Annotated in this window: 31 protein-coding genes and 1 pseudogene (2 of these 32 running past the window's edge); 5 read left to right on the top strand and 27 right to left on the bottom strand. The window is 43.8% G+C overall.

Going from position 1 to position 57,671, the window contains the following annotated elements; genetic code table 11:
* The 4 genes from BMX95_RS12985 to BMX95_RS13000 form a co-directional block, all read right to left on the bottom strand.
* Positions 1 to 2,696, bottom strand: partial view of a SusC/RagA family TonB-linked outer membrane protein gene (locus BMX95_RS12985; RefSeq protein WP_081204786.1) — the 5' portion only. Its footprint begins 532 nt before the window's first position; 2,696 of the gene's 3,228 nt are visible here — the first part of the coding sequence; its start codon is at positions 2,694 to 2,696; the stop codon falls past the left edge of the window.
* A gap of 167 nt (positions 2,697 to 2,863) precedes the next feature.
* Complete coding sequence (locus BMX95_RS12990; protein WP_165759124.1) at positions 2,864 to 3,574, bottom strand: DUF3826 domain-containing protein; 711 nt, start codon at positions 3,572 to 3,574, stop codon at positions 2,864 to 2,866.
* A gap of 529 nt (positions 3,575 to 4,103) precedes the next feature.
* On the bottom strand, positions 4,104 to 6,521 hold the full coding sequence (galB, locus tag BMX95_RS12995; RefSeq protein ID WP_081204784.1) for a beta-galactosidase GalB: 2,418 nt from the start codon (positions 6,519 to 6,521) through the stop codon (positions 4,104 to 4,106).
* A 167-nt stretch (positions 6,522 to 6,688) separates the two neighbouring features.
* Positions 6,689 to 7,789, bottom strand: a complete 1,101-nt coding sequence (locus BMX95_RS13000) for a glycoside hydrolase family protein (protein ID WP_165759123.1) — start codon at positions 7,787 to 7,789, stop codon at positions 6,689 to 6,691.
* Positions 7,790 to 7,960: 171 nt separating this feature from the next.
* On the opposite strand from BMX95_RS13000, the gene BMX95_RS13005 reads away from it, so the two are divergent.
* Positions 7,961 to 9,382, top strand: a complete 1,422-nt coding sequence (locus tag BMX95_RS13005; RefSeq protein ID WP_081204782.1) for a hypothetical protein — start codon at positions 7,961 to 7,963, stop codon at positions 9,380 to 9,382.
* Positions 9,383 to 9,541: 159 nt separating this feature from the next.
* Here the strand turns inward: BMX95_RS13005 and BMX95_RS13010 are convergent, their stop codons facing one another.
* The 7 genes from BMX95_RS13010 to BMX95_RS13040 form a co-directional block, all read right to left on the bottom strand.
* Positions 9,542 to 9,904, bottom strand: coding sequence for a hypothetical protein (locus BMX95_RS13010; protein ID WP_133054096.1), 363 nt, complete (start codon positions 9,902 to 9,904; stop codon positions 9,542 to 9,544).
* 263 nt (positions 9,905 to 10,167) lie between these two features.
* Positions 10,168 to 10,536 carry a hypothetical protein gene (locus BMX95_RS13015; RefSeq protein ID WP_081204780.1) on the bottom strand — a complete coding sequence of 123 codons (369 nt, stop codon included), beginning with the start codon at positions 10,534 to 10,536 and terminating at the stop codon, positions 10,168 to 10,170.
* A 224-nt stretch (positions 10,537 to 10,760) separates the two neighbouring features.
* Entirely contained in the window at positions 10,761 to 11,156 is a 396-nt protein-coding gene (locus tag BMX95_RS13020) for a hypothetical protein (RefSeq protein ID WP_081204779.1), read from the bottom strand.
* A complete protein-coding gene (locus tag BMX95_RS13025) occupies positions 11,150 to 15,658 on the bottom strand; it encodes a DUF6443 domain-containing protein (RefSeq protein ID WP_081204778.1) in 4,509 nt (1,502 codons plus the stop codon). The genes BMX95_RS13020 and BMX95_RS13025 overlap by 7 nt, the downstream gene beginning before the upstream one ends.
* Positions 15,659 to 15,701: 43 nt before the next feature.
* Positions 15,702 to 19,628: a DUF5977 domain-containing protein gene (locus tag BMX95_RS13030; protein WP_133054095.1), complete on the bottom strand. Its 3,927-nt coding sequence runs from the start codon at positions 19,626 to 19,628 to the stop codon at positions 15,702 to 15,704.
* Between the two features lie 686 nt (positions 19,629 to 20,314).
* The gene (locus BMX95_RS13035) at positions 20,315 to 23,848 is read right to left on the bottom strand and encodes a malectin domain-containing carbohydrate-binding protein (RefSeq protein WP_242673275.1); all 3,534 of its coding nucleotides are present in this window, start codon (positions 23,846 to 23,848) and stop codon (positions 20,315 to 20,317) included.
* 20 nt (positions 23,849 to 23,868) lie between these two features.
* The gene (locus BMX95_RS13040) at positions 23,869 to 26,697 is read right to left on the bottom strand and encodes a glycoside hydrolase family 95 protein (RefSeq protein WP_081204775.1); all 2,829 of its coding nucleotides are present in this window, start codon (positions 26,695 to 26,697) and stop codon (positions 23,869 to 23,871) included.
* A gap of 381 nt (positions 26,698 to 27,078) precedes the next feature.
* Between BMX95_RS13040 and BMX95_RS13050 the strand changes: the two genes are divergently transcribed.
* Entirely contained in the window at positions 27,079 to 28,113 is a 1,035-nt protein-coding gene (locus tag BMX95_RS13050) for a tetratricopeptide repeat protein (RefSeq protein ID WP_081204773.1), read from the top strand.
* 78 nt (positions 28,114 to 28,191) lie between these two features.
* Here the strand turns inward: BMX95_RS13050 and BMX95_RS13055 are convergent, their stop codons facing one another.
* From BMX95_RS13055 to BMX95_RS13130, 16 genes and pseudogenes are all read right to left on the bottom strand, one after another.
* Entirely contained in the window at positions 28,192 to 28,746 is a 555-nt protein-coding gene (locus BMX95_RS13055; RefSeq protein WP_081204772.1) for a hypothetical protein, read from the bottom strand.
* Positions 28,746 to 29,732 (bottom strand): annotated as a pseudogene (locus tag BMX95_RS13060) (RHS repeat-associated core domain-containing protein); the annotation flags it as partial. The gene BMX95_RS13055 and the pseudogene BMX95_RS13060, both read right to left, overlap by 1 nt.
* 168 nt (positions 29,733 to 29,900) lie before the next feature.
* Complete coding sequence (locus BMX95_RS13065) at positions 29,901 to 30,329, bottom strand: hypothetical protein (RefSeq protein WP_081204770.1); 429 nt, start codon at positions 30,327 to 30,329, stop codon at positions 29,901 to 29,903.
* A 33-nt stretch (positions 30,330 to 30,362) separates the two neighbouring features.
* Positions 30,363 to 34,739 carry a DUF6443 domain-containing protein gene (locus BMX95_RS13070; protein ID WP_081204769.1) on the bottom strand — a complete coding sequence of 1,459 codons (4,377 nt, stop codon included), beginning with the start codon at positions 34,737 to 34,739 and terminating at the stop codon, positions 30,363 to 30,365.
* Positions 34,740 to 34,758: 19 nt separating this feature from the next.
* Positions 34,759 to 39,060 carry an RHS repeat protein gene (locus BMX95_RS13075; RefSeq protein ID WP_081204768.1) on the bottom strand — a complete coding sequence of 1,434 codons (4,302 nt, stop codon included), beginning with the start codon at positions 39,058 to 39,060 and terminating at the stop codon, positions 34,759 to 34,761.
* 327 nt (positions 39,061 to 39,387) lie between these two features.
* Positions 39,388 to 39,684: an NTF2 fold immunity protein gene (locus tag BMX95_RS13080; protein ID WP_165759122.1), complete on the bottom strand. Its 297-nt coding sequence runs from the start codon at positions 39,682 to 39,684 to the stop codon at positions 39,388 to 39,390.
* 887 nt (positions 39,685 to 40,571) lie between these two features.
* A complete protein-coding gene (locus BMX95_RS13085; RefSeq protein WP_081204766.1) occupies positions 40,572 to 42,368 on the bottom strand; it encodes a RagB/SusD family nutrient uptake outer membrane protein in 1,797 nt (598 codons plus the stop codon).
* A gap of 32 nt (positions 42,369 to 42,400) precedes the next feature.
* On the bottom strand, positions 42,401 to 45,478 hold the full coding sequence (locus BMX95_RS13090; RefSeq protein WP_081204765.1) for a SusC/RagA family TonB-linked outer membrane protein: 3,078 nt from the start codon (positions 45,476 to 45,478) through the stop codon (positions 42,401 to 42,403).
* 377 nt (positions 45,479 to 45,855) lie between these two features.
* Positions 45,856 to 48,606 carry an alpha-d-galacturonidase gene (locus tag BMX95_RS13095; RefSeq protein ID WP_081204764.1) on the bottom strand — a complete coding sequence of 917 codons (2,751 nt, stop codon included), beginning with the start codon at positions 48,604 to 48,606 and terminating at the stop codon, positions 45,856 to 45,858.
* Between the two features lie 39 nt (positions 48,607 to 48,645).
* Entirely contained in the window at positions 48,646 to 49,707 is a 1,062-nt protein-coding gene (locus tag BMX95_RS13100; protein WP_081204763.1) for a Gfo/Idh/MocA family protein, read from the bottom strand.
* Positions 49,708 to 49,843: 136 nt separating this feature from the next.
* The gene (locus tag BMX95_RS13105) at positions 49,844 to 50,878 is read right to left on the bottom strand and encodes an L-rhamnose/proton symporter RhaT (RefSeq protein ID WP_081204762.1); all 1,035 of its coding nucleotides are present in this window, start codon (positions 50,876 to 50,878) and stop codon (positions 49,844 to 49,846) included.
* A gap of 122 nt (positions 50,879 to 51,000) precedes the next feature.
* A complete protein-coding gene (locus BMX95_RS13110; protein WP_081204761.1) occupies positions 51,001 to 51,846 on the bottom strand; it encodes an amidohydrolase family protein in 846 nt (281 codons plus the stop codon).
* A gap of 123 nt (positions 51,847 to 51,969) precedes the next feature.
* Complete coding sequence (locus BMX95_RS13115; RefSeq protein ID WP_081204760.1) at positions 51,970 to 53,142, bottom strand: CaiB/BaiF CoA transferase family protein; 1,173 nt, start codon at positions 53,140 to 53,142, stop codon at positions 51,970 to 51,972.
* A 199-nt stretch (positions 53,143 to 53,341) separates the two neighbouring features.
* Positions 53,342 to 54,490: a CaiB/BaiF CoA transferase family protein gene (locus BMX95_RS13120; protein ID WP_081204759.1), complete on the bottom strand. Its 1,149-nt coding sequence runs from the start codon at positions 54,488 to 54,490 to the stop codon at positions 53,342 to 53,344.
* The gene (locus BMX95_RS13125; RefSeq protein WP_081204758.1) at positions 54,487 to 55,653 is read right to left on the bottom strand and encodes an ABC transporter substrate-binding protein; all 1,167 of its coding nucleotides are present in this window, start codon (positions 55,651 to 55,653) and stop codon (positions 54,487 to 54,489) included. Before BMX95_RS13125 ends, BMX95_RS13120 begins: the two co-directional genes overlap by 4 nt.
* A gap of 6 nt (positions 55,654 to 55,659) precedes the next feature.
* Complete coding sequence (locus BMX95_RS13130; RefSeq protein ID WP_081204757.1) at positions 55,660 to 56,103, bottom strand: MaoC family dehydratase; 444 nt, start codon at positions 56,101 to 56,103, stop codon at positions 55,660 to 55,662.
* A 665-nt stretch (positions 56,104 to 56,768) separates the two neighbouring features.
* Between BMX95_RS13130 and BMX95_RS34960 the strand changes: the two genes are divergently transcribed.
* The 3 genes from BMX95_RS34960 to BMX95_RS13140 all read left to right on the top strand — a co-directional run.
* Entirely contained in the window at positions 56,769 to 56,939 is a 171-nt protein-coding gene (locus BMX95_RS34960; protein WP_165759121.1) for a hypothetical protein, read from the top strand.
* Positions 56,921 to 57,220, top strand: a complete 300-nt coding sequence (locus BMX95_RS13135; RefSeq protein WP_081204755.1) for a type II toxin-antitoxin system RelE/ParE family toxin — start codon at positions 56,921 to 56,923, stop codon at positions 57,218 to 57,220. Before BMX95_RS34960 ends, BMX95_RS13135 begins: the two co-directional genes overlap by 19 nt.
* A gap of 146 nt (positions 57,221 to 57,366) precedes the next feature.
* Positions 57,367 to 57,671 carry the 5' end (the start) of a phosphotransferase enzyme family protein gene (locus BMX95_RS13140; protein ID WP_081204754.1) on the top strand. 754 nt of this gene lie beyond the right edge of the window, so only the first 305 of its 1,059 coding nucleotides appear in the window; the start codon lies at positions 57,367 to 57,369; its stop codon lies beyond the right edge, outside the window.

Raw genomic sequence — 57,671 nt, forward strand, 5'->3', positions numbered from 1 at the left:
GGAGCAGCAAAAGTACCGTCTGCCTGTAAAGGACCTCTTACATCGCGATAGTACAACATACCTGGTTTCAGGTTTTTGGCCAATACCGGATTGTCTTTATCGAGGTTTACAGATTTAATCCCTTCTTTATTTACATAAGCATCAATTTCATCCTGGTTGTGGAACATACCCAGCACATCATATCCCCATTGACCAACGTCAGATGAGCCGCCATTTCTTTGGTTCCAGGGAGACTGCATGGAGATATCAGTGAAGTCACCACGCAACCATTTGTTATCAGACCAAACGAAGTTAACATTAGCACCATAAGTAAAGTCTCTGCCTACCCGATCATTGTAACCCAATCCGATCTCGTAGCCAAAGGCATTCATACGAGCCCAGTTTTCAGCAGCAACCGTACCACCTACAGTAAGCGGAATAGAAGCCGTTCTATTGATCAGCATTTGTGTAGAATGGTTGAAGAAACCCTCAAGGGTCAAAGACAAACGGTTATTCAGGAAACGGGCATCAATACCCAGGTTCTTTTTATCATCACTACTCCAGTGTGCATCAGGATTGGGCGAAGCTTCCATCTTCATACCGGTTGTTGTACCGTTAGCATCCTGACCGCCGAGTACAAGACCTTTACCATTCTGGAAAGTATAACGCTGGCGCCATTGCCATGCCTGAGTATCATCTTTACCCAGTAAACCCCATGAAGCTCTAATCTTCAAATAGTTCACTGCATTTGAATTCCAGAACGTTTCATTTGAAATTACCCAACCGCCACTCAGTGAGTAGAAACGGCCCCAATAATTTTCAGGAGCAAAGTGGGTAGAAGCATCTGTACGGAACAGGAACTCAAACAGGTATTTATCAGCAAAAGCATAGTTTAAACGACCGATATACCCCAATGTACCTGATTCAGAGCCTAATGTTTTAGCGTCGATGGCGCCAAACGCACTACTGAACTGACCGGTAGTACTTAATACAGGGTCTGCTTTCCATACATCCGCCTCTGTTGAATAGGCCTCACCTTTTTCAGCAGTTACCAGTGCACTGATGTTATGACGACCGAAAGTACGCGCATACGTCAGGTAAAAGTTCGTCTGTACCATTTCTCCGTTTACATCAGAGTAGTACAGGCGGTTACCATTTTGATACACTGCGCTGCTCTTAACCGTAGCACCGTCATCATAAATATGCTGATTTGTTCCGGTAAGGTTATAATCATACAAAGTATACTTCGTTCCCACCTGTGTTCCATTTGAAGTATTGAAGTTTCTTGCATAAGTAACTTTAGCCTTCAAACCCTTCACCCAGGGAAGTTCATATTCCGCATACAGGTTCAACATCAGGGTCCTGTTCTTGGTCTCTGTAATATTGCGCAACCTGTTCAGTTCATAAAAATTATAAGCACCCAGTTTATCATTTGAAGCACTGGGTAATTTAACTGGTAAATTATTTATAACAGGAGGAATATAGCGGGGAGCCACCAACAGGTTCCGGTAGTCATCATCCACATCTTCACTGTTCACCTTATTGAATGTTCTGTTGAGGTCGTCGAAGTTACCGGCCACTGTAATACCGGTTTTTAAACCGCTTGCTACAGTGATATCAGACCCTGCTCTTAAGGTATATTTTTTATAATCAACGAAACCAATGTTACCATCTTGTTTGTAATAGCTGGCATTGGCAAAATAAGTAGCTCTGTCGTTACCACCACTAACACCTACAGTGTGACGTTGGGTGTGCCCTTGTTTCCAAACAGGATCGAGCCAATCATAGTTGGTTGTCTTGAAACGCTCTAACTCATCATCAGAGAAAAAGTAATCCTGTGGTGAAGTTCCGGTATAGTTTTGCCCGTTAGGACCATTCATGATATTATAATATCTGGCATAGTCGTAGGCACTCAACATTTTGGTACGGTATGTTTCATCATTCACAGCATAAGAACCGCTGTATGTGAATTTAGGCGCACCGCTTTTACCACGTTTTGTAGTTACGATAATTACACCAGTAGCCGCTCTGGATCCATAAATAGCAGCAGCAGCGTCTTTCAACACTGTTACGCTTTCCACTTCAGAAGGATCCAGGTTGTTGAACTGGGTATCATCATTTTTACCATCGCCAGTAACCTGGATCATACCATCGATTACATATAATGGCTGAATACCACCACCGTCTTTTGTTGCAGTGATGGGGTTACGTACTGTAAGGACAGCCCTTGTACCCGGACGTTGTGTACCACCGCTTACAGACAAGCCCAACACGCGGCCGGCCAGTGAAGCGCCGAGGTTACCTACGGGCAGGTCTTCAATTTCTTTTGTTTTGATGGTTGAAACGGCTGCGGTAAGGTGGGCTTTCTTTTGAGAACCGTAACCTACCACGATCACGTCATCGAGCTGAGCATCACTTCTTGTAAGGCTTACCTCTACAGTAGGGTGATCACCTATTTTTACTTCCTTGGTATTGAAACCAATAGACGAAAACACGATCGATTGTTCAGGAGTAGCCATTACTCTGTATCTACCTTCTTTATCGGTAATTACATTGCCGGCCGTTCCTTTAACAACTACGGTTACGCCTGCTACGGGCTTACCATCGGGATCGGTAACCTGCCCGGTTACAGATCTCGCCTGGGCAAAGCCCCCTACTGTTATTACCAACAGCAGGAATAATGAAAGGGAAAACTTTTTTGTTAGTTGCAGATTCATACAGCATTAGTTTTTAGGACTGAAAAAAACTTTTTGCAATCTTCTTGCGGGTGAATGATTTAGGTTTTAACGAGACTGTCATACAATTATAAGTGAATGATACAGGGGAATCGTGTTATTTAAACACAGTTCCCGGTTGCTATTGAGAAATACTTAGTGAATGCTAGTTATTTACCTTGTTTGGCAGCTTCCTTCTTCTCGCGTATCCGTTCCATCCATTCTTTCTCTGCCTGCTTCATATCAACGCCGGCCTTAGCTAAATAATTGTTGATACGACCTTTGTATTTTCCAAACCACGCATGCTTTTTATCAGATGATTCTGCATCCATCGCATGCTCACGCGCTTCGGTTAACCAATCCACTATTTGCTTATTTTGCTCGGGGGTTAAATTAGGCAACATCTCATGATACGCCGTTAAGGTAACGTTCAATACGTTATAGGTCATACCATTTTTAATGCCTTCCACCTGTTCAGGCGTGCATTGTTTCGACAATTTAGCCAGGTATTTTGTGTGCAGTTTCTCGAGTTGCTTGTCGGCGTCGGCTGTCAGCTTGTCAATAGCAGCTTTATCATCAGCCGTTAATACAGTATCTTTTGTTTTGATGGCTTTGATCTTTGCATTACGCTCATCGTGTATACTACCCAGCGAGATGTACTGATCAGCTACAATTTCCGATACCTTTTTATTAAAGACAGCATCAGTACTACCTAACGCTGCAACGATCTTGTCAGCTCTTTTGGCAATTACTTCTTTGTACTCTTCTTTTGTTTGTGTGGGGGTAGTTGTTTGTGCGGAGACCAGACTTACAGACAGCACCATCATTAACATGGTAAGCGTCTTCAATGCTACATATAAACTTCCTGTACGTTTCATCATAGACATAGCGAAAAATACACCATCGGCCCAATGCCGAAAGTTCTTTTTCTTTTTAGTTAAGTATGCGTTTTATTTCTTACTAGCTTTTATGATTGTTTATAACGGGCCATGTATTCTATAAACAGTATATATTTTCAATGGATCAGGTTCCAGGAAACGTACATTCCAAAATGTGGGATCTAAGCCTGTCTTGTTGATTTGAAAAGATTTCGCAAGGAGAGTATTAATTTGACCGGATATTGCGCTGTTGATAATTGCTGGCGATAAAGAATGCCATATCAAACTTTGCGACTAAGGAAGACCGGGCAAGCAAAACGCTTCATATGCTCAATCGTTTCAAAATTCATCAGAATACAATGGATCAGATCAGGACCACTTAACCAATATTAGCATTGTCATCTGCTTACTATTCCTTTTAACTGAATAAAGGTACATGTGCCCCAATGGGTAAACAATGTAAGGTTTCACTAAAATGATGGAACATTTTACTATTCCTTAAGGTTTGCCCATAAACAGTTTTTAAACCATTTTATTGTGTCTGAAGTACAATATTTACTGGTGGTAAACCTGGTGAGGTAAATTTCACCTGAATTGATCCCGCTGCCGCTTTTGATTGAATGATGGCGAGGCATAAACCGTTGTAAGCCTTGTGGGAAGCAGCTTTAAACGATTCCATACTGGCGGGGTAGCCATTGTCCATTCCGGCTAAAGCGCCCATACCAACGATTTCTATGGTTATTTTATTGTCCGCAGCAGGCACTAAATTGCCATTTTTATCAACAATCCGAACGGTTATAAAAGAGAGGTCTTTTCCGTCGGCATGGAGGATTCTTTTATCTGGCACGATTTCCAGCTTTGCTGGTTCTCCCGTAGTATTGATAGTTTTTGTACTAACTATTTTGCCATTTTTACGGCTTACGGCTTTTAACGTTCCGGGCTCGTATTTTACCCGCCATTGTACGTGAAAATCAAGCGGTTGTTTTTTACGAATGCCCAATGAGCGGTTGTTCAGGTACAGTTCCACTTCATCGGCATTATTATAATAAGCCCATACATCCACTTCCCTGCCCGATTGCCAGTTCCAATGGGGCAGCAAATGCAAAACAGTTTTGCTGGTCCATTCACTTTGATACATATAGTAAGCATCCTTAGGAAAACCCGCGAGATCTATAATTCCATAGTAAGAACTTCTTGCCGGCCAGGGATAGGGCACCGGTTCTCCCAGGAAATCGAAACCCGACCATACAAACAATCCTGATAAAAATTCATACTGTTTTATGATCCGCCAGGTTTGTTCATGGGTTGAACCCCAGTACGCCGCTACATTGTCATAGGCGGAAACGGTATAATCCGGATTGCCATTCTCTACAAACTTTTGCCCTTTTAATGGCCAGAACCGCATACTATCAGCCGGCAGATCATAATGCCCGCGGCTTGCCAGGGCCGACATGGTTTCTGTGGCCAGGAATTTCTTCCCGGGATATTTCTGCAGAAAATCAGGATATAACTGCTGATTGTAATTCATGCCCATCAGGTCAAGGGCATTGGCCTGGTATATAAAGTTCTTGGTAGTGTCCGTCTCTGTAAGGGCCGATGTTACCGGTCTTGTGGTATCGAGTGCTTTTACAATACTTACCAGTTCTTTGGTAAGCGGAATGCCCGTGCTATCGAACTGTTCGCGGATCTCGTTACCAATGCTCCAGATGATCACCGAAGGATGGTTGCGGTCTCTTTTTACCTGATCTTCGAGGTCTTGTTTATGCCATTGGTCAAAATCTATGTTGTAATCGAACTTGTTCTTCTTCTTGTGCCACATATCAAACGCTTCATCCATCACCAGGAAACCCATTTTATCGCATAAGTCAAGCCATTCAGGTGCAGGCGGATTATGCGAGGTCCGAATAGCATTACATCCCATATCTTTCAGGATCTGTAATTGCCGCTCCATGGCCCGCACATTTACAGCAGCACCCAGTGCGCCCAGGTCGTGGTGCATACATACCCCCAAAATCTTCATTGGTTTGCCATTCAGCGAGAAGCCTTTTTGTACATCAAAATCAAAATAGCGAATACCAAACTGCGTTGCATATTCATCTACCACCTTGCCATTCACCAACACCCTGGTTACCGCTTTGTATAAATAAGGATTTTCCACCGACCATAATATGGGTTTATTGATAGCAGCTGTATAAGTATAGGCCGCTTTACCCGTTGGCCAGCCTGGTGCGCCATGCAACGAGGCGTAGCCTTTGCTTACCAGTTTACCCGATGCATCATAGATATAAGTGTTCAGGCTTCCATGCCCTAATTGACCGGAATTGTTGTTTATGGTTGACTGAATGTGGACCATAGCAATGCTACTACTTATATTAGGAGTAGTAATAAAAGTGCCCCACTGATCGATGGCTATTTTGTTGGTCAGCACCAGCCGTACACTGCGATAAATGCCCGAGCCGGTATACCAGCGCGAATTGGGCTGCAGCGAATTGTCTACTTTAACGGCAATTACCTGTTGGGCAGCTCCCGAATCAATATATTGAGTGATATCATAGCCGAATGAAATATAGCCATTAGGGCGTTTGCCCAGGTAATGACCATTCACCCACACTTCGCTGTTTCGGTATACGCCATCAAATTCAATAGATACATTCTGATGGGCGGCCGTTGCGGGCAAAGTAAATGTTTTGCGGTACCAGCCAATGCCGGTTGGCAAGGCTGCCTGGTTTGGCGTACCCGGATTTTTTTCACTGAACTCCCCTTCTATACTCCAGTCGTGCGGCAGGTTAAGCGCGCGCCAGTCATTATCACTATAACCAGGTTCTTTGGCAATGGACGTATCGCCCAACCAGAATTTCCAGTTGTTGTTGAAATCGATGACTGTGCGTTGGGCAGAGGCGATGTAGCTACTTAACAAGGCAAATACCAGAATATAGAAAAATCTTTTCATTTAGATGCTTTTAACAAGGGCAAGACCTGTAAGGTCCATCACAGGTTCTTGCATGATCAGAAAGTGTATTTGGACCTGACAGGTCTTGTTTCGGAAACGACCTGTCAGGAGCGCATAAACATTTTACTTGTTCAGATTCCGATGGCGCACCTTACAGGTCTTACTAATTACTTTACAAACTCTACTTCACTTTTACCAAGATCCTTCGAAGTTGCTACCGCAATACCTCTTTGATCCTTATTATTCACACCGCAGTAAAAATGGTATACAACGCCGTTATATTTTACCACGAACGATTTATGGGCAAAACGTTCATCGTAGGGAGTTGAAGATTCTATGAGGTTAGCGCCCTGCCAGTCGGTCCAGTGAACAAGATCATACGAGCAGGCAAAGCGGTTGAACGCGCCTTTACGGTCCTGCCAGAAGGCGCCAAAGTAAAACATTACATATACATTACCGATCTGTTGAATAACCGCATCGCCGGTAATTCCCACCGGATGGTGCATCACCGGTTCATCCAGGTAACGTTTCCAATGCACCATATCATCAGACACGGCCATACCAATGCGTTCGAACCAACGGGTTTTCTTATTGTCTTTCGCAGAATCGCCATTGGCATTATAATACATTACAAAAGGGTGACCCGTAATTTTTTGTTTATCCCAGATAACAGAACTCTTGAATTGCTTTTTATTCTCCCACCACCGCACATCGCTGTCTTTGGAGGTTAAAATGGGTTGTGCCTGCCGTTGAAATTCATGGGGCGTTGAAGGGGCTTTTGGCGAATAAGCCATACCGAGCGATAACAATCCGGCTTCGTAACCGGTTTCGCGGCCACCGAAATAAGACATCCAGTATTTTTTATTGTATGGCTGCCATTGGTAGCTGCCGCCAAACTGCAGATCCTGCAACGCTATATAACCGGCTTTCTGATTAGCATCCCACAAGGTAGAATCACCAGAAAAAGACATCAACCGGCCTTTTGTTGTCCAGTGCAGCAGGTCTTTACTTTCCGAGAGCCAGGTTTCATACCCGCGGCCATCAAAGATCACGTAGGTCATGAACCAGTTTTTTCCCTTGCGAAAAACGGTCGGGCAGTCGAGTTTTTTACCATTATCTGCCGGTACCACCACCAGTCCGTATTTATAAGGGGTTTTTACCTGATCATAAATACGTTGCATTGCCGAATCGGGCACGGTTGTATTGGTTTGCGCCCGGGCAGACAGCATACCTACCAGCAGTAAAATAACTCCGATGCTTTTTTTCACTCTCGTTGTTTTAATGTAGATGGGCGACCTGGTTAAAAAGTTGGCACCACCATCAATTTTTGCAAAGATATAAGCGTACGTAATACATTTATCGCAAGAAGACTGTTTTCCATGGCGTCTAAGACTTATTTACTAATTTTAACCCTATAATACTGCTCAAAATAAGCCGTCATGAAAAAACGCTTCCAGACCCCTAAAAAAATCACTCTTATTGCCCTGCTTGCTATTTCAGCATTTAAAAATACTAAAGCCCAGCCAATTGCCTTCCCGGGTGCGGAAGGTTATGGCAAATATGCAACCGGCGGCCGAGGTGGCAAGGTAACCGCAGTTACCAATTTACACGACGATGGCCCCGGCAGTTTACGGCAGGCCCTCACCGCTTACCCCGATGAACCACTTACCGTTGTTTTCCAGGTATCGGGCATCATTGACCTCACCACCCCAATAGTACTGAAAAGATCGAATGTAACCATTGCCGGTCAAACAGCCCCGGGCGATGGCATTTGTTTAAAGGGAAATTCCTTTATCATCAATGGGGCAGGCAAAGGCGGTAACCGGGGCAATATCATTATCCGTTACATCCGGTCAAGACCAGGCAGCAATTATTATCTGGGTGTGTATGGGCTCGACATAGAAAACTGTCACGATATTATTATCGACCACTGCTCGTTCAGTTGGGCCAATGAAGAAGTGGTAGCCGCCTACGACACTAAAAACATCACCATTCAATGGTGTATCGTAAGCGAAGGGCTTTATGAAGCAGGGCATCACAAAGGACACCGGTCATACGGCGGCGTTTGGGGCGGACAAAACGCTTCTTTTCACCACAACCTGTTTGCCCATTTAAACAACCGCGTAGTACGTTTCAATGGCGCCCGCGCCCACGACACCCTGGCGCTGGTTGATTACCGGGATAATGTCAATTACAACTGGGGCAGCAAAAACGCCTGTTATGGAGGTGATATAAAAATACCCGGTGGTGTTTCGCACGTGAATATCGTAAACAATTATTACCAACCCGGACCGGCAACAGCGGATACCCTGCAATTCCTGCATGCTTTATACGCTAAAAATCCTGATAATCGTGTAGGCGAATGGTTTATCGCAGGCAACTATATGGCAGGCAACAAAGAACTCACCCAAAATAACTGGAAAGGAGTTGATCTGTCAGAACTCCCTGAAGGCAGCCGCGCCATGGCAAAATCCGATACTGTTTTTCCCGTAATGCGCCTCTCCAATAACATGGTGGCCAAGGAAGCCTATAAAGCGGTACTGGAAGGTGCAGGCGCTACCTTGCCCCAACGTGATTCTACCGATATCCGTGTTATTTATGAAGTGCAGCACAAGATCGCTTCCGGACAAGGCGTATATGGTAAAGCCGGTATTATTGATAGTCCAAAGGCCGTTGGCGGCTGGGCCACTTACAAACAAGGTAAGCCCTTAAAAGATTCTGATGGTGATGGCATGCCTGATAACTGGGAGAAGGATCATAATTTAAATCCAAAGGATGCGAAGGATGGGAATGCGGTTACTACGGAGGGGTATACGAATTTGGAGGTGTATTTAAATAGTATAGGGACGCCTCAGTCTTAATTTGCAGTTATTAAGTTCGTTAGTTATTGAGTTTTTAAGTTTAAAATTCAGTTATAATAAAAGGGCTGAACATGTAATGAGTGCTCAGCCCTTTTTTATTTGTAATTATCCCTAATCGGTTGAAAATAACACGGTTCTGGAACTTCAAAGAGAACATTTTTACAGTTTGGTTTTAATAATATTAACATAACCATTTCCGCTTTTTGTCTTTACCATAAAAAACCAAACACTCTTCATTCCCTTAATAGGGGTTATTTCTTCATTAGAAAAATTATCTCTAAGAATTTCCTCCTTATCCTGTATTGTAAAAGATTCAATCTCTTTTACTTCCAGCTTTTTTATCCAAATATCTCTCGCCAGTTCCTTATCTATTGCTTCTATTTGACTGATATAAGTACCGCTAAGGTAATCCATGATAAAAGTGTATGTCCCCATATTATAAAATAATATCAATTGCTCCCTTTTACTTTTTAGTAAATGATTTTCTCCAGTGTTGTCCATTTTTCGTCTTGCATAATTCATCGCTGTTTCCGCTTTACCTATCGCTACTTTATCTTCTTTAGTTTTATTAGGCTTTGATTTTAGTAGTTCAATAAAGGTTTGTCTTGCTTCCTCGTATCTTTTTTGTGCAGCTTCCCTTGCTTTCTGGTTGGTACAATCAAACTTCAGCGTTTTGCTTTATATTGGAATACCCATTGTTTATTGCTTCGCCCGCCAAAGCTTTAGCGTAGCAGGACCAAATGCCAAATGTAGGATCGGAGCATCCCGATCCTACAGTATTTATTTTAAGAACATTTTGATAATTGTTTCCAGCCTGTGTCAGGCATATTCTCCAGTTTTATACAGGGTGGCACCGGTATATCTGGAGCTCTCCAGACTGAGGGTTTAGAGCTAGAGATCCTGAAGAACATCAGGTCGCCTTTCTTTAAGCCTCTTATATCTTTATAATTTGCACGATAACTCTCTTTATTATACTTATAGTAACAGGTGTACGAAACGCCATTTTTTACAGACGATGCTTCGGGTATATAGCCTACTACATACACGCCATCCTTTTCAATTAGGCACAGCTCTGACTGCCCCTTTAAATATAGAACCAGTCCGATGAGCGCCAGAGCGCCCAAAATATACAATTCAGCTTTATTATTTACCATCAGGTATCGGAGCTTCAAAATAGTAAAGGCACTTCAGAGCGCCGCGGCTTTATTGCCATTGTCCCCAAATTTTTATTTCCGGCTCATACCACAAGATTCAAATAAATAAACAGCTTAATAACTCAATGACACAAGCGAACGCTTGCACCAAGGAAGGGTGAGAAAAAACTGCTCCGAAGGGCGGCCTTAAGAACCATATTGTAAATCGATCCTAATTCAAAAGCTTACTCGAATTTGTGTTCTTTCCGTAACACGGACAAACGAAAAATTGAGCTATCAATAATTGAGGCACTTCCATCGTCGTTATTCATAACCTTTCTAACAAACAAGGAATCGCCATTACAATTATAATCAAAACCACCATATTCATCATGGCTTCCTATATAAACTCTAAAATTAACAGAGTCTGTGATATAGTCAGAATACAACTCGGCAGAATGGGCTCCTCCTGAAGAAACTAAATATTTTTCCCGCCAAATATTATTACAAACAGATCTCTTAACAAATAATTCCTTTTTGCTTTTCTTATCAATGCAGCTAATAATTAAAATCACCCCAAAAAGAATGATTACTGCAGTTATTGCCCATCCCTGCCTCCTGCAATTAATATGTTTTACCATAAACGATAATGCATACTGTTAGAAATGTTAATTCCACGGAAGGGTTGGGTAATACTATTTTTAGCATCCCGTATTCCAGTTCTATTCCAGTTGTAATCCCTTTCTTTGTCGCCAAAAGGTGGCCATAAATATGTACCGGGGAACAGCATCTTCAAATACTGCCCGTTTTTAATCATTTCAACAAGGCCTGCACCTTCGTATTGAATTAAACTTCCAATTTCCGCATGCCGCCCTGTAAATCCGGCATTATAATTACCAAAGTCAGCAGCGTTCATAGAATAATCTCCATACATAAATTTAGTTTCTTTTGAACTGTTCGCTGTATGATCATCCACATCATGTTTCCAGGCTATACCAAATATGGTTTTTTCATTGTCTTTATAATCCCAGTCCCCCCCTTTTTTTACCGTATTAGCCCACAATTCCAAACTCATCGCATCAGCATACTTACCATTCTGAGCAAGGATATTTTTAATAATTCCATCTGCCCGAATAGTTCCACCAATTTCACCGATCTTTTGGCCGCCTGCACTATGATCACTTTGGGTATATTTTTTTTCTACATCGTTTGTTGTAGTCCCAGCTGCGTGCACAAATACACTGTTATCCCCGTCATTGATATTGTTTAAAACTTTTCCTGATGGATCAATGTGTATTGACTCAACTTCCATTCCATCAGGATCAACAAATCTGATCGGATTGTCAAAACAGTAATTGTATGGCGAAAACCTACGCATTGTATCAGCCAAAGGATCCACCACATTCCACCTTCCTATCTGCGCATCATACATCCTCGCCCCATAGTCGTACCATTCCAATCCACCGCCATCACTGAACTCTTTATCCTGTTTCTCCTTGCCATTGTATTTATATTTATTCTCCAGGCTTCCCACTGCCTTCGAACTTATCCCCGCCATCGTTAACCCAAACGGATAGTAATGCGTTTCCTCCATTAATGGCCCCGTATGATGCGTTACCGCCAGATCGTCAAAGTACACACTCCAATTCTCCGTCTCATTGCTCACGTAAATATACAAATATCCGTTCTTAGTGATGTTGATACCGCTTTGTCCCAGCGTAGTAACCGTTTCCTCGGCACCCACAGGCATAGCGCCACTTTGCGGAAAGGTACTTACATATTTGAACTGCTCATCCACCAAAATCCAGTTAAGATAAGCTTTGGGTTTTCCGGGCAGGTCATTGTTATTATTCTGGCGGAACCCTGTCAGCGCACCCTTCAGCGGACTGTTAACCGGATCACTTAAATCGGCCAGAGTTCCTTTCGCCACTCCGGAAGCCGATACAATACCACCGGCCAGTGAGGCAAGGACATCATTGAACAGGTCTACGGTTGGTTGAGTAGTCCCACTGTGGTACAACGACCTTACGGCTACATCAACCACATCGCCTGCCATTACTTTCAACACAATGCCCGGTCCTTTCTTCTGCGTGCTTCCATTCACACGGGCGACCAGCGTATTAGGATCCACGGCCCCACCACCTGGAAAACCAGCTAATCTCGCCGAATACTGACTTGCATCCAGGTTATCGAACAACTGATTCTCCTGGGCACGGGCGCGGGACTCCATAGTAGCCACATAATTGTGCTGGTCATTTTGTTCGGTGAGCACCATCCGTACGTTACCCAAATGATCTTTTAAAAAGTAGTCGTACTCAAAGTGTGCAAGTATTGCACTGTCAGCAGGCACATATCTCATTCGTCCCTCTTCATGCGATATAAACAGCAACTTATCGGTGTAAGCCAGACTGCTCAGGTCCATATGCTGATATGACTTTGTTTCATATACGGCACCGCCTAAATAGGTGGTGATGGTCGTGTCGTTACCAACATATTGCTGATTGTTATAGGTTGTGGAAACATTGTACTCCACTACCTTTTTCTGCAGCTTGTTTCCGGCCGCATCATAGGTATAACTAATAACCCCTTTATCAACACCATTGTCGCCCTTTACAGCAATGGTAGCGGGCAGATTCAGGTGATTATAGGTAATCGGCCCGGGAGTGCTCATATTATCGCCTGGGTTAAGTGAAGCATCCCCTATCCCTTTATTAAGGTCCGTTACCATATTTCCATTGGCGTCGTAGCCGTAGTCATTGACACCTATCGTATTATTTTTATCATTAAAGTCGCCCAACCCGCTTCCTTTATCATCACTTACGGTCATGAGCTTATTACTTAATTCTCCTTTATAGTAATGATAGGTAAGGTTATCGATCGGTGCGCTACCGGTTATTTTCAAGCCCGACTGCTGCATACGAAGGATATTGCCATTGAAATCATAGGCTTTTGTGGGATCAAGCGTACCATCGCCCATCTTCACGGTAAAATCAACTTTGCTGTTGTTCCACAGATGGTCTTCCGCATTTTGTTGCGTAAAATCAGCCTCCAGCAACCGGTTGGCATTATCATAAATAAAATCATACTTACGCCGGATATCATCGCCATCACTTTTCCATAACATACCCGTGATATTGCCATTGTATGCTCCCTTTTTAAATAGCTCACCGGCTTTATTGGCGGTTTTATCATATCCCAACTCAAAACCGAATAGGGTACCGTCTGTTGTTTGTCCTTCGGTTGACAAATAATTTCGGTTTATACCCAATAACCAGCCACGAATGTTATAATCATAGGTGAGTTTTTGCAGTGGTTCAATGGAATAGTCAACGCTGTTTATTTTTTTCTTACCAACGTTTTTTTCCATTAATTGCCCCAATGCATCATACTTGTTATTCAGAATTTCTATTTCGGGTTTGTTTACGGCTACTCCATTGATCATGCTGCTGATCTTTTTGGTTACCGATGTAATCTGGCCCAGGTCATTGTATATGTTCTTAGTAACTATGATATGGGTTTGTGGATTGGAAGCTCCCCCTTTCTCCTGCTTTTGTACGGCCACCAACTGCTGGCCACTAAAGTTATATTGAGTAGTTACAATATCGACCCCATTGGTATTATTTGTACTTTTTACCTGTACCACCCTTCCTTTGTCATCATAAATGTTTACCGCGTACAGATATTGATTAGTGCCCAGCACATTGGTCTGCGTCCAGGTGACCATTCCACGGGTTCGACCGTTTTGGGTCACCGGTTCGGGATAAGGAAAACTACCATAGGCTGTATTCAAATAGTCACTACCGGTATACGCATTATCGATGGTCCCATTCAAACCACTTCCTGCCGGAATGGTAGTATAGGTATCATAACCGGTTTTACTCAGCAGCTCAAATGCAGCACCGCCTGGAATTGGATTGCCCCAAACCAACATACCTTCAACAGGTGACTCCTGGGTATTATTGTTGACGTAATCCTGCAAACCCGCAATTGTACCCGTCCAGGTGGTTAGACCGGTAATAACAGGCCGGTTAAGTTTGTCGTACAGTGTGGTCATCCATTTATTGGTCGCCTGCAATTTGGCATCCTGCGCAAAAACCAGCCGGTCACGTACATCATAGATCATATAGACCTCGCCTGCCCCGGGTACTTTTTTACGGGTCATTCGCTTACGCGCATCATATTCATACCGGAAACACAGTTCATTTAAGATATCTGTACTCAGGGTATTACCGGCCCCACCCTGCCGCCACAACTCAACTCCCTTGGGCTGTATCACCGCACGCAGTAAATTCAGGTCATCATAAATATAATAAGTACTCAGCCAGCCATCGTATCCTTTACCTGCACCATCATCTTTTACCGCTACACCGTTTACAGTTTCCAGTAACTGTACTTTCTTTAAGATCACATTGCCGTTCTTGTCTTTAAACTCTATAACCTGTTTACCATTCTCATCTTCGGTAGCGGTTTTACGCAACTCATTGGCCATATATGCCCCCGATACAGCGTAGGTCCCAAACCCACCGGTCACATCAGTTACATTCCATTTTTTAACATCATCGATAGCCGTATTCGTCCAGTAATTGATCTTTGCCCCCTTGCCATCGTGCACCCAACTATTACCCGGTGCATAAGTTCGTTGTACCCGGTTTAATGGTGAAGGCTCGAACTCTGTCTTACTATAATAATACAATTCTCCCTGTCCGTTAACGGGACTAATGCTGCCGCTGTAGAAATTTGCCTGTTCATTAAAGGGTGCAAACTTTAAAAAGCCATTTGTTTCCGTTGATACATATGGCATATATTTTCTGGACTCCCTTCCAAACTCATCGTAATCCACAGGAGTAACCAGATCTTTAGGTTCATTCGTTCCTTCTTTCCAGGACCCCTGTTTTATCACCGTCTGCAGGGGGCGACCAAGTCCATCTACGTATTGCGTAGTTTGCAACACGTCGCGCAACGGCCGTACAGTCATTGCAGACGGATCTGTCATGGGCATTTTGGCGTCCCAGGTGCGGATATAGTTATTCGGAGCAGGTATGTAACTATCAGGCATATATGGTGTAGCGTCCTGAGCTGACCCTATTGCGCTTGTTAGCGTACAGGTCACCACCAAAACAATGCGGCCGACATTTATATTCATACGATAGGGTTTATTTGTTTTTATTGCTTTTAAAAATCAGTATTTATAAAATAGTGATGGTATTACAGTCAGTGCTAAACGTCACCCTATTTATATAAACCTCACCGCCAACTAACTCATCATTACAGCCCAGGTAATAAACATAGGACACCGGGAAAAATATACTCCACGACTTGGGATAGATCCACATTTCATAAGTACCGGGCAGTATTTCCAGGTTTTGATAATAGTCCACATCTTTAAAATCATAATTGATGTCTGTATTATTAACCTGCCGCATAATTATCTCAAATTTTTCACCTTGCTCAGATGAGTTATTTGCAAAACTCACCTGTATAGGCTGCAATTCACATTGACCGGTTTGATCGGCAATGCTATGTGCATAGTTAGATGCCTGAACCAGTACATCATCGTAAGATATGGTAGAAGTAAACTTACCGGGCGGCATAGATACATAAACAGGCAGGGGCGCATAGCCGTCAGCGCACAATGACGAATAATAATATTCGCTTAAGTCAACCGTATTAGTATATATTGCGGGCTTTTTGCAATCGGGCGAATTAGTGGAGAAAACCGCCCACCGGGTATTGTTATATTTCAAGGAACAGGGATTCACATTTTTCTGTTCCCGGAACTGGCGGCCGGTTTTCTGTCCATCTACTTCTTCACACATATAGTTATCTGTGTACTGCCATTCAAGCGCACTCTGATCGGGTATATTACCGGTATTTATTATATAACGATTTGTGCCATAAGTAGTGCTATTGGGGTTGGCATCAACCTCTTCCAACAGCTTATCTGTAATAAAGAGTGGATTTTGCTGGCAATAGGTGTACTTAAAACCACCGGTGTATTGCCATTGCGGAACGCGGCTTTGGTCGGCATTCTCACTATTATCCTGATAAGCGTACTGGTATTTTTTTAGAATGTTATACGCATCGTCCTTTATATGCAGCAAGCGTCCGGCAGCATCATATTCAAAGTAACTGATGCGGTTATTGACATCTGTTTTGGCGGTCATTCCAATAAGCGGATCGTAGGTATAGGTTACCATTTGGGCATCCGCCGGGTACAGCCGTACCTCATCAATATAATCGCCGTTAATGTCAACAGCGCTCACATTGTCCAGCTTCCATTCCAATAAACGCCAACTGCCAATACGTTTACTTACCGCCAGCTGGGTACCGGCCAAACCATTCACGGTACAATTACCATTTGCCCATAAGGTAACAACGTAGCTACCGGCAGGTACTGTTTTAGTTACCCCGCCAACGCAAATCCTTCTACCCGTAACATCGTTATACCAGGGGCAGTAGCTGCCTGGCTTCAATGACCAGCCACCATATTCCAGGTCTTCAAAAGAAGTATAGGCGATTTGGTCAGCAGAAGCATTGGTTACTTCAGCAATAGGCATCGTTTTATTATAACCCCACACGTACGACATTTTAACATCGTTTGTTTTTGACACGGTGGTAACATTACCCCGGTCATCATACGAATCGAACCGGGTGCGTTCTTCCTGCGCATTTTTTTGCACTTTGGTTTCAACCGATTGCGGCAGGATCATGCCATTCCAGGATGCAAAATTTGTTTTTACTATTTGTAAAGGGTCAAAAATGCCCGCTTTGGTTGTTTTTTCTTCTATCACCGGCGACCAGATATGCCGGCTGATCATACTGGCATATGGTTCCTGGGAAGGATAATCATGCGGGTAGGTATAGGTGGTTGTAATGGTTTCACTCTTACTGTTCTGTACTATCTTTTTGGTAGGCTGTTCATGTATGGGATTATCATACACGTAATCTGTTTGTATCTGCACATTATCAACGGTAGTTTCACTGATCAGCCGTTTGCGGCTGCTATTGAACACTACATCACCAAAGTTCCAGGCAGACCAGACACCTGAGCTGCGCGGCCAGGTATCATCAGGATTTCCTGAACAAGCCCCATATTCATCACACGGGCAGGGATCCGGTATCCAAAATGCAAAATCCTCCCCATAAAAACCCCGCACCGACTCGCCGGGGATCTCCTCATATTCGTAGTAGGTACTCGTAACTTTATTATTCGGTCCATATTTACTAATGTATGTCAACTTACCATCATTATGCGCCTCATACACGTTTTGATATGCCCGGTAGATTGGATAGTTACCGTCGTTAGTGGGTCCGTTGGTGGTGGAAAAAGCATACGTATAAGGTTTGTAGTCGTACCCGTATTCAGTGGTAGCATAGGGCACGCCGGTTTTGTAGTCCGCGCCCATGGTATGTTCTTTTACGGTCGTATACACCACCGGGCTGCCATGCGGGGCAATATCTACTGTAGGGTCGCTGGTAACATATACGCGGCGGAACATTTCAAAACCATGAAAAGCCACCACGCCGCCATACTGCGATGAAGAAAAGTATTCTTTTGTAGGCAGCACATCCATTTGTGCACCACTATATTCATACTCTTTTACCTCTGCCAGTTTACCATCGGCCGTATAATTTAATTTTCGTTTTATTCTCAAACCACCTACGTCTAATGTATAGTAATTTGGAATAATACCCACACGATCGATCTTATTGGCCTCAAATTCAAAATCAGTTTTACCACCGGTAGGGTATATGATCTCCTCCAACGTATATATTTTCATTAGTTCTTCGGAAGTCTGGCGGTCGTTTGTACCTACAACACTCATGAAACTACCGGCATAGCCGTAAAACTCAAACTTGAACGTAGGGATCAATGGCATGCTATTATTGCCGTTGTAATAGCCCCAGAAATCCACTCCGACTTTATTGGTAGCGAACTGCTGAGACGATTCACTATTATAATTGAACGCATACTTATTAAGGTAAGCCCCTGTAGCGTCATAAAATTTTATTTCCTTCAGAAAAGCTCTTGTAGTCCATGAAGTTTGATTTATGGTAAAATCAATTCTTTTTATCAGATTATTTGACTTATCATACACTTCCATACGCGACAATCTCTTTGTTGTCCCGTCGTAGCTAAACCTGACCTCTCCACTCCGGAATGATATTACAGCAGGGGCATCCATGGTTGCTGTTTCAAGTGGATAACTTTCAAAAACATCAGGATCTTCATAATAATTGGCGAAAGAAGCAATAGGCCACGATCCACCACAATTTCCCCGTGTCACCGTAAGTGTACTGGCATTATCGTCTCTTGTATAAGTATCAGCCCATCTGCGTACGGTTTCAGAATAACCGGGTCTATAAGTATAAGCGATTACATTCGCCGGATCTGTAGCAGAAGTCAAGGTATTTAAAAGCCAGGCCGTTGACCCACTTCCAACACCACCTGAGCCAGGGTAATTAAATGCATATTTCAGCCCTTTTTCATCGATGACATCAAAACCGGCCAGATGGCCATCTGTGCGCTCGCCTTTTATTGAAAGGGGTTTATAGTCGAACAACAGGCACTCTTCATTATAATTTATTGGATGGAAGTTTCTAAATATAAATTTTCCCGTATTTCCCAGAAAATTATAGGAGAAGATATCGGGCATGGTATTGCCCTGGGCGGCCCAGGATAAATACATCAACGAATCTGAATTATTCCGGTCAAAAGTCAATATATGGTTTACATGTTCTTCTGTGGGCCAGCCATAGTAGTCAGGCCATAAAGCGGACTCATCAGAGGACTTTAATTGTGTGCGGGTGATGATGCCCCCCGTGTTGAGTACCCAGCCGGCACCCACCATTCCATTTGGGTCGGTAGGTTTTATGCCGGAAGCATGGTAACTTAATGATATGGGCACCTCTAAATCGCCTTCCTTGATCGAGTATAACGGAATGATGATATCAGGCACCCCTGTAAAATTACTCACCGGATAATCACCGTACTTCTGATATTGCATAGCAATAGGATCAGGGGGAATAATTTTTGGCAGGTCCTGCGCAAATAAACGGTTTGTTATAGAAAGCAGGAAAATAAGGACCCGGAAAAGATATATCTTTTTCATAAACATATTTACGTTGCCTGGTTAGGGTATAATGATTTCGTGAACAGACCAGCAGCTAACGAAAGGATTAGGAACATAGTCATCCCCTTCGCGTAAGCGACTATTAATTGGCTGCGATAAATGAAGTAGGAAAATCAACAATTTCAGCTATCCCGGCGGGCTATCCTGTGTACGGACTGGGAAAAATGGGAGATAATCATTACAAATCAGGATAACGAATGGTTTGTGGCACATATTAGCAAGCTTAGCATTTTGCAAATCAGGTATTCTATAGGCACATTAAAGATAATGTTCTCATTTAAAAATTCAACATTATTTGATAAGTGTGCTGTTTTGACAATAGCCGTGTTATTTCAACTGATAGCCGTGTTATTGACAATTGTTAAGTAAAAGTAAATAGTTGATTCGTGATGAAAAACAATTGACCATGGCTTTTAGTACCGGTGAATTTCCCGATCTCCTTAAAATAAAAAACGCTGAACGTATATCTAACGTTCAGCGTTTTTTATTTCTATCGGCTATTGCCTATTCAATGTGGTAAAGTGTAATTTCAATAAGCTGAAATGAACACATGAAATAATATACCCACCCCTGCCCCTCCCAGGAGGGGATGCTAAAAACAAAGAGGGCCCCATTGCCCATGCCTATTGTCTTTTCCCTCTGCCCTCTGCCTTCTGCCCTTTGCCCTACTGCACATCCACTCCCCCAATCGCCACCCCTTCGGCATCAGTAGCGGTTATGCGTACGATGTATTTGCCGGCATTGATCATAGAGCCGCTGGTAGTGGTGAAATAATTCCATTTTCCTTCGCGTGTATTGGTAAACTCCATGGCTTCTGTTTTAAGTACCGTACCATCAGCTTGTAACAACTGCCAGGTTGCTTTGTGAATGGCTGTGGAAGGATTATAATACCGGAAGGTAAGTGAATACACATCGCCTACTCCGGTATTGATGGTAACATCTACCTGACTACCGGCAGGTTTGGTAAACACCACCGATTCCCGTTTGTTTATGGTTTGTCGGGTGACTCCATCTCCGGATGTTACAGCCTGGTCCATTTTATAGCTGGTGGTGGCTTTTTGATCGAAAGGCGGTTGCAGGGTAGTCACCGGCGTAACGATTGTAGTATAAAGTTCCTGTACATTCACCGCAGCGTTGGCGGCAAAACGCTTACGCAAAAGCTTATAGACTTCCTTTGTATTCTGCAATACCATCTTTGTATCTTCAAATTCTTTCATCCATTCAGGTTTTTGCAGGCTGCTGTCTATGGCTATGAAAACATCTGCATCAGCAGTAACGGTAAAGGAAGCTGAACCAGACTTTGCCCCTTCCGGTAGCTGGATCCATTCTGCCCCGTATAAGGTTGGCGGCAATGCTGTAAACGCAATGTCGTTATTGGTAAATTGTTTATCACCGGTATTCAACCAGGTTTTTGCGGTTGCCGCTTTAGACCCTTCACTATCCTTTACTTCCAGTTTACCAATCAAAGCAGGCGAAGGCGCTGCAGGCTTTATCTTGTGATTGTCTGTAGCAATGGCAATAGCCGAGATAATGGCCTGGCCCGCTTCAATATGCGGGAACGAAATAGCCAGCTGTCCACCAGTTACATGTACATTCACTGTTTTTTGTAATGCAGAATCATGACCGGATTCCGCCCAGATATCGAGGTTTTTAATAACTGTTTTATTATTGACAGCTACATCAAATAGGCGCCAGCCTTTGCAATTCAAACCGTCACCGGTTCCCCACCACGGTTCCGTAAAATACAACTCTACGGTGTAGTCGCCGTCAGGTACCGGAAATTCATAACGCAATTGTTGTAATCCATAACGGAAGGTTTGATACAATGGCCAGTCGGCTGTTCCTTTAATGGGATCGTACGTCTGTCGTTGGCTGGCATAGAATGCCGGCATGCCCGGGAATTGTTTTGTCCAGGAAACAGAACCCCAGGTATTATTCGACTTTTTCTCACGATCGGCCAGCCAGGTATTACCCTCGCTGTCCTTGTAATCGGGACCGCCACAGTTTACGCGGTATAAATAGTTTGGGCCTGGTGGTCTGGGCGCATTATCCTTTATATAGGGACGAGGAACAGGATAAAACATTTTAAAACCCGGCGCCTGCGGCAAATGTTGCAACACAATATAATCTGTCGTCACCATCCTTCCATTCACCAAACCTACCGCATACAATACATTGTATTTTATATCAACCCCATCCCACTGAAAATGGGTACCGATACCATTTCGCTTGCGTTTGCCTAAGGGAACGCTTAATATATCATTGTACAACTCTACTTCGTCGCAATTGGAGTACACTACAATGCCGTCCTTCTTACCTGGAGTTGTCCAGCGGCCGGGCCAGGTGTGCGAAACAATGTACACCATGGGCGAGGTTTCTTTTGGCGCGTAATTGGCGCGGTACATATAAAATGCATCCAGCGGTTCTTCCCAGGGTGTTAACAGGCCTTTGTAATTCACTGGGCCAATGCGATCGAGCTCACGGAGCCCTTCCCCACTCTGCACCCGGCCGGGGTTATCGTGCGAGGTATAGATCCAGAAGAATTGACCACAGGTACTGTCCTTCACTGATTCGGCCAACCGCACTTTCGTTTCCATCAGCTGGGTCATGCGATCTTCACTCAGTGTTCCGTTCTGCACAAAGCCGCCCTCTGTATGTAAATCAAGGGTGCGCCAGGCGCCATACTCACCGATCAACTGCTGACGAATAACATCGCTGCCATAAGCAGCCGGATTGCCGCCATAGGTGCCCGTCCAGTTCTGGGGCACATCCCAATCAGTTCCTTCACCGCCATTGCAGGTGGTCACTTTTCGCTGGGAACTTGCAGTGGGGTCCAGTTCACGGATCAACTGCGTGCATTCCCGCGCAAAATCTTCCGGGATCTTGCTTTCATTCTGCAGCCCCCACAACACCAGGGAAGGACTGTTGCGGCGTTCTATTACCCACTCTTTCAATAATGTTTTAAAGTTATTTTTAAACTCGGGTGTGTTGTACCAAACGTGGGCCGACAATTGCGTCCACCAAAGCAACCCCATACTATCGAGCAGGTGTTGGTACCGTAAGTTGTGCGGCTGGTGTGCATCGCGGAAAGCATTGAAGCCGACTGCTTTTATTTGTTGTACCCGTGCTCTTACTTCTGCATCGCTAAAGGCATGTCCGCCCCCCATCAGGTGCTCGTACTCGGCAATACCATTGATGAAGACCGGTTTTCCATTCAGGAAGAATTGTTTGCTGGAACCGCTTCTGCCTATGGGCCAGCTGATCCAGCGGATGCCATAAGGTGTTTCGGCAACATCGGTCACCTGACCATTTTGCAGCACTTCCGTAACCAGCGTATAACAATAGGGATCGCTCAATGACCACAGGTGCGGTGTTTTTATCACCGGCAACTGCTGCGGCGTTTCTGCTACAGCACCCGGTTGCAGGGTACTGTTAGTAGTTGTAGTAACCACCACCTGTTTCGCCTTGTTCAACAGGCGTTGGATGATGGTGATGGTAACCGGTTTACTGCTATAATTCTTAACCGTAGTTGCCAGGTGCAATTGGGCCGATTTTTCAGACACGGCCGTATCGTTCCAGATATGTACCCCAAACGGTTCTACCCGAACTTCACTGGTGGTGATCAAATGCACCGGACGAAAAATACCCATGGGTTGCGAACCCTCACTAAAACCACGTTCATCGGAACAGCCGCCACATACCCAGGGCAGGGTTTGAATATTCGCCGGGTGATCGGCACGCACGGCCAACAAATTGGGTTTGTTATTATCAATGAGCAGATCGGTAATATCTAAAGTAAAAGTGGTTCTGCCACCGGCATGTTCACCTGCTTTTTTGCCATTCACCCATACAGTAGCAAATGAACTTACCCCTTCGAACCATAAAAAATATCTTTTGCCTTTTTCTTTATGAACTACGGTAAATGTTCTTCGATACCAGGCATAGCCATGGCGGTTGCCATGCAACAACCGGCGATAGCCTTCATAGGCATCCCAGTTATGGGGCACAGTTACCGGTTGCCAGGTTGCCGTATTGTAGGAAGGGTTTTCAAACCCGTCATACGCACGCTGATTGGTATCGTTGGCTATGGATTGCCAGTTGTTATTCAATGACACATCACTCCGTACCTGCGCAGACGCATTAAAAAAACACAAAACACCAACTAAAACAAGAAGACTCTTTATTTTACAAAGCATCATATTCATTTTGGGTTTCACCATTACCGATTCAAACTTCCATTAAACGTATAAGTACCATTCTTTTTTGTTGCCAGCTCTATTTCCTTTGCTCCGTATTTCAATCGGCATGGATTGCCATTTTTAGAAACCAGTTTTACCTGTTGTAGTTTGCCCTGTTTCCAGGTTATGTCCAGTACAAAACCACCCCGGGCACAAATGCCTTTCACTTCCCCATCGGGTAATTCGGTAGGCAGCGCCGGTAATAATTCAATAACACCAGTATGGCTTTGAATGATCATTTCTGCAATACCCGAAGAGCCGCCAAAATTACCATCGATCTGGAAGGGTGGATGTGCATCGAATAAGTTATTATATACGCCGCCTCTTTCCCGGCCATTGTCATCGATGGCTGGCGTGAACAGGTTTTTGATCATCAACAAAGCGTGATCCCCTTCTTTGAATCGTGCCCATACATTCACTTTCCAGGCAAGGCTCCAGCCGGTGCCTCCATCGCCGCGATAGATCAATGACTGGCGAGCCGCTTTCATCATAGCTGAATCTTTCCAGGTTATATCCGAACCGGGGAATACGCCCCATAAATGAGAAATATGGCGGTGCTCGTCTTTTATATCGTCCACGTCTTCCATCCACTCCTGCAATTGATTGTGTTTGCCGATCTTGTTAGGCGCAATTTGCGGGATCAGCGTTTTCAATCTTTCAGCAAAAGCAGCATCGGTTTTAAGTACCGCAGCTGCTGCACTGCAATTCCGGAACAACTCCCTGATGATCTGGTGGTCCATGGTTGGGCCAGCTACCAGTCCGCCGTGCTCCGGTGAATTGGAAGGGGTGCTGATCAAATACCCGGTTTTGGGATCTTTTACCAGGAACTTTTCGAAGAACTGCGCTGCCCCCTGCAGATTGGCATATTGTGCACGCAGGAAAGCCGTATCCTGGGTATACAGGAAATGCTCCCAAATATGAAGTGTTAACCAGGCGGCGCCGGTAACCCAAATACCATGGTTACTCGCATTGATAGGCGCCGTGCCCCGCCACAGATCGGTATTGTGATGCAGCACCCAACCCGGCGCATCGTAATGGTCTTTAGCCGTTTGATATCCGGTTACGGCCAGCTCGTTTATCATTTGAAACAAAGGCTGCGTACAAGTGGAGAGATTCAACACTTCGGCAGTCCAGTAATTCATTTCCAGGTTGATGTTGGTCGTATACTTACTGCCCCAGGGGGGAGTCAACAGATCGTTCCAGATCCCCTGCAGGTTAGCAGGCTGCGTACCAGGGCGGGAAGAAGAGATCAACAGGTACCGGCTGTACATCAAAAACAAAGGCACCAGCGTGGCATCATCCTTCATATTGAACTGGCGAATACGTTCATTTGTTGGTAATGTTGTATTCTTACCAGCGGGAACAGTAAAACTAAAAGTTGCAAACAGCTGGCGGTATTCTTTCAAATGCGCTGCTTTTATGGTGTTATAAGGAACACCTTTCACCCCGGCCAGGGCGGCATTACAGGCCGCCACGGGATCACCCGACACATCTTTATAATTTTTGAAACTGGTGGCAGCTACCAGGTAAAAGTCAGCTTCGGTAGCCTGCTGCAGGTTGATGGCTGTGTCGCTCACCGTTAGTTTGCCACCTGTTGCTGTAGCATATAAATAACCTACTGCTTTTAACACGCCATTGCTTACTTCCAATGACAACGAAAGCGTATGATCATCAACTTTCTTTATTACATATTTCTTATGAGGTGTATTCAGCACCGCCTGTAAAGAAAGCGCACCGGGTTTACTGGCAGTTAAATGCATTACCACACTTTGATGCGGGGCGCTGATAAAATATTCGCGGTTGTAAGAAACACCATTTACTGTATAGGAAATGCGGGAGATGGCGCTGTCCAATTCGAGCGACCGTTTGTAATTGGTGCTGTTATTGCCATGCGCAAAACGGAAATACAGATCGCCAAAAGGCAGGTAATCTGCTTCATAGCGGGGCAATGCCGGTGGTGTATCGTTCTGAATAAAATATTTCCAGGTATTGCCCAATGAAACTGTATCCACATCACCGCCTTCGGGATATACCACCAATGTTTTGGCCGTGCCTTTTACCCCGGTAAAACCACCCTTATCAAAGAAATTGATCACCTGGATGGCTACTGTATTCTTTCCTTCTTTTAATGCCGAAGCAGGAATGGTATATTTTCTTTTTTTACTGATGCCTTCATCATGTCCCACCAATTGCCCATTCACATAGGTAAAATCCATATCGCGAATGCGGCCGAGATCGAGCACCAGGTTCTTGCCCAGCCATTTTGCCGGTACGTTAAAGGTTGTACGGAACCATAAAGAACCATCGGTACCTTCCAGCCCAACACGCTCCCACCCTTCGGGTGTGGGCAATTGCATGGTTGGCCAGTTGTTGTCGTTATAGGTAACAGCCGCCGGTTCGGTTTGCATACGTACAGATTTGAACCAGGCGTCTTTTTGTAATTGGTAGGCGCTGTCGTCAGGGTCTTTCAGGCCCATAAAATACTTCTCCCCCATTGCTTCTGCTTCCGCCTGTTTTCCTTCCGCCAGCAGTTGCCGCATTGGCTGCAGGTATTGCGCCGCACCGGGATGGGAATAGGAACGCGGCCGGCCGCTCCACAAGGTTTCCTCATTCAGTTGCAGGTGCTCCTCCCCCACTCCACCAAAAACCATAGCACCCAGGCGGCCATTGCCAAGCGGCAGGGCATCCGTCCAGGCAGCAGCGGGTTGCTGATACCATAAGCGCAGGGGCTGATTTTGTGCATGGGTTTTGGAAAAAGGACTAACAACCGTTAATAAAAAGGAAAAACGAAGCAATGATTTCAGGTGCATAGAAATGGATATATGGGTATTAAGACGATAGCAAGATACGACCTAGTTGCAAGTTCTTTGTTCAAAGTTTTAAGTTGAAAGACTAAAGTTGAAAGTTCAAAGTTTTAAGTTGAAAGTTGAAGCAGGCATTAAAGTGTCATTAAGACAAATACCAGCAGCCAGCTGTAAGCCGTAAGCTTTAAGCCGTAAGCGATAAGCGGCAAGCCATCTCGGCCAGGTTGAATTCTCTCTGCTATTGCCCTTTGCCTTTTCTCTCCGCCCTCTGCCTCGCCCGCCGAAGCCTTGGCGTAGGAGGGCCTTCTGCTTCGCCCACCGACGCTTTAGCATAGGTGGGCCCATTTAATTATTTTATCTATCTTGATGGTTGAAAACCCAATAACTATGAGTTTTTTTAAGAAGCTGTTTAATAAATCAGCCGATACCGATTCTTCTTCCGGACAGGAAAAACCGGCCACACCCGCTGGGCAGGAAGAAAAAACTGCTACACCCGCAGAGAAATTTGAAATGGAATTTCAGTCCACTATACCCCGGTATTTATGTAAACCAGGTATCGATGTGGACCTGAAAATGCGCAATAAAGAAACCGATGCGGTAATGACGTTTGCCGAATCTTTTCCCGAGCAATTTGCCGAGTGGCAAACTGTGCAATCATTGCCAGACCGCCGGGGAATTATTTATAAGATCCTGGATGAGATAATGGGCCGTGATCTGCACCTTTGGCAGGTTATTGAACGGTTTGTAGATGACCGTTATCCTGAACATGCCCTTAAAATTGCCGAGGAACATGTGCAACTATCAGACCTGAGCAGTCCTGATTTTTTTGCCGCTACCGCAAAAGCCTATGTGATCTTAACCAATTATAACCAGGCTGAAAGCCAGGCACGTAAGGCATTGGAATTGGATGGCGGTCACATTCGGGCTAAAATTGCGCTGGCAGATGCATTGCATGAAATGTGTCAGTTTGATCAGGCACATGAAATATACAATGAGGTACTTAAAGCGCGCATGCCACAATCCAAGGAAAACATTACCATGTCGTTTGCGCATCTGGTTGGATTTAATGGCGACATTTTACCATCGGCCATTTATACCATCGCCTGGTTAAAACACCATCCCGATACCAATATGGATACCTGGAATTGGGCCAATGATGAGTTTTATTACAGTCCGCATTTCAGGGCGCAATTTTCTTATTATCTATTACAACAAAAAGAAACCCTGAAAGGACTGGCGAAATTATACAACCTGACCAAAGAAATGCCCTGGTATAAAGAGGGGGTGCTCAATTGCTGGTCTGTGATCAATCAATTGGGCATGTCGGCCAATATGCCCGATGAGATCGCTTACCTGGAAGGGATAATGAAAAAGAATCAATGGGACCCGAATGACCCGGGGTTGCATAAGATGGAGTTGTAGGAAATAAACTATACATAAAAAGACCTCGTTATAAAGATAAATTGGCTCTTTATAACGAGGTTATGAATTAAATAATCCTTATTGAAAGGCTAAAGAATTTAAAATACACTCTATCTCAGAATTCAAATTTCGTTTCTCATTTATAAAATTCTCAAAAAGCCATATCGTAACTAACCTTTTATCCCTATAAAAAAAAATCCTGGCGGAATAAAACTTCTCATTCTTTTGTTCTATGAGATATTTAACATAACCAACTTTGATACTATCCGCCTGCTTATACCTTTCAGTAATTAAGGTAATTTTAGACTCCAGGCTACTCTCAACCTCCTGCTTTTGCATCTTCTTGATATGCTCAATATCTCTTTGCTTATCACTATAATCCTTATAATCATCAACAAAAAGTATAAGCTCTAAGCTACTATCAATAGTTGTAATTTTATAGTTTAACATTGTTCTCCCGTTGTAGTAGATAACGGAATCATAAATCCTGTAAGGCGGAATTTTAAGAACAGTATGTACGGGTTCTATAACCAGGTCATTAACAACACCCTGTTGACAATATCCTCCATTATCATTACAGCTTAAAATAAAAACGTTCGCTATTACTATTACTGAGATGACATTTCTATTCATTACTTTCTTAATAATTTAGCATTAGGAATATTGTTTCCAAATCTACGCATATAGGCACGCTGTATTGAAAGAGTACCGGTCTCATTATTTGGAGGTTGCGTATTAAATGGAGAGGTTATATAAGTTTGAAGAGTTTCTCCACCGATTCGTCGTGCTTTTATCCGCCCAGCCATAACAGCTCCATCTGTCATAACATTTGGCGTACCAGGCACATAAATACCAGCATTATATTCACCCTGATCATCATAACTATTAAGTTGACCAGCGTGGTTTAGATTTGAGAGGTGACCAGCTCCATGATTAATAGTAAAGGCCGCCATTTCTTCAAATTTAGCCTTGATGTCGTCTGCCATTACCTTAGTAGCCTCTGCTCCTATCGCTATAATATTATCAGTAGGTCCGCCTTGTGGGTCTGTTCTTGGATTTTGACTTTCTTCCGGATTTATGTTATTAGGGCTGGTACTACCAAAAATTCCAGCGTCTAAGGTTTTCGCATATTCGGGATTAAAGCTTTTTATTGTTTCAATTACACTATTCTTACCTCCAAGAACTGCGACGGCATCTGTATTGTCCAGTTGTTTATATGCTTTTGCATCGAACTTGCCAGAAAAAACTCTAACCACAGTTTTTAGTCCCATTTTTTCGAAATTTGCCGTCGCCTGCTTTGCTATAGCATCAAGCTTATCTTTATATTTATCATCACTTGTAACCAAATAAACAATATTTTCTCTACCGTCAGGATCGACAAAAATCATAGGATTATTAAAAGCATAAGAGTATGGAGATAAACTCGGATATTTATCAGCTAACGGATCTATACCATGCCACCTCCCTATCTGCGCATCATACATTCTCGCTCCATAATCATACAACTCCAATCCACTGCCATCACTAAACTCTTTCTCCTGCTTTTCCTTTCCATTGTATTTGTATTTATTATCCAAACTTCCCACCGCCTTCGAACTTATCCCCGCCATTGTTAACCCAAACGGATAATAATCACCGTCCCTATTTTATAGCTTCCCAGGTTTTGTGGAAAGCTGGTTTTAAAAGCCGCAACGGGCGCTGCGGCTTTTGATATCTTCTAAAATATTCCTTCGTGGTTCCTTGTCTCAACCAAGGAGACATTTTACCTGGGACGCGTTATCGAGAATTCACCTATATTGTCGCCACATATTTAAAGCGTCTTCAAAAAAAGACTTTACTTCCGCTTTTTTCCCATTAACACTAACTTTAAAAGTGGTACCATCTGTTTTCGTTATTAACATATAAGGGGTATAGGTTGCTCCTGCATTGTACACTGTATCAATTAATTTGATGTCTTTATAAAATGCAAAAACTATGTGGTCATTTTCTTTGTTTCTTTCATCAATCCAATACTTTGCGATTCGTTTGTCTGTAAAAAAATTACCTGCCACTTTCACCTTATATTCTGAATAGAACTTATAAATTTTTTCATTTTCATCAAGTAATTTTAAGCGCAGGATGTATTCCTTTTCCGATTTACCTAAACTATCCCCCGTCTCAATATGATTACAGGAAAATAAAAAAATCAATAAAAAACAAATTAACACTTCTCTCATATTCAAAATTTAATTTTTCTTTACCTATCTGTATTATTCATTTATAGTGGTACTCCAATTCCCTCTAACCTGCATTTTATCGCTACCTCTAAAAAAGTCATGGTATATTGGCCCTAGCCCAGAAGTAACAGTATTATATGCTTCAGTATGTCCAGGCCCTGGCCTTAAATCAAGTTTATCTGAAATATAATGAGTCATTACAATCGTCCCATCCTCTTTTATTATTGCATCCGTTTGAATATTAGCATGCCGCAAAGTCCAAGTTAATGGATCAGAAGCAACCTCCCAGGTCTCTGAATGTAAAAGCGGGTTTTGATCTGACAATCCAAACCAATCTTCTCCTGTCGCTCTATTTCCACCAAACTGAACGGAGGCCCCTGTGTTTGAATAAATAAATAACACTTTTTTAAACCTTGGATCAGTTTTTAAAAGTTTTATTATTTGTTGTTGATGTGTAACCATCGCTGGATCTTTTTTAACCCTTTCTAACAGATCGTCAGTTAACCAAATCATATTGGTCCTCAACATTGAATTTGCTCCTAATTCGAACAAATTACTTACACGTGTTGGCACTTTCAAAATATGATTTACATGATTACGCCACAAACGCCCGCCAGCTGATTGATTATCACTGTTTGGGTTTTTCTTTCCTGTCACATAAACAGTTGCAAGATCTTTATCCCTTTGAACTTGTTGACCATTAACTATTGTATCTTTTAACCCAGAAGGGTCATTTCTATTTATAGGACTATTGCTTGAAAAATTATACTGAGACAAGCTAACAGATAGATCGGATAGCGGATCAATTTGAAAGAACCTTCCTATTTGAGGATCGTACATCCTTGCATTAAAATCATATGTTTCCAGCCCACTGCCATCACTAAACTCCTTATTCTGCAATTCATTCCCATTAAAACCCCGCTTATTTTCATAATATTGAGCCTTTAACGCCTTCGAACTTATCCCCGCCATCGTTAACCCAAACGGATAATAATGCGTTTCTTCCAGCAATGGACCTTTTGTATGGATCACCTGCAGATTATCAAAGAACACTTTTACCGGGCTTTCATTACTCACGTACACATAAAGATAACCATTCCGGGTAACAGGGATATTGGACAACAAATGGTTTTTAAGCGTTCCTGCTCCTCCTACCCGGTCAAAGTTACCGTTCACATATTTAAAGTTATCATCCAGCAATACCCAGTTTATATAAGCTTTGGGCACCGTTGTTGTTCCATTGTTCCGGCCGGGATTAGTAAGAAAATTATTGACTCCATTGTAAATATCGGTTACTCCGGACAGACCCGTTGCCGTAACTGCTTTTCCTACAGTAGCTCCGGTAGGCGCTCCCAACAAACCCGTTAAGAGATCCAACACAGGAACCTGGTAACTGTTGGGCGCTGTGTTATCAAAATAGTACGACTTCCCATAGATATCTATCCGGTCGCCGCTCATTACCTTGAGCGTTATGCCCAAACCGGTTTTACCAACCCCATCAGAAGCATCCAGCAGATACAATTTTTCACTGGATGCTGTTGGATTTCCGTTACTATTATTATTTACCGGCGGATCCAGCTCCCCGGAACCACCATTTTTATTTTTATAATCTTCCGTAAGACCAGTTGCTACATTCTTTAAAACGATGTTGGTCCCTTGCATATTATAAAAATTCTTTTCCGTACTCACCGCACCGGTATTGGCAACGAAATCTCCTTCCAGGGTAGCCGCTGGATAAATATCAACCTTCTGTTCTTCAGTAAGCACCATCCGTACATTACCCAGATGATCCTTTACAAAATAATCATAGGTAAACGAAGTCACGGCTCCATTGGTATCCCGCATGGGTCGTATCCGCCCCTCTTCCATGGGCAGGAACTGCAACACTTCATCTTCATAGATACCGAACAGGTACAGCGTGGTTTTATCCTGCTTACCGGTTTCATGTACCACTTTTTTCAGTTTAGTACCCGCAGCATCGTACACATACTCTATGCTGCCTTTGTTTCCTTCTATAGTGATTGTTTGAGGAAGATTCAGGTGGTTGTAAGTAATGGATTCTATATCCTTGTTTTGATCATATTTCAGGTTACCGTTTTCATCCTGATCATAATCAACCGCCTGGTTTGTTTTTCCTCCTCCTAATTCGGCTATGTATTTTTGTGACGATCGGAAGTCGCCCAGCATGGTTTGGGGGTCATTGCCGGAATCCAACACATTCTTTAACCGGTTGGAATAATCATAATAATTATACTTCAACTGATCTATCGATGCGCTGCTCCCCCCCTTCAATCCCATTTGTTTTTGGGTCAAGATATTTCCATTCAGATCATAGGTAAGGTTAGACACCGTGAAATCAACGCCCGCCGTTTTATTAAAACCACTGGAATATTGATTAAAATCGGCGCCCGTTATCCGGTTTGCCGGATCATAGCTATAATCATATTTCCGGATCTCGCCATCGCCCTTGCTTTTCCAGACAGTGCCAGTAATGTTTCCATTAAATTGAGGCTGTCCATAGGAACCAAGCGTACCGACTGTTTGCTTATCATACCCCAGATCAAAACCAAAATAATGATCTATGTTGTTGGTTTCTTTTGCATATTTCCGGTTAGCGCCCAACATCCAACCCTGAATGTTGTAATCATATTCCATCTTTTCCAATCCTAACCCGTTGAAATCGGGACTCAGTTTTTTAGTCTTCATTTGCCCGATGGCATCATACGTTATCTCCACTACCTTTTTCCAGCCCCCGCTATTCAGGTTGTTTTCTACACTTGCCAGCCGCCCCAGGTTATCATAGTTGTTTTTTGTAGCCACGTCATAAGTCTGAGGGTTAGTACCACCCTTCTGGTGTTTTATATGGCTTCTCAATAACTGACCGGAAAAATTGTACTGACTGGTAATAATATCCAGCGCATTTGTATAGTTCAGGCTTTGCACCTGGATCACCCTTTTCTTATCATCATAAATACTACAGGAGGAAATGTACGTATTTTCGCCCAGGACTTTTGTCCTTGTCCAGGTAACCAGCCCCAGCACAGATCTTGCCGGTGTTAAGGGATCCGGGAATTCACTCGCGGCCGCATCTAAATAAGTTGGATACCCGCTGGCATTGAGCGTTCCTGCCAATCCCGTTGGAATTCCATCATAGTTATCATAATGTATTTCTGTTAGCAGTTGATTCGAATATACCGACACATTAGGATACGATATACTGGCCGATGCCTGCGTCCGGTGCCAGGCAGCATCGAGGTAATTGGCAGGATCAGTTATCAGATACGTGGCCACAGGCCGGTTGATATCGTCGTATTTTGTAACCAGCCATTGCATTTGGGCAGCCATTTTCATTTTGGCATCCTGTGTCATTACCAGCCGGTCACGGGCATCGTATACCATTTGAACAGGCTCAGCACCCGGCACCTTTTTCATGATCATCCGGTTGCGCTGGTCATATTCATACCTGAATACCTGCTCTTTCAGGATCTCGGAAGTGAGCCCCCAGCCGTTTTGCCTGAGCCAATCAACTCCCGCCGGTTGTACAACCGCACGCAACTGATTATAGTCGTCATAAAGATAATAGGTACATAACCAGTCCCCATGCCCGCTGCCCGATCCATTGTCAAAAGTGGTTGTTTTAACCTGCACTTTCTTAAGGACCACCAGCCCTTCTTTTGTTTTAAACTCGATGACCTGGTTATTATGCTCGTCGATGGTGATAGTTTTAAATAACGTTGCAGCGGGATAATTACCAGGACTACTATAAGTACCAAAATCATTGTTTACGTCTGATACATTCCAGATCCGCACCTCGTCAGCACCTGTATTGTTGAGGTACTTTACCTGAATACCTTTGCCCTGGTTAACCCAACTGTTTCCGGGTGCATAGGCCCTGTCTACCCGGTTTAAAGGGGAAGGTTCATATTCGGTTTTACCATAGAAGAAGGTTTCACCCTGACCAGATATTGGGCTATTGGCATTATTACTATTGTAAAACAACTGTTGTTGTTCAAAAGGTCCAAATTTAATAACCCCCTTTGTATCTGTAGATGCATACGGTAAGAAGCTGCGTACTTCCCGGCCATATTCATCATACACCTTCATATTAACCAGATCAGTAGGTGATGCGCCACTTATTAATGAGCCCTGTTTAATTACCGTTTGTAAAGGTCGCCCCAGGCCATCTGAATAGGAAGTTGTTTGCATCACCTCCTTACGTGGCTTTACTACCAACTGAATGGGATCTGTCACTGGCGACAAAGCATCCCAGGTGCGTACATAGTTAATGGGCAAAGCAGCAGGATAAGGAATATTGAATCTTGGAGTTGAGTCCTGGGCCTGCAGTAACAAATTAGCCGGCAATGCGAATAACATTGCCAGGCTGAATTTTATAGTTGCGTGTGAAAACATGTTAATATAGGATTAAGGTTTAAGGAATAATTACGTATTGACCAGACAGGAGCGTCATTTCCTCATGTCTACACGATCCTGAGTAAGGACAGAAAGTAGATTCAGCCTCGTACTCCCACGTATTATCATTAGCATAAGCGTTCAATGAATAATAAGAATCTCCTTCAGGCTCATACTGCCCATCTACAATCCAATAGGCATTGACCTTAATATTAATGACCAGGGTTGACTGGATTGTATACGGAATTGTACCGGCCGCATCTGAATAGAAACTTACAATATAATTAGTGTACTGCTGATAATCTGACGGGTCTGATTCGAGCACCTTTCTTACTCTAACGTATACCGTTTTGCATTGTCCATTTACATTGGCGAGGCGCTGCGCTTCTGCAGTAGCCTGATTCGTGGCATCCTGAATATTAACTGTTGAAGTGTAAGATCCTTGTGGCATGCTCACATAGTAAGGTAATGGCATCTGTTGGGAACCGCAACTTTGTTTAAAATAATTGCCACTTACATCCAGGCTTTGGAAAACAGGCGGCAATGGACAGGCTGCCACATTCATTCCAATATTATCCCAGGATAACATTCCACCAGTAGCGCTACAAAAATTCATATCTTTCATCTCCCGTTCCTGCTCCCCGGTTATTTGTCCGCCCACCGTTCTGCAACGCAAATTTCCTGTAGGTTCCCAACCGCCCGGAGCGAAACAGGTGCCTATCACGCCAAGATCGATCCAACGAGAAGTATTCCAGGTTGTACTATTGGGGTTGATATCCTTCTCTTCCGTTTGTGTTGAATTGGTGAAATACTTAGTATTTTGAGGACATGGTTTGCACCGGGTAACGTACGTAGCCTTCCATACCGGCTCGGCCGATGCATAACACAAACCAACCTCCTTATCCACCCAACGGGTGGTTCCATACGAATCGCTGTTGGGATTATTATCCCGCTCTTCGCCTTGTGTTATCAGGTAAGCAGGATTTTGAGGGCATGGAGCACTTCTGGTAGCACCCGTGGTTTGCCAGAGTGCCAGCGCACTTTCGCCACAGGCGTCCGGCTGTCCCTGGAAATTGTAACAGATCTTTTTCAATATATTCCCATCTTCATCCTTAACGAGCACTAACCGGCCCGAAGCATCGTAGGTATAATGAGTGATCCGGTCATTCACATCACATTGAGCTGTCGTTCCAATCCCCGGCTCATACGAATAAGTAGTCATCTGCGCCGATTCAGGATATAAACGAACTTCATCAATATAACTGTTGGGTCCACGAATAGATAGCAAACCAATACCGGTTATTTTTCTTTTTTCATAGATCCAGCCATTTTTGGGCTGGGAAGTAACCAGCACAGGTGAGTTCGCAATAACCTCTATGGAACCACCGACTTTATACCAATAAGAAAGTATGTATGAAGCAGCTGCATTGAGAGGATAGTCCAATTGCCCGCCGCTATTCAGGCGTAAGCACCTTTTTCCGGTAGGTGCTGTATTATCATCAACTATAGTTCCTGCCCATACGCCGTAATCTGCTCCAGTTTCAAAAGAACTATATGTCACGTACGGTCTTTGATCTTCGGTTATATTTATTACCTGGGCAACAGGATATGTTTTGTTATATCCCCACAAAAACAGCTGACGCGTATCATTTTCCTTAGAAACATACACCGGGTTGTTTTTATCGTCATACCAATAATACCGGACCCTGGTCTCTGCAGGATTTGCGCCTTTCTTCGTATCCACCGTTTGCGGCAGAATCTGATTACTGACATCATTCCCCCAGGTTTGAGCAGCGTAATTCCAATAATTATAATTGGTTTTGGTGGATTGTAAAAAGATATCACCGGTGCTGTTGGTATTCTTGTAAGTAGATTGTTCAATTACAGGAGCAATTATATTTCTTGCAACCATGGTGTTATAGGGCGGCTGGGCAGCATAATCTACCGGATAAGTCAGTTTTGTTATCAACGCATCGCCCTTGCTGGTGGTAGTATTGACTGAAATCTGCTGGCCCAGTTGATTGTACGAATATTCCGTATAGGTTTTGGTGAAATTAATGCTATCTACATAATCATATACGTTGGTTTTCCAGGGTAAATCAAGGCCGGGATAAGCAACCGGATTATCATAGTGCAGGGTAGGAAAGTACCATTCACCCAATCCTCTATTATAAAAATAAAATGCATCTTGCGCATTGCCCGTCATCGGGTTAAATCTCAACTCGGAAGTCAGAGTAAAACCTGTATAAAAAGTCTCCCCGTGTAACCTGGTATACTCTGTTTCCGTTTTATGTACCAGCTTGTATTGTCCGTTCTGGTTTTTATACTCTTCTTTTTTTTCAAGTGTCGGGGTGTAACTGCCTAAATCTTTATCCCAGGGCCCACAATAACGGAACTCAGATGAAGCAACATCGTCATTTAAAATATCACTCGGCAGGTGAAAATAATAAACCGTTTTACCTGCATTACTACTACCATCCCCGTTATATTCGGTCACTTTATTGTAGTAAACCGGAGCCTGGGGGCCGCCAATGTAACGCCCCATTGACCTTTCTACGCAAATGTTCGAAAAAGTTTGGTTCCATGTATCAGAAACATTTACATTTACACACCCTGCCGACAAATGATCAAAATAATTGAAAGTCTCCTGACGGTAAGTAAACTTGTCATAATCCAGATAGCCATAATATTTTGGCAGTTCACACACGTATTCGTATGTCTTTACCTGTGGTATAGCCCCTTCGTAAGCGTAGGTGCTTATCTTCTTTATTCTTAGTCCTCCAACTATTCCCTTTTTAGAAACATCTGTAGGCGAAAGGCCCGGGCCATAAAAATAAGGCGGCACCCGGTGGTTTTCATATTCAAAAACAGATTTGCCCCCGGTTGGGTATTTTATTTCCTGCAGCATACAGGCCTGTGTACGCATTTCATCTGGAAAAAGATTCAGAGCTCCATTGGGAGAAAAATCCCTAAACAAAGTAGAATATGAATAGCTATCATTGTAATAACCCCAGAAATCCTGCATATAAACCTCGTCAGTTGACTGGTAGGCTGTCATATAATACTCAGGTAAAGGCAACGGGTTATATTTAAACGCATATTTTTCTTCCCCGCTGGCTCCAGTCTGTATACCGGCCAGCATCAGCCGTTTGGCACGTGATGTTTCCCCGGAATATGTTTGTGACAGATCAACATTCTTTATCAAGGCACCATTTGCCCTGTTAACTACCTGAATATTGGTAAGTCTGCTGAGTATCTCCGCTGTGATAACAGTCGCGTCTACCCGGTCTTTGGCATAGGTAAACCGGATAACAGTGTTGGGTCCCACAATGCTGTCAACTAATACGATCTCGTCATCTACTATAACGCCATTATGATAAATACCAGAGGTGTTATTATTTTCTCTTTCCCTCAATCTACACCATGTACCGGGCAGGTCATAAGTCCCCGATTCAATCCACGGTTCCGTTTTTGGATATGGGGTATTGTTATATGAACCAAATTCCTCATAATCTGTAAAGGAAATGGTTTCTATGGTATCTGCATGCGTATAAAAGACTACTGAGTCATTATTGGAACTGTTATAAATTTTTTCAGGATGCCATACATCATATTTATTCCTTTCAAAAAGGTATCGGGTACCATCGTCAGTCGTCATTTCTATTTCGAAGCCTTTATAAATCTGATCTGTATTCATGAAACGGATCTTCATTGGCCTGTAGGGGATAGTTTTGAACTCCTCAGTCACATAATCCTTTCTAAAAACACCGCTTTCGCCGTTGCCCAAATTGTAAAAGAACCGGTCTGAATAAAAATCATTTTGCCCATGTCCGGGCGCCACATTGATCATCTGATTAAATAATTCATCAGCCCAGCCCATTTGGTCCTGTAACTCCCGCGCACTATTGTAATCCAAAAACTGTTGAATAGTTCTAAATGGTGGTTTCCAAAACGTATGATGTCCATCTGGCGCAGCCCAATCCAATTGTTCATCTTTTAGTCCAAAAACAGTGCGCGTTATTATTCCTCCTGCATTTAACGTCCACCCCAGTCCAACAGGGCTGGCTACATCACTCACTTTTATTCCTGAAGCATGGTACGAGATGGAGACCGGGATATTAATGCCATGCTCGTTCAACGTAAATATGGGAATACTGATATTGGTTACCCCGGTACTTAAATCAACCGGGATATCGCCATACCGGGTAAAGGCGGCCGTAGTAGGCCCCTGTGGAATGTAATTTAAAGAAGGCAGGCTTTGTTGTGCCTGTATTAAACACACAAAACACAATAAGAAAAGGCTCAATAAGGTTTTACGCATACAACTCGTTTAACTAGTGCTATATAAATTTGAAATATACATATCTTCCCTCCCCTGAACTTCAGATACAGGAGGTACATAACCGTTTGTTTGGTCAAACGGCTTAAGAGACTCGAAAACTAATGAGGAATCTTGTTGAAGATCGGGGTGAGAAAGCTGATGATTGGCCCAGCGTTTGTGCTACATTGACAAGTAAAATTGCGAATAATGGTCTACGGTAAGGCGTTGGTATCATGGTATGTCAAATATCAGTAAACCTGATTATGTACCAAAACATTTTTATATTAAAAAAGTCCCGGATTGAAACCGGGACTTTAAAAAATCAACTTACTTGTAATGCGTAAGCTTTAATAACTTATAATCACGTTTACTTAACTCAATATATACAGTCCCGCCATCCGCTCCTTCCGGCAGCGTGCCTTCTACAATCCAGACAGAATCACCTGACAACCGGCCTTTTAACGGTAATTCGTTTTTTATAACGTTTCCGTACGTCCTAAAAGCAATTTCCTCAGCAATTTTAAGTGCTGAATCCTTCGCCGAAACAGACAACACCTTAGCTGATCCCGCTGGCTGGTGCCGGTTAGCGGAATGGTTACAACTCAGGCCATAAATACCCAGCATTATTATCAGCATTTTGCATTTGAACATATCCGTTCAATTATTGATTCTTCTTTAATACATTTTATTAAAATTAGTAACCGTGACCAGTAAGTCTTCCGGAAAACCGTGTATTTAAGGAGGGATTCGATCATATTTCACTGTCCGTAAACAACAACCGAACTAAAACGAAATCTAAATCGATTTAGAACTTAAATACACCCACGATCTCCGTAAATTAACGCCATTCTCCATTAAGGCTGCTAAATATTTTCTCTAACGCTATAGCTAAAGTGATGCCGGCTTCAGGCAAAACAATATAACGTGCCATGCCTCCTAATTTGTCTGAATAATTAGCAATTGTCCCTGGTAATTCAGTACAAGACACACTTGTCCTACTTACGACACATATACGCGACATATATCACTTCCCCGGAAATAATTGCACTGTAATTGCACTGGATTACCACAAAATTCCCACTCTTCAGTGCAATTCCAGTGCAATTATGTTGGTAGTTTGATGGAATAAGCACCGGCTATTCATTATGTATAACATAAGGCTGACAGCATACAGACATAGGGATAACAAGGCATGTGAAACTGTTCGATGTGTGAACCTGGCCTCATCCATGTGTGATCCATGTGTCAAATATGTGCTCTCTCCAATGAAGCACACATGGTTGACACATGGTTCACACATGGTACACACTATAAATGCCTGACTTATAAATGATTATAGTATTTTCCCAATAACTCAACATACTAATTCACTGTTATTCAATTCACACCGTGGTTTTCTCAGTCCCACTCCGAACCCCATTTTCTACTTCAGCCCTAAAACAAGAAAGTCCCCCACGGCTTAGCCGGGGAGACTTTCTCTTTCAATGCTTTTCCTTTTCTAAAACCGTCGTTTATTTGGGTTGATCATAACCTATGTTTTGACCGTATTGTACAGGATTAGAAAGCGTTTGCAACTCAGCCAACGGAATCGGACGATCGCGGTGGAATGGTTGAATAGAGGTCATATCAGGGTTGTATTTAAGGATATACGCAACCCAGTCAACACCACTGCGGAATACTCTTTTCAGATCGTACCAGCGCATTTGCTCACCAGCAAATTCGCGGCCACGCTCATCCAGGATGAAATTAATGTCCACTTTAGAAGGATCTGTAATTTCCATATCAGCTTCGTGTGTTGGTATTGCAGCTCTTTTTCTGACATCATTTACATACTTCATAGCAGTTGCCTGATCACCCAGTTGAACAGAAGCTTCTGCAGCAATCAGTAACATTTCAGCATAACGCATGATCATGGCATCACCATAGTCAGTAGTCCGCGTTGTATTGGTAATATTCGGATTAAGGAATTTTTTAAATCCGGGGTAGCACGACGTTACATATACTTTGTCATCCTGAAGACTGGCACCTTTTCCAGGCTGTGGATTTTTATACAGTTCGTTACGGTCAATCTCCATATATCTTCTCGTCAATCTACCTCCCCACACCTTTTTAGTAAAGTACATGGCAGTATCACCTACTGCAATTACTGAGTCGGTTGCACTGGCAGCTTTTTGATATTTCAATTTACTGTTATCCAGATTACCTTTCCATGCCCACGCCTGGTTAGCGATCCATACTTCCTGGAAGCAGGCATTGTAACGAGCATCTATATCTTCATTGAACAGATCGAGCAGGTGCCAGGTAGGCATCAGGCGTTGTTCATTGTCAGCACCATATACATATGATGTCGACATACCAGGTCTTTGTGTGTACTTTGGTATGGTCCATTTAAAGATACGGTTACCGTTAGTAGTGGTATAGGCGTTTAAGGTATTATTTGCTTCGCTATAAGCCAACACAAACATGGCTTCTGTATTCTGGGATCTGGTGGTACCATACATGGAAGCACCTACCTGCGCAAAATTAGGATACAAGTCAAGATTCAGGGCACCCCGGTTATTGATCACGTCTTCGGCAGCAGCCTTGGCTTTGGTAAACCACGCGGTTCTGTCAGCACCAGTTGCATAGTAAGCTCTGGTGAGCAATACTTTTGCATACAAACCCATAGCTGATTTTTTTGACGCCCGGCTGTATTCTGCATCCGCCCATTTTAAAGGCAGATTGGCTTTAGCAAATTCCAGGTCATCGATCATCACCGCATAAATATCTTCCGGTGCAGTGCGTAATTTTTCTGTTATAATAGCGCCCTGTTTATAAGTGGTATCCAGGGTAGCCGCGCCATACTGTTCTACAATATGATAATAATACAGGGCCCTTAAAAAGCGTAATTCACCCAGGCGTTGATTCTTTTCTGTTTGATTGGTGAAATTAGCACCGTCAACCACATGAAGACCTACGTTACAATAGTAAATACCGCGGTAGCAGGCAGTCCAGTGGTTTTTACCCTGAGCCTGGCCAGGAGCCAGACCAACATATTGTGTATACTGTTGCGCATAAGTACCCCGGGAATCGTTAAACCATAAATCAGTGCCGGCTTCAGTCAAAAACATGCCGTCCTCAATGCCATAGATCTGGTGCAGATCCTGATAAGCCCTGTTTACCAGGCCAGTAAAACCAGTGGGCGTGGTATATGCAGTTTCAACGGTAGCGCTGTGCGGGTTCACCTCATCCAGTTGCTTGTTACAGGAAGCAGCGGCGGTTACCAGGAAGGCCGCTACAGCATATGATATATTTTTAATATTTTTCATATTGTAATAATCAATTAAGAGTTAAGAATTATTTAGAAATCGACGTTTGCACCAAACACAAACTGACGTGTTATTGGTGAGTTCTCAGAACCACCTCTTTCTGGATCATAATTCTTCAGGTATTTGCTTTTTGCCTTGGTAAAGATGTTATTACCGGTGATATACACTTTAACCTTGTCAGAATACACTTTTCTGCTGATCTGTGAAGGTAATGTATAAGCGAGGGTAGCCGTTTTTAATTTCACGAATGACCCATCGATAAAGTTCATTGAGTAATAACCTGTATAACCAGAGTTACCCAATGAAGCACCGCTTTTAGGCATCGGAAATTCGTTGGTTGGATTGGAAGGGGTCCAGTAATTATACATCGCCAAACCATTTCCGGTACCGTCAATATTGTAACGGCCGGCAATAAATTCAGCATTGATGGTATTACCCCATCGGGCAATTGCATAAATGCTTAACTCGATGCCTTTGTAAGAAAAAGTATTCTGTAAACCGCCAAACCATTTTGGTACGTCTGCACCCTGGAATTCACGGTCAGTTACATCGATGGTTTTATCATCATTCTTGTCTTTCACCTTGATATCACCAGGCACGTAAGTATAGTTAGTACCAAACTTAACACCGTCTTTATTTTCATCTGTTTGCCAGATGCCTAGTTTGGTGTAGCCGTACCATGATTTTACGGGGTGACCTATCAGCAGCGAGTTAGTTTCAGGTTTAGCGGCGTCAATAATGTCCTGATCGTTCAACAGGTGAGTCAACTTTTCCTGGGCTGCTGTAAATGTTACAGTAGTAGTCCATTTGAAATCGCGTTGGTTCACGTTCAACGAAGAGATCGCTAACTCCACACCTCTGTTCATAGACTCACCAATATTTTGCCATTGTTTCTCTAACCCTGAAGTAGGGGGCAGCGGACGATTGTACAGGATGTCTTTTGTGGTCGTCTTGTACAAGTCGAGGGTACCATACAGACGGCTTTTGAATAAAGCAAAATCAAGCCCTACGTTTACGGTAGAAGATTTTTCCCAGCCCAAATTCAGGTTACCATAGTTGGGGTTAGGATAGATAACCGGCACTCCTTGACTACCAATAATATTGTTTGCGTTCAACAGGTTAACCTGTGTTTCATACGTTCTTAGTGAAGCGTTACCTGCAACACCGTAAGTAGCACGCAGCTTTAAGTTATTTACAAAATACACGTCTTTCATGAACTCTTCCTGGTGGATGTTCCAGCCAAGACCAACTGAGGGGAAGTAATCCCATTTGTTACCTGGCGACAATTTGGAAACACCATCCGCACGTAAAGTAGCGTTAAACAGGTATTTGCCCATCAGCGCATAGTTCAAACGGCCTGCATAAGAAAATGTATTTGTCCGTCGGTAATCTGAAGTGATGGCACGGTCACCTGTACTGGTACCATCCAGGTTATAAAACTGGTAGTTGGTATTTCCCAGGTGAAGACCGGTAACGCCTGTTAAATCAATATCGTTACGGGTATATGAAGTAAGACCGGTAAGGGTAATATTGTGTTCGCCAAACTTTCTGGTATAGGTAATGATGTTATCCCAGTTATAAAAACGGGTAAAAGTATTGGTCGTACTGGCTGTAGAGGCGTTATTAGGTGTACCAATGTTGGCCAGGGTCACAGAATCAAAGTATCTGCCCTCTCTGCTATAGTCCAGCGTTGTACCAAAATTGCTACGAATGCTCAACCCGGTTACAGGAGTAAACTCAACGTAGCCATTGGCAATAATGTTGCCGCGGATAATATTCCATTTATAGGCATTGGGCCGTTCGTCTGTCAACGGGCTCATATAGTTCTTATTACCAGGATTCTTATAGTTAGAATCTGGAATAATGCCAGGCCATAACCTGATATTGCCATTCAGATCATAAGGATCGCCCAATGGGTTCATCTGGCTGATCTGTGACATAGGATCAGTGCGCTGGTTGGTATTAGTATAAGTCAACTGAGCGCTAAAGCCGGTTTTGAACATATTGCTCACACGCTGATCGTAGTTCAAACGCGCATTGTAACGGGTATTATCCGTTCCTTTCAGCGAACCTTCTTCGCGGTAAACACCAGTACCGAAGTATACTTTTGTTTTGTCGCCACCAGATTGAATGGAAACAGTGTGGCTTTGTTCAAGACCGTTGTGCAGCACCAGGTCCTGCCAGTCGATCCATTTATTTTGTTTGTAAAAGTAAAGTTCGTTTTTATCCAACACGCTCTCATCAGTAGGAGTTGCAGTTGGGGTAGCGCCCTTGATCGCATCTTTTCTGTAATCAATGAACTGCTGGCCGGTGCGGTTTTTAGGATAGTTTACAAAACCATTCACCCCATAATAACCAGCGTAAGAAACTTTAGGACGGTCTTTACCTCTTTTAGTGGTTACAATGATAACACCGTTTGCGCCCATCCAACCATAAATCGCAGTAGAAGAAGCGTCTTTCAACACCTCCACGGACTCGATATCATTCGGGTTCAGATCTTCAAGCTTACCACCCTGAAAACCATCGATGATCACCAGCGGAGAACTGGGTTCACGGGTACCATCACCATTGTTAGTACCACTGAGGGTTCTGTTACCACGCAACTGGATGTTTACACCACCACCGGGTGCACCACTGCTGCGGGTAATGTCCAAACCAGGAATTCTACCCTGTAATGCTTCTGCAGCATTGGTTACAGGTGTAGCAGTTACCATACCGGGTTTAATAGAATACACAGAACCGGTAAGGTCTCTTCTTTTTGAAGTACCATAACCTACTACTACCACCTGGTCAAGGTCGGCATTGTCATAGGTCATTGTAATGTTAATTGCAGCAGAATCGTTTCCTACTTTTTGCTCCCTCTGTAAAAAGCCGACAAAGCTGAATACAAGAACGGAATTTTCAGAGGAAACTGGAATGCGGAAAGTCCCTGTTACATCGGCTGTGACACTGATACGGGTACCAGACACATTTACATTGACCCCGGGAAGCGGATTCCCTGAAGGATCTTTGATTTTACCTGTAACAACCCTTTCCTGCGCGAACAGGATCGTACAATTAAGTAGCAAAAAAAACGCCATCAGGCATTTGTACAACGGTTTTCCAATCATACAACAGTTGTTTAAGATTTATGTTTTAACAATTGAGAGGAGCAAAACTTAACCAAGAAACTTTTGTATATGGCGCGCGGTTAGAGATGAGGGGAGACTTGGTCTTCCCGGATATTGGATTTGCGTAATCGGGCACAAGAAACAGCTACCCACGTGGTTAAACAATGCACTTTTTTGTTAAGATGATGGAACATTTAACTTTTCATACACGTTTACCAACAATCGTAAATACCCAAGTGTATGCCTCTGTCATCTACGATAGTCATATGCATAACTATAACGTAAAGGCAGAGGCCACTTCAATAATTTTCAAATGTGTTTACGATTATTTAATACAATAATCCATCTTTTTTCGCGCTGGCAGCAATCGTTGTGAATTACTTTTCGAACAACCAATCCAACGCTCCGGCATTTTCAGAAACACCTAATCCAGCATCTACAACCGGTAAAGGATCATTATCATTGATAAAGCCCAGTAACAGGCAGGATCCCTTTCCTAAAGTAAGTGTATGTGTGCCCGGTTGAAACGAAAAACTATGTATGTTTATTGCAGGGAAACCCTCTATTGCCATGGCATTTGCCACTTTTACCTGTGCCTGGCCGTAATCATCGGCACTCGCATCAATTTCCAATGTTGGCTCCGGCAAATATGCACCATTTTTTTCAGCAAAATATGCTACAAGTAATTTTACTGGTTTAGCAGTCTTAAAATTCAGGCTGGTACCCTCAGTAATCTGACGGCCCTGACTATAGTAAATACCCTGTAAACCTTTCAGGAAAGCCGGCAGGTCATTCACTACTGCACTCAGGTCAGGAAAGACCTGCGCACCTTTTTGGAATGTATATCTTGTAATATTCGGAGTTAATATTTCTACAGCGGCATTGTTAAGCGGTTTTATGCTGGCCAGTCCACTGCCCCCACCCTGCTTCTTCAACGTTTCGATGTGTTTTTTGAAGTTTTCCAGCTCGCGTTGATAGATGGGCAGCAATTCCACCCAGGTTTTCATCGTGGCGTTCTTGCCATTTACCGGTATTTTCCGCTGTTGCGTTTGCATACTGTTGGCATACAGATACGTGGTATCGGTACGGCCTGCCAGATCTTTAAAAAACGCCACGCTTTTTTCCAGCATAGGAACCGCTTCTTCCAGGTCGGCTATTTTATTTGTGTATTTGAACTTTAATACCTGCACGGCCGCTCTTGCCTTCCAGGCGTAGAATTTCGCCATGGACTGGTAACAATACATGTCGTTCTTCAGGCGGTTGAACTCATCGCGGTTGGCGGTAACATGTGGCGCCGCTTTTTCAATGGCCGCGACCGATTTATCGCCATGGACAATTATTTCATCGGCTACGGCTATGGGTGTTTCCCCTACATGCGGGATCTCATTGGCCTCTTTATCGGCATATTCAATGATCATTTCCCCAAACGGGGCTTCACTATTATATAATAAGGGGAACAAACCAAAACGCTTGGGGTCAATTAACTGTGTCATCAACATGCCCAGCGTCATCGTTTGGCGGTTACCATCGGTGATACCGTAACGGCGTAATATTTTGGGTGAGATCTCTCCGCTTTGCTCATACGCTTCTACTATGTTTTTTCCCTGTTCTGCAGAACAGCCGAATTTATCGGCCAGGCTGCCGGCCCAGTATTCTTCTTCCTGGTGGCGGTCGCGGGTACAATTCCAGGCATAGCGGGACCAGGTACGGTACCAGATCCAGTCGCGCTCGATCTCTAACTGGCGGGGTTGCGTTTTATCGGCTGTATATGGCCAGTCCCAATAAGAAGCCTGGGGATACAGGTGTAAACCATTGGCTTCATAGATCGAGTGCATCGACTGCACACATTTTTGTATAAAATCGGGTGAGCCATACCGGAATGGTTCCAGGTTGGCCAGAATGTGCACGTTTTCTATCTGAACCGTTCCAATACGGCTAAGGGTACGGTGCAGTTCGGCCCAGGGCCCCCGTGGTTCGTAAGTAGTTAAGGCTTCGCCATTGAATTTGGCCTCGGTATACAGGTTTTTGTAAATGAGCAACGCATCTTTCATTACCCGCGGCGCATCGGTATCGTGTGCACGCAATACAATTGGCGGTTCATCTTTTCTGCCCAGCATCTTCAATCCATCCTGCACACCGGGGATAATCGTTTTGCAGAACCAGTCCACATCATCCTGCCCTACTCCTTCCATCGCTTCGCCGAGTGCCACCATCAACCCTACGTTTGGATATTTGGCCACAAAGGCGGCTATTGATTTACGGGTGTAGTCTGCGATCAAAGGTATAATGGGCCGGTTACGGTCCTGCGTTTTCATATTGTTCTTTTCGGCAAACGGTTTCGATACAATGATGTTGTAGAACATTTGTATCACCCAAATACCGCGTTTGTCGGCTTCTGTGGTGAGGAACGCAAACAGTTCTTCATTCTTTTTAAAGGTAGCGTCGTCTACTTCTACCGCATACGGATAGTCTTTTATTCGCACCAGTGAGGCAAACGGGTGGCCGTTCCACAAATACAGTGAGTTCAACCGGTTGGCCACTAAAGAATCGAGGTACTGCACCCAGAGGGCTTTATCATATAACCACGGAAAAGTTTCGGGGGTGTAAGGATATTCATACACCGTTCTTCCCGGTAAATAATAAGGTTTTTGTACACCTATACAGGCGCCGCGCAATACCATTTCGGGCTTATCGGTGAGGGAAATATTTTCGGGAAGTGTTTTTTGATTGGCTACCTGCTCGGCCAGTTCCATACAGCCATACAGGGTGCCTGAGGCATCGGTGCCGGCGATGATAAAAGCGGTTTCATTGCTTTTTATAGAGAACCCTTCCTTACCTGTTGTATCGGGTTTCATGTGCCAGGCAACAGCTGCTTTTTTAATCAGGGCGTCGGTATAGTTACCGGCTACAATGGTGGTTCCGGCAGCCGGCAGTTTGCCATCGGCCGTAAGCACCACTTTATATCCTGCTTTTTGTAAGGCGGCGGTGAGCTTTTCAGTCCCGTATTTTAAGCGTGGTGAATTATTTGCTGAAACAATAGTAACATTCTTATCCGCGGGTTTGTCAGTAGCCCGGGCTGCCAGGTTCAGGGTTACAAAGCTTACAACCAATACAAGAAAACCTTTCATCAGAATATTGTGATTTAAGAAATTTTACGGTTTAGTATATCAATTAGTGTGTATCTCGTTAAGGGTTATACCGCCCCGCTCACTCGATCTATACGCTGCTTCCACACAGGCCATCGTATAAATGCAATCTTCCACTGAATTATCGGGTTTGGGTATTTGACCGGCTGCGGCCTGCATCACCTGTTCCATACTGCCAATAAAGGCATGCGGGAACCAGCTTCCTTCTATCTCCAGCGTTTTCCATTCCGGTTCATTACCGGTAAGGGTAATATATTGAAACTTATCTGCTACCCCGTGCGGGTAGTTCATCAACAGCCCCAGGTCTATTTTTATAGCTCCCTGTGTGCCTTCGAATTTTATATAAGAATGTTGCTGCTGCAATCCAAACTTGTGACAGTGATTGGTGATTATATTCGCCCGTACAATATCGCCATAATCCATAATGATATTACTGCGTACAGAAGCCAGCTGGCTCATGTCGGGGTGTTTTACCGTTTTGGCGTATACGCTGTTCGGGTTACCCAGGAACGAGCGTACCAGGTCGATATAATGAATGCTGTGGTATAATATTTCTACACGGGGCGACTGGTACAGGAAGGTCCATAAATGCCAGGGGGTAAACACGTTCACATTGATCTCGATATCGCACAGCTGGCCCAGGGCACCCTGTTGTATTAATTTCCGTGCAGCTTTTATAAAAGGCGCATAACGCAATTGAAAGTTGATGGCTGCTACCAGTTGTTTATCGCGGGTGAATTGCAGAATGGCTTTTGCTTCCTGGTAATCATCGCCCATTGGTTTTTGTATCAGTACGGGAGAACCGGCGGGCAAATAGTCGAGCACTTTCCTGATGGCCGATCCGGGCACGGCTACATCGTACACCACGGGCGACAGGTTTAACCGCACAATGTCCTCCATACTGTCGAACACGAGCGGTATATTGAATTTCAGTGCAGTGGCATGGGCTTTTTCTTTATCAACGTCATAAATACCTGCCACATCAAAGCCGGCCAATTGATAAGCCGGCAAATGGGCATCATTTACAATACCACCTGCTCCAATGATTACTATAGGTGCCTTATATGATACAGAATCCTTCACTTTCAGTTTTGCTTAATAAACAAAAGTAGCAGTTTGCGGTTTGTGGTATTGGGTTTGCGCATCTCTATCAGTCGTGAAATACATGCAATTAGTTGCTTCCCGAATGGGGAAACAACCACAAACTTCAAACAACAAACTACAAACTACCTAAGTAGTTTCCATATGTTAAGGCAAGCACCGCTGTTACCAGAATAATCAGTGCAAACACAAGCGTGGCAATCGTTTTAGGCCGGCATTTCACCCATTCTCTCATCAACAATCCGGCTATAGAGCTGAACAACACCAGCATGATCATGTGTATAGCCCAGCTGCTATATTGGTATTTTCCCATCCGCACATGTCCTAACCCATAAAAGAAGAATTGTGAGTACCATAAACAGCCGGTTATGATGGCCATAATAAAATTGACCAACAACCGGTTGTTAGCTCCATTTTGCCGGTACTCGCCAAAGGTTTTTTCTTTTCGGTGTAAGTATATGCAATATATAAGGGTTGATAAAAATGCTCCGGTATTTGAAAAAATATAAACAACATTGATCCTGAAATTGCCACTGCCATATTTTTCAGCGATAGCGGCAATAGGTTCACCCTGATCTATCGAAAACCCATACACGGCTGAGAGCACGCCTGCTAAAAAACAAAGCGGCAATCCTTTGGCCAGGGAAAACGTTTCAACGGTGTCACTTAATTTCAGGTCATTTTCTTTAAACCGGCCGGCCACACCGCAACAGGCAATGCCCAATGAGCCGATGATAATACCTGTCATGATCCAACTGGCTCCATGCTGGGAAAATAACGCCGTCAATTGGCCGTGTACCAGCGGCGGCAACAAGGTACCCAACACACAGGAAATACCCACCGCTATGGCATAGGTCAATGAGAAACCTACATATCTTATAGCCATTCCAAACGCAGTGCCGCCAATTCCATATGCTACGCCTAAAATGAACGTTTCGATCATGGCATCGGCAGGCGCTTCGTGTAAAACAGTGCCTATCTGAGGAATAGTGAGCCAGGCAATAACCAGGGGCAATAACAACCAACATACAGCTGCCTGTACCAGCCAATACGACTGCCACGACCATTTAACCACTTTTTTCTGCGGCGTGTAACACATGGCTGCACAAGAGGCTCCTACTGAATGATAAATGACTCCGGTAATTACTTCCATTGGTTAAAGCAACTCGTTATTTGTATTTGTGACATTTTTACTGCACAACAACGCAAAAAAGGGATTTTTATCTTATTTGCGGGCGTACTTATTATATCTTAATGCCTCTTTAATTTACCATACTATAGGTTATAAAAGCTTATTGCATTGGTACTCAATACTTTTTGCAAGGCGGCATCTTTTAGCACGCCAGATAAAACTTTTACGTACTGCTGCCAGGTATTGTTATAATTGCCTGCCAGCAATGAAACCGGCCAATCGCCCCCGCAACAACAGCGGTTCTCGCCAAAATGTTCCAGTACAAATTCTGTATATGGTTGAATATCATCGGCGGTCCATCCTGCGCCTTTTTTGGAACAGGTACCCAGCCCCGATATTTTTACGTATATGTTCTTATGCGATGCGGCTGTTTTCATCAGCTCGCCCCATTCGCCAAATTGTTCGCCACTGGCAATAGGCGGCTGGTTCATGTGATCGATCATCAGGCGCAACTCCGGTACTTTTTGCGCTACTTCCAATGCTGAGATCAGGTGTTGCGGCGTAACGCCCACTACATCGTATGGCACATCGTAGGCAGCCAGTACCGACAAACTCTGGATCACCGTGGGCTGCAATAACCATTGGGGATCCGGTTCATCATGGATCAAATGGCGCACTCCTTTAAAATACGGGTTGCCCAGGTATTCCCTGATGGCAGTTGCAGTAAATGCCGGGTCTTGTAACGGCATCCAGCCTACTACCCCCTTTACCCATCCGGTTGCGTTGGCAACCTGTAACATATAGTTCGTTTCTTCGTAAGTATTGGCCGCTTGTACCAACACCCCGCCGGTAATTGCGGTATGCTGAACCTGGGCCAGCAATTCCTCTATCTCATAATTCCGGTTCAGTATCGAAGTATCATTCTTTAACCAGTCGTATTCAGCTTTTTCAAAATTCCATATGTGAACATGGGCATCGATGATCTCCATTGCAATCGGTTTAATATCGATAATTGATTAATGATTAGTGTAGAGAAGCCGCAAGTTACATGGCAAATATTACAAATATTGAAAAATTAAGCAGCGCTTCACCTGCCTCGTGGCATCTAACCATTACATCTCATAGTTCGATATTGGTTGTTTTGTCAGTCCAAACTGTTCTTCTATTTGCTCATTATGTTCACCCAGCAGGGGCGCACCAATATTGGAAGTATATATTTCCCCGTCTATCCTGATGGGGCAACGGGTAGTAGTTATAGACAAACCATTGCTGGTTTTTACTTTTATTTCCATGTTCAGCGCCTGGTAGCCATTCTCTTCCACCAGCATATCATAATCGTATACTTTGGCGCACCAGATATCCGCGGGTTCCAGCACAGCCAGCCAGACGTCGGTATTGCGGGCCGTTAAATGGTTGGCCAGAATGGTCTTTATTTCATCCCGCTTCACAAACCATTCTGCTGTATTGGTGAATTGCTGCAATGGCTCACACTCCAGCAGCGTAGCCAGCTGGGTAATATTACCCATAGCCAGCGCCAGGTATCCGTCGGCTGTTTTATAAATACCATAGGGTGCCGACAAATAGGCGTGCCCATTGTTTATTTCACTCCTGATGGGCAGCTCGCGCCCATCGTTATAAAAACAGGTCAGTACTTCAAATTGAAAATCGAGGATCGATTCCAGCATGCTTACCTGTACAAGGCTTCCTTCATTGGTGATGGTGCGTTGTAACAAAGCAGCCAGGATCCCCTGGGCAATATGGGTACCCGCCAGAATATCAACCACGGCCACGCCCATTGGGGTAGGATTGTCGCTGCGGTTGCTGCTTAACCAGGTTAACCCGGATACGGCCTGCAACAACAGGTCCTGACCCGGCAGGTCTTTCCAGGGTCCTTCATTACCATACCCGCTTACTTCTGCATAAATGATCTGGGGGTTGATGGCTTTTACGGTTTCATAATCCAGGCCCAGCCGGTCCATTACACCGGGGCGGAAGTTATGCATGAGCACATCGGCCTGCGCAATGATCGCTTTTACTTTTTCGAGGTCTTCTTCATTCTTCAGATCGGCCGCATAACTTTGCTTATTGCGGTTGATGGCGTGAAAAATGGTAGACTCCCCTTCTATCATCACATTCGATACATATAATTGCCGGCAGATATCGCCTACACCTGTACGTTCAATTTTAATTACCTGCGCGCCCATATCGGCCAATCGCAATCCGGCTGAAGGGCCAGATAAAAACTGGCTGAAATCAACAACTATTATGTCTTGTAGGGGTTTCATTCCTTCTTAAAAAGTTTTGTTTATGACACCGGCACCTGTTATAAAAATTGCCGTTGCCGGTTACCAGTTTCCAGTCGCCGGTTTGCTTCGGTTTACCAGTTACGGATATCCTGTTACAGGATTCGTGTTCTCTTTGTTTTTGTTTTCCCCGGTACCGGTAACTGGTAACCGGCGACCGTATCGGTCAACGTTTCCTCACTCACTTCCCTTCAATCAATTCTTTATTTATCCGCTCGGTATGTTCTCCTAACTGCGGCGCTGGTTTGGCGGCAAAAAGCCGTTCGCCATTGATGCGTATAGGACAGCGGGTAGTGGTGATCTTCGCCCCTTTCGAGGTGGTGATCGTTTGTTCCATTTGAAGGGTAGTATAGGCCTCGTGTTTGGTAAGCCGTTCCCAGTCCAGCACATCCATGGCCCACAGGTCTACCGCATGCAATTTTTCGAGCCAGAAAGCCGATGGTTGCGTGACCAGGTGTTTGGCCAGCACCGACTTGATCTCATCGCGCAAACTAAAAGCAACGTCCTGATCGTAGGCCATCAGTTCATTACAACCAATGGCTTTGGCCAGTTGCTTCAGGTCTACCATTGCTATGGCAATATAGTTGTCGGCTGTGGCGTAAATGCCGTATGGCGCATTCAATAACGGATGGCCGTTATTCACTTTGCTGCGTTTGGGCACTTTACCACTGCTATGATAGGTTGTTAACAGTTCAAATTGAAAATCGAGTAAGGATTCCAGCAGGCTTACTTCCACCAATGCACCGGTGCCGGTCTTGTGTCTTCTTATCAGGGCACTCAGGATACCCTGCACCAGTTGTGAACCGCATAAGTTATCGGCAATGGCCAGGCCAAAAGGCATGGGATTGTCTTTGGCGTTGCCGGTAGTGTAGGCCAGTCCGCTCATTGACTGCAACAGCAGGTCCTGACCGGGTCTGTTTTTCCAGGGGCCTTCTTTTCCATAGCCACTAACGGCGCCATAAATAATGCGGGAATTGAGTTTCTTTACTTCAGGGTATCCCAGTCCTATTTTCTCCATAATACCGGGTCTGAAGTTGTGGGTAAGCACATCTGCTTTTTCGATCAATTTCTTTACCAGGGCCAGATCTTCGGGGTTCTTGAGATCAGCCGCATAACTTTCTTTGTTGCGGTTGATGGTATGAAACAACAAAGAGCTATCGTCTGTCCAAAGATTTTTGATAGATAACCGGCGGCCGGCGTCTCCACTTTGCGGGCGTTCTACTTTAATAACGCGCGCACCCAGATCGGCCAAACGTAAACCGGCAGATGGGCCAGAAAGATACTGGCTGAATTCCAATACCAATAATCCCTGTAAGGGCAGTCGACTCATATGGACAAGCTCATTTTTTCGCCTTTAAGGCTATGTTGATAAATACGGTCAATTTCTTTCAGCACGGCTTCGGGGTTGCCACCGTTTAACAGGTATTGCTGAACCGGGTCGCCGGCTTCGTCCTGAAAATGAAGATACCCATTATAACGCGGACGCATATACCCGTTTTTCATTACCGGTAATACGGCATGGAAAAAACTATTGGTAAGCAGGTTGCCCATGTTGTTCGTCCACGCGGCCAGGTGCCCTGGTTGCCCGCCATGCTGCGTATAAAACGTGCTCTGGCATTCCTCACTGCAGATCCATGCTGCAAAATCAACGGCTTCCTGCTTGTGTTTAGTATATGACGATACCGCCAATCCGGTGCCGCCAATGGTGCTGCGCAACCGGTTTTTACCGAAATGTACCAGGTTGGTATAGGTAAGCAGGTGTTTCGCATACCCCAGCCTGGAATAATTGGTATAACAATACGCAAAGGGACAATACCAGTAATCGTTGGTGGTTGACATCAACTCCGCCACGGCGATAGGATTACAGGAAAACAATTTTTTATCGATCAGCGAATACAGCTCCCGCATGCTTTCCAATGCCTTAACACCGGTTTCTTTACTTACTACATGACTGGTTTGCTGAAATGGCGTTTCACCATGGGCAATACAGAACATGTAAAAATTCATGAGTATATCAATAGGGATGGCCGGGATCGCCACTTTACCGGCTTTCGCCAGGGCGATCAGTTCATCCCAGGTACCGGGTACGGATACCCCGTTTTGCTGCAACAGATCGGCGCGATAGCTGGCGGCCGGTGTAGCTGCATCGATGGCCAGGGCCCATTGATGATTATCGTAATAATAACTTATATGTGACTCCCCTACCGAATTGCTGCTTTGGTTTTGCAAATAGGCGGCAGGTAAGTATTCGTCTAAAGGCAATACGCTGTTTGTGGCAGCGGCACGTCCCACCCAGGGGTGGTCGATGATCAGCAGGTCGTAATCGTTCACCAGTTTTTCGAGGGGGAAATCGGCAAACTCCTGTAACGTTCTTTTCTTCCAGTTGATGGTCACTTTTGGGTTCAGTTCAGAAAAGCGCTGCGCGGCAGCCAGTAATGGCGTAATACCTCTGCTGTGCCCCCAGGTAATTCCATTCAAAACAATTTCAGACATATGCTCCTAACTTACTTTTTTATTCACCAACAATATGTGTTCACAAACCATCACTGTTTCGCCGTGCTGGTTAAATACTTCAACCAGTTCGGTAATGAGGCCGAAACCTGGTTTTTTATGATCTTTTTTATCAGAGATAGTAACCGTAGCTTTTATGGTATCGCCAATAAATACAGGTTTCACAAAACGGAGCCTGTCGTACCCATAGGTCATAGCCACATCATTGATGACGGCAGCAGTTAAACCAACTGCAATGGTAAAAATGAGGGTACCGTGCGCGATGCGTTTTTTAAAGGGTTGTGTTTTACACCATTCCTCATCCATATGATGGGGAAAGAAATCGCCCGACTGGCCGGCATGAATAACAATATCCGTTTCCGTAACCGTGCGGCCGCCGGTTGATCGCTTTTCGTTCAGTTCGAATTCTTCAAAATATTTAGTAATACCCATACAGGATGTTAGAAATTATCTGGTAAAATGTATTTAACAGTTTAAATTAATTCAGGATTGTCGAATGGCATAGCGCCACAAAAACTAAATCGATCAGGCAGTAATAAATGGCAGAAGTGGCCATATGCAGATGTAGAAAATGAAACCATTTTTTTCATAAGCAAACTTTTCAATCGTAAATAGATTCAGGCGGTTTTCAACCAGTTACCATTGGAACCCGATAAGAGCTTATCACATTCGGAGTTGATGGAAAGACGTGCCACGTCAATGAGACAGTCGCTTTTGAGAGCTTCAGGTAATTGTTAACTGTTGCCGTTATTGTCGTTTGTAGATACAAAAACAATGCTGGCGCAACGTGGCACGCCTCGTCCTTGCTGCTTTTGCTAAATAACCAACACTGAACGCTTTAAAGTGGAAAGCTACACATTTTAGCGAGGGGCGTCAATGTCAGGTTTAACTGAAATGATGGAATATATTACTAAATATTTACCGGGCGTATGTAATACCATAAGGGCTTGCAGGGAAAATGCCCTTCATATATTACTAATTTAAGCTTTAAGCCGCAAGCTGTAAGCGGAAAGCGAAAACGTAGTGAAAGAGCTGCAAAATTGTGTTTTAAGCACCTTTCAGATTTTTTATTAAATTTGGTTATTAAACAGGCGATTATGACAGCAATTGTGATAGATAAAAAGAAATATGTGTTAATTCCAGAGAAAGACTTTCAGGCCTTACAAAAAAAAGCGGCACTGAAGACAAAACCTGAGAAAGTGTTTACTATTGAGGAAGCAAGAGCTCATAGTAAAAAACTGATCAGAAAATGGGCAGCAGAAAAGTAGTTGTAAAACAATCGGTAGCTGACAGTATTGCTGCTATTGCCTGGTATATTGAATCAAAAGGCTTATTTGCTACCGCAGATAAGTTTGTAGACAACGTATATGACCATTTTCTAAGACTTTCTGACCCAAGAAAGTCCTATCCTGTATGTAAGGAGTCAGAACGGGAAAGGCTGGGTTACAAATGCACCACCTATAAAAAGAAGTACACCATAGTTTTTATCGAATCTGACAGAGAACTGATCATTTGTGAGTTCACTCCCTCTAAATTAATTCATTGGTAATTCCGCCTTCCCTTTTCATTTCTAATTTTTCATTTTGTCTTTCTTCCCATTTACAATAAGGAATTCCTTTAAAGCCAATTGCCTTTCAAAAAAGGAGCAACCGTTTGCGTGTTCCTTTTTAACGGTAAGGCTGTAAGTTTGGTAACATGTTCCATCAGATACTAACCCATTTTGCATTAGACCCCAACCAGTATACCGTTCAGCCTTTTGGAAGCGGCCTTATTAACCATACCTGGATAGTGAGTACTCCCCATGGGCCCAATGCCTATATTTTACAAAAGATCAATACGGGCGTTTTTAAATACCCGCAGGATATTGCCCGGAACATGGCCAGTTTGGGAACTTATTTGCAACAACACTATCCCGATTACCTGTTTGCCGGCGCCCTGCCCACCACCAGCGGTGATTATTTGTATGTTGATGACCAGCATCAATATTTCCGCCTTTTTCC

The sequence above is a fragment of the Niastella yeongjuensis genome (assembly GCF_900110245.1).
Classification (GTDB): Bacteria; Bacteroidota; Bacteroidia; order Chitinophagales; family Chitinophagaceae; genus Niastella; species Niastella yeongjuensis.

What these genes read in the sequence shown, in the direction of transcription:
- BMX95_RS13120 (WP_081204759.1), bottom strand. Translation starts at nt 54,490, where the DNA reads ATGAGTCGACTGCCCTTACAGGGATTATTGGTATTGGAATTCAGCCAG.
- BMX95_RS13005 (WP_081204782.1), top strand. Translation starts at nt 7,961, where the DNA reads ATGAAAAAACGCTTCCAGACCCCTAAAAAAATCACTCTTATTGCCCTG.
- BMX95_RS13135 (WP_081204755.1), top strand. Translation starts at nt 56,921, where the DNA reads ATGGGCAGCAGAAAAGTAGTTGTAAAACAATCGGTAGCTGACAGTATT.
- BMX95_RS13055 (WP_081204772.1), bottom strand. Translation starts at nt 28,746, where the DNA reads ATGAATAGAAATGTCATCTCAGTAATAGTAATAGCGAACGTTTTTATT.
- BMX95_RS13080 (WP_165759122.1), bottom strand. Translation starts at nt 39,684, where the DNA reads ATGCTGGGTATTTATGGCCTGAGTTGTAACCATTCCGCTAACCGGCAC.
- BMX95_RS13090 (WP_081204765.1), bottom strand. Translation starts at nt 45,478, where the DNA reads ATGATTGGAAAACCGTTGTACAAATGCCTGATGGCGTTTTTTTTGCTA.
- galB (WP_081204784.1), bottom strand. Translation starts at nt 6,521, where the DNA reads ATGAAAAGATTTTTCTATATTCTGGTATTTGCCTTGTTAAGTAGCTAC.
- BMX95_RS13085 (WP_081204766.1), bottom strand. Translation starts at nt 42,368, where the DNA reads ATGAAAAATATTAAAAATATATCATATGCTGTAGCGGCCTTCCTGGTA.
- BMX95_RS13020 (WP_081204779.1), bottom strand. Translation starts at nt 11,156, where the DNA reads ATGGTAAAACATATTAATTGCAGGAGGCAGGGATGGGCAATAACTGCA.
- BMX95_RS13130 (WP_081204757.1), bottom strand. Translation starts at nt 56,103, where the DNA reads ATGGGTATTACTAAATATTTTGAAGAATTCGAACTGAACGAAAAGCGA.
- BMX95_RS13075 (WP_081204768.1), bottom strand. Translation starts at nt 39,060, where the DNA reads ATGCGTAAAACCTTATTGAGCCTTTTCTTATTGTGTTTTGTGTGTTTA.
- BMX95_RS13095 (WP_081204764.1), bottom strand. Translation starts at nt 48,606, where the DNA reads ATGAAAGGTTTTCTTGTATTGGTTGTAAGCTTTGTAACCCTGAACCTG.
- BMX95_RS13125 (WP_081204758.1), bottom strand. Translation starts at nt 55,653, where the DNA reads ATGTCTGAAATTGTTTTGAATGGAATTACCTGGGGGCACAGCAGAGGT.
- BMX95_RS13030 (WP_133054095.1), bottom strand. Translation starts at nt 19,628, where the DNA reads ATGAAAAAGATATATCTTTTCCGGGTCCTTATTTTCCTGCTTTCTATA.
- BMX95_RS13050 (WP_081204773.1), top strand. Translation starts at nt 27,079, where the DNA reads ATGAGTTTTTTTAAGAAGCTGTTTAATAAATCAGCCGATACCGATTCT.
- BMX95_RS34960 (WP_165759121.1), top strand. Translation starts at nt 56,769, where the DNA reads ATGACAGCAATTGTGATAGATAAAAAGAAATATGTGTTAATTCCAGAG.
- BMX95_RS12990 (WP_165759124.1), bottom strand. Translation starts at nt 3,574, where the DNA reads ATGATGAAACGTACAGGAAGTTTATATGTAGCATTGAAGACGCTTACC.
- BMX95_RS13065 (WP_081204770.1), bottom strand. Translation starts at nt 30,329, where the DNA reads ATGAGAGAAGTGTTAATTTGTTTTTTATTGATTTTTTTATTTTCCTGT.
- BMX95_RS13035 (WP_242673275.1), bottom strand. Translation starts at nt 23,848, where the DNA reads ATGATGCTTTGTAAAATAAAGAGTCTTCTTGTTTTAGTTGGTGTTTTG.
- BMX95_RS13110 (WP_081204761.1), bottom strand. Translation starts at nt 51,846, where the DNA reads ATGGAGATCATCGATGCCCATGTTCACATATGGAATTTTGAAAAAGCT.
- BMX95_RS13010 (WP_133054096.1), bottom strand. Translation starts at nt 9,904, where the DNA reads ATGAATTATGCAAGACGAAAAATGGACAACACTGGAGAAAATCATTTA.
- BMX95_RS13070 (WP_081204769.1), bottom strand. Translation starts at nt 34,739, where the DNA reads ATGTTTTCACACGCAACTATAAAATTCAGCCTGGCAATGTTATTCGCA.
- BMX95_RS13015 (WP_081204780.1), bottom strand. Translation starts at nt 10,536, where the DNA reads ATGGTAAATAATAAAGCTGAATTGTATATTTTGGGCGCTCTGGCGCTC.
- BMX95_RS13105 (WP_081204762.1), bottom strand. Translation starts at nt 50,878, where the DNA reads ATGGAAGTAATTACCGGAGTCATTTATCATTCAGTAGGAGCCTCTTGT.
- BMX95_RS13025 (WP_081204778.1), bottom strand. Translation starts at nt 15,658, where the DNA reads ATGAATATAAATGTCGGCCGCATTGTTTTGGTGGTGACCTGTACGCTA.
- BMX95_RS13115 (WP_081204760.1), bottom strand. Translation starts at nt 53,142, where the DNA reads ATGAAACCCCTACAAGACATAATAGTTGTTGATTTCAGCCAGTTTTTA.
- BMX95_RS13040 (WP_081204775.1), bottom strand. Translation starts at nt 26,697, where the DNA reads ATGCACCTGAAATCATTGCTTCGTTTTTCCTTTTTATTAACGGTTGTT.